Origin of the sequence: Bacteroides caccae (genome assembly GCF_002222615.2) — a bacterium.
Classification (GTDB): Bacteria; Bacteroidota; Bacteroidia; order Bacteroidales; family Bacteroidaceae; genus Bacteroides; species Bacteroides caccae.
Genome location: NZ_CP022412.2, coordinates 2,936,144 through 2,993,814, shown reverse-complemented (window position 1 = coordinate 2,993,814; position 57,671 = coordinate 2,936,144). Strand labels below are relative to the sequence as shown.

Here is a 57,671-nt window from a genome sequence, read left to right as displayed (position 1 = left end):
ACAAGCGGCCACGGAAGTAGCCGTGACAATCAGGGCACCCAGTCCGAAGAAGTAGAGAGACACCAGAAAAGCCGGAATCAGTGCAATCAGCACGCCGTACATATTTTTCTGTACGCTGTCTCCGCCATGAACGTGGGGTGATAGTGATACGATTAATTTATTTTCCATATTCGTTATTTTTTAGCTTGACGTGCACGAATCATAGCGCCTACCTTGCCTTTACCCAGACGGCAGTAGTCAAGTAACGGACGGTTGGCAGGACAAGTGAACTGACAGGAACCGCACTCGATACAATCCATGATTCTTTCTTTTTCCATTGTTTCAAAATCCCCGTTTTCGGACAACGCTCCGAGCAAGTACGGTTCCAGTCCCATAGGACAGGCGCTCACGCACTTCGCGCAACGGATACAGGTTTGTGCTTCCCCGCGCTTGGCTTCCTTCCGGTTCATAATCAGGATGCCGGAACTGCCCTTCGCAGTAGGAACGTCGATGTTCACCAACGCCTTACCCATCATCGGACCACCGCCGATCACCTTTCCCGTGTCTTCCGGCAGACCGCCGCAAGCGTCGATCAACTGCTTCATCGGCGTACCGATACGGGCGAGGAAGTTGGACGGACGGGCCACCGACTTTCCGGTCACCGTAATCACGCGCTCAAACAACGGCTTGTTCTTCTGCACCGCTTCATAAACAGCGAAAGCCGTACCTACATTCTGCACGACAGCCCCCGTAGAGATAGGCAGCGCACCGCTTGCCACCTGACGTTTGGTGATCGCGTCAATCAGCTGCTTTTCACCTCCCTGCGGATATTTCACCTTCAAAGGCACCACTTCGATACCCGCATAACTGGAAGCTACCTTCGTCATCAACTGAATTGCATCCGGCTTATTGTTCTCGATTCCGATAAACGCTTTATTCACTTTCACGGCTTTCATCAGGATAGACACGCCTACCATGATTTCTTCTGCGTGTTCCAGCATCAGCTGATGATCGGCAGTCAGATACGGTTCACATTCCACCGCATTGATAATCACGCATTCCGCCTTGAAAGAAGGAGGAGGACACAGTTTCACCTGTGTAGGGAAACAAGCACCGCCCAGACCTACGATACCGGCATCGGCAATCTTCTTCACAATTTCTTCCGCCGAAAGATCGCATTCTTTCACCAGTGTCTTGCTGCGGTCGATTGTTTCTTCCCATTCGTCACCTTCCACATCAATGAAAATAGCAGGTTTCGCATAACCGCTGGCATCGACTATCGTATCAATCTTCGCCACTTTACCACTGACCGAAGAATGAATTGCTGCCGAAACAAAGCCGGCAGGTTCGGCAATCCGTGTGCCTACCTTTACCACATCCCCTTTCGCAACAACCGGTTTGGCAGGTGCGCCAATATGCTGGCCCAGCAGAATAACCGCTTTCGCAGGAACTTCCGCCGTAATGATAGGTTGATGTGCCGACAATTTATTTTCGTGTGGATGAACTCCACCAATTGAAAATGTCTTTAACATACAATTCTGTATTTTATTCTGTTATTATTCTGTTACTTTCGGAGCCTCAGCCGTTTCTTTTGGAGTAACCGTTTCTTTCGGAGCAGCCGGAGCTTCTTCCTTCGGTTTGCGCGGCGGGAAGTTCAACTCGATAATGGTATTCTGCGGACATACTTCCACGCACTTCCGGCAAGATTTACACTTGTCAGGATCGATGTAAGCCAAGTTGTTCTCCAGCGTGATAGCTTCGAACGGACACGTCTTCACGCACTTTCCGCAACCGATACAGCTCACCGTGCAAGCCTTGCGTGCCACAGCGCCCTTGTCTTTATTCACACAAGAGACATACACGCGGCGCGACTTCTTGCCTTGCGGACGGATTTCAATGATCGCCTTCGGGCAAGCCTTCACACAGGCGCCGCAAGCGGTACATTTCGCCTCGTCGACTTCCGGAAGTCCCGTTTCCGGGTTCATGTGGATAGCGTCAAACTGGCAGGCAGCCACACAGTCGCCACAACCCAGACAGCCGTAGCTACAACCCGTCTCTCCGCCATACAGCGAAGCGGCAATAGCACAACTCTTAGCACCGTCGTATTGATTAATACGCGGACGGTTGGCACACGTTCCGTTACATCTCACCACTGCTACCATCGGTTCAGCCTCTCCGGCTGCCAGTCCGAGGATATCAGCAATTTTAGCCATGACAGGTTGTCCGCCTACGGGGCAGAATTTTCCATCCAGCGAGCCGGCTTTGACGCAAGCGTCGGCAAAACCGCTACAACCCGGATAGCCACATCCACCACAATTTGCCTGGGGCAACACTTCCCCTACCTGGGCAATCCGCGGATCTTCATACACGGCAAATTTCTTGGAAGCCACATAAAGAATAGCGGCCAGCACGAGCGCTATCGCTCCCAATGAAATCACTGCAATCAGAATCAAATTCATAATGTTCTTAGTTATTTATTGGTTTTATAGTAAATGAAAATTTTTGTTTCAGTCGCGTTTTATTGAGCCACAAAATGTAGTAATAAGGCACAAGGACAGCCAGAGAAAGAAGTGCCGCATACAGTTCATTCTCTATCAGTGCCATAAAAAGGAACAATGTAAAAATTAAAAGAACGAAAGGGATAATGAATGCCAAGGCCACCGCCTGCATTCCCATCGACGTTTCGCCGACCACCATTACGTTTTCCCCCACCTGGTAGGAAGCCGCAGCAGTATCAATTATATCTATGATTTTGTCCTTGCTGTCTGCCGAGGAACAGTGTCCCTTCACGCTGCAAGCCGCGCAAGCCGATGTCTGAACGATCCTCACCGACAGATGAGAACCCTGTATGTTTTCCACAATACCCAGATGCTTTATAGTATTATTCGTCATTTTGCAAACTCAACATTACAAATCGCGGCAAATTTAATCATTATTTGTGAACTACGAAGCATTCCCCGTATTTTTTATGTATAATCAAACATTATTTTTTGTGTTTTCGTTATCGCACACGGGTATTCTCGTTTCCCTCCTCCTCCTCGCGCTTCTTTCTATACCAGAGATACCGCAGTGTCCATTCGCGTATCTTCTCCAGCAGCTCCTCTTCTGTCAGACTGTCACAGTAGAAGTTCAGAATGGATTCGTAGTAGTGCAGTTTCATATCCTCCCCTTTTTTATATTCTCATAGCTGGCTTTCCCCATACCGGTTTCTTTGCATAAGTGAGTCATTGTCAAGTTTGCGCATTTAAGCGATTCATCGATAAAAGTACCTAGAAGGACGTGTTTGAAGTTCTTTTTCATGTTCAATATCTATTAGTTGTTAAAAATACACCTTAGTATGTTATTTATTTTCACATTGGTTCTGACATATCAGAACCGTCTATTTTTTTGTTTTTCGTAGTTTCACGTCGTGTTTTGAAAATCAAGCACGTTTTGAAAGAAGAAAAGTTTTTGACCCGTAAACAACAAAGATTATGCCAAACCAGTACAGAATGTCATATTTCATGCCACCTATCGCTCCTGTCAGGAACGAACAGGGACGAATGGTTACTCCTCCCACGCTCCTCCCCTTCTGCGAAGTCTCCGTGGAGCAGGTCTTCCAAATGATTACCTGCAACGAGAATCTCAAACTCCTGACCGCTCAGGTACGCAACGCTCCGGACATGCGGACTGCCAAAGCGACACTGCTGCCTTACGTGACACCCTGCGGCACCTTCACACGCCGCAACAGCAAGTGTTTCGTATCCCCTTCCGGGCTGGTCGTGATAGATGTGGACAACCTCGACTCCTACGACGAAGCCGTCAGTATGCGCCGTCTGCTATTCGATGATCCCTTCCTCTGCCCCGTGCTCACGTATGTCAGTCCGAGCGGCCGGGGAGTGAAGGCTTTCGTCCCTTCCGGAACGCTGTATCCCGAAGACGAAGCACAAAATATCACGGAAAGTATGAACAAAGCCATGCAGTATGTCGAAATGGCATACGGCCCGGAACCTGACAATTCTGGCAGAAATGCCTCGAAAGGCGTGGACTGTTCGGGAAAAGACCTCGTAAGGGCCTGTTTCCTCAATTACGATCCGGATGCATTATTTCGTAACATTATTAATTCTCAATCTATAAAAAAATGAATGAACTTGAATCATTACGCCGCCTCACGGAGGCAGTAGAAACAGCCAAGGCTGACATTGCCCCCACTTACATCGAATACGTACACCTGGCGTTCGCCATTGCAACCGATTGCGGCGAAGAGGGACGCGACTTTTTCCACCGCTTGTGCCGGGTTTCCGCCAAATACCAACGCGAACACGCCGAACGGATATTCTCCAACGCACTCACTGCCAATCATGGGGATATGCATCTGGGCACGGTGTTCTATCTCGCCGAAGCGGCAGGAGTTACCGTCCGCAAAGAGGAGGTTGCAAACAGCCGGACAGGTACAAAAGGTACAGCAGGTACAGCGCAAAAACTTTCCGCACACACGTGCGCGCGTAATAAGGTATACAATAGCGAGAGTCCGGAGTCTGAGGAACTGTTGCCGGGTAGCGAACCCAAACAGCCGCTACCCACCTTTCCGGCAGCCGACTGGCCGGAACTCCTGCAACGTATTATGAGTTACGGAAGTACCGACGCACAGAACGATGTCATGCTATTGGGAGCACTGACCGCTCTGGGTTCTTGCATGGAACGGTATGTACGGTGTCCTTATGGCGGTAAACTCCAGTCCCCCTGCATGCAAAGTTTCATTATAGCTCTCCCTGCTTCCGGAAAAAGTGCCCTGTCATCCATACGGCTGCTTGTGGATCCTATCCATGACCAGCTCCGCGCCGAATGGGCCGAAGAAATAAAAGCCTACAAAAAAGCCAAAGCCGCCTACGAAGCAATGGGCAAGGAACGTTCTAAAATAGACGCCCCGCAAATACCGGCCAACAAAATGTTCCTCATCGCGGGCAACAATACCGGCACCGGCATTCTGCAAAACATCATGGATGCCAACGGAACAGGATTTATCTGTGAGTCCGAAGCGGATACCCTGTCCACCGCCATAGGATCGGATTACGGACACTGGAGCGACACCCTGCGCAAAGCATTCGACCACGACCGTTTGTCTTACAACCGCCGTACCGACCAGGAATACCGAGAAATTAAAAAAAGCTACCTCTCCGTCCTGCTTTCCGGAACTCCGGCGCAGGTAAAAGCCCTCATCCCTTCGGCGGAAAACGGGCTTTTCTCCCGCCAACTGTTCTACTATATGCCCGGTATCTGGCAGTGGGTAAGCCAGTTTACGACAGGAGACATAGACATAGAAGAGATATTCACCACCATAGGATTGGATTGGAAAAAGAAACTGGACTTACTGAAGGCACACGGTCTCCACACACTCCGGCTCACCGACGAGCAGAAACAAGAATTTGACACTCTATTCTCTGCCCTTTTCACCCGTTCGGGTATAGCCAACGGGAATGAGATGTATAGTTTCGTGGCCCGTCTGGGTGTCAACACATGCCGTATCATGGCGGAAGTGGCTGTATTGCGTGCGCTCGAAAGCGCACAGCCCTATCAACTCAAAGCATCTTCTACCCCTCTCCTGACTCCGGACAAGGAGATTCCCGATGACAATATCAAAGACGGCATCATCACCCGCTGGGATGTCAAGATCACTCCGAGTGATTTCAAAGCGGTGCTCCAACTTGCCGAGCCCCTCTACTGCCATGCCATGCATATACTTTCTTTCCTTCCTCCCACAGAAATCAGTCGCCGGGCAAACGTCGAGCGTGATTTTTTCTTCATGAAACTGGGGACCACGTTTACCCGCAAACAGGTACGAGAGCAGGCAGCTGTCATGGGTATTAAGGAGAACACCGCGCTCATCTGGCTGAAACGTCTGGTAGACTACGGAGATCTGGTTCACGTAGACGGCAAAGGAAACTATATGATTGCTCGCGCGCGTGTGCGTGCGTAAGAGAGCCCCCGGAAAAGTGTACCTGCTGTACCCGAAACCACAGTAGTGTGTGTTGTAAGACGTTGTATCTTGTAAGACGTAAAGCATAGCTTTAGAGTGCTTAAAGCTATGCTTTAGCCGTCTTAAAGCGGTGCTTTTGTTATCCTAAAGCGAATCCCTCTAAGGTTCTCCCAATGCATCCACAATCACTCTCACCTCCAATGGTGTATAAGAACGGTGTTCGGGTTGGTAGCCCAGATCATACAGGCGTTGCTGAAGTCCGGGACACCGTTCGATCCATTTCTTCATCTTTCGATATGCGGCAATATCGGTCAGTTCGGGAGAATAAAGTTGCGCCAGTTCCATGCGTCCATAAGCACGTATCGTGAATTCTTTCATAATGGATAAGTTTTAAATTATTAGCTACAAATGTAACAAAAAGCCTTCACATTTCCTACGCTTTTCCGTTGAATAACCGACCGTTACTGTCCTTAACCGACAACAACCGCATACAATTGTATACAACTGATTTTCCGGGATTACGGGGTGTTATCTTTGTATCGTCGGAAGGGAAACAGCTCCCCACGACAATATGTTTAACCCTTTAATTTATAGTGTTATGATTCGTTACAAAATCTATCAGAACCAGCAGAAGAAAGGTGTGAATGCGGGCAAGTGGTTCGCCCGTGCGGTAAGCGACGAGACATTCGATCTGGCCAAGCTCGCCGAACACATGTCGAAACACAATTCACCGTATTCGAGCGGTGTCATCAAAGGTGTACTCACCGACATGGTGAACTGTATCAAGGAATTGCTGCTCGACGGCAAGAGTGTGAAAATTGACGATCTCGCCATTTTCGGTGTGGGAATCCGCAGTAAGGCAGCCGAAACGCTGGAGGATTTTTCGTTGGAGAAGAATATCACCGGTATGCGCCTCAAAGCACGTGCCACCGGTAACCTCTCGACTACCAACCTGAAACTCGACAGCCAACTGAAGCAGCAAGCGGAGTATCAGAAGCCGACTATCGAAGGAGGTGGTTCCGGTAATACGCCGAATCCCAACCCGGGCGGCGGTGGAGTGACTCCTGATCCGTCAGTCTAATTTCTTAACCTTAAAAAAATAAATTATGAGCAATTCATCGTCACGCCGCTCCGTATGGAGCCTGGTTCTCAAAATTATCATTACTGTCGCCACCGCCATAGGGGGTGTGCTCGGAGTGCAAAGCTGTATGTAAGCTGATGAGAACTATCACACTGATTATCATTCATTGCAGTGCCACGCCGGAGGGGAAATCCCTTTCGGCGGAAGCCTGCCGACTGGACCACATCCTCCACCGGGGATTCCGCGACATCGGCTATCATTTCTACATTACACGCGACGGAGAGATCCACCGTGGCCGTCCTCTCGAAAAGGTCGGGGCACACTGCCGTAACCACAACTCCCACTCGATAGGTATCTGCTACGAAGGAGGACTGGATGCTGACTGTTGCCCGAAGGATACTCGAACGCTTGAACAACGGGGTTCCCTGCTGGCTCTATTACGCGAACTGCGCAGGCAGTTTCCGAAAGCGTTGATCGTGGGGCACCATGATTTGAATCCGATGAAGGAGTGCCCGTGCTTTAGCTGCACAAAGGAGTATTCTAATATATAAACAGCTACGGGAGGCAGTGTAATACTGTCTCCCGCAGCTGTTTGTTTTGTTAAAAATATCAACTATCTTCACAGACCGTTGATATCGTGGGAAATTAACACCGGATACCCCCCGGTGCCGGGGTTATAGACCGGAAAGGTACCGTCGTACTCTTTCCAATCTATGTAATGTAGGAGAATCATGCGTTAACATGAAACTAGGGACCTACATTCTCTTCATCTCACATACAAACACTCTAAGTGCTAATTACATCTCAACATTTTATTTTATACCACTTTCATTCTCAAAAAATCATTTCAGGTATAGATTATCATTATCTCTATACCAATCCTTTATTGCTTCCTCAAATGTATAATGAAACTTATACCCAGAATCAGCCAATTTCTTTCCGCAGATATTAGTAGAAATCATTAACTTTTTGACGCGAGCCGGACAAATGCCTAAAGCTTTTCCTCCTAACGGACCCACAATACTTGCAGCTGTCAGCAAAAGACTTCCCGGCACCTTGACAATAGTACGCTGAATCCCCGTAACTTTTTTCATCGTTTCAACTATTTGTTCAATAGTAAAAGCCGGTTCAAATGTACAGTTATACAACTCTACCCCTTCATTATGATTCTCCAACCGATAGAGCATAAAGCGAACCAGCTCTTTCACATAAATACAAGCCTTAATCGTATCTTTACGACCCGGATAAAAGAATTTACCGCCGCGGATCCCCCAATACAAACGAGTAAAGTTACCGTTTTCCCCTTTACCAAATACCACACCCGGACGAACAATAGTAAGCTGTCGTTCGTTCGGCTTTTTAGCCTGCCAGACCGTATGTATCTTTTCGGCTACCAACTTAGAAATCCCATAAGGGGTGTTCGGAGTAGGAAGTGTGTCTTCTGTTTTCAAATCTTCAGCTGCACCATAAGGAGCTATGGAGCTGGTAAAAACGATTTTCTTTATCCCGAATTTCTCCGCAAAAGCGCATACATTCTCCGCACCACGAATATTTGTCTCAAAATAAGCCTGATCCGGATGTCCCGGGGTACGATGAACGGCTGCAAAGTTAAAGATAACGTCTTCTGAGGTAATCGGAACATCAACGTTTATATCAGAACGAACATCACAATTGATATACGTAGATTTACCTTCATGGCTATTCTCCACAATATCCAGATTATAAATTGGAGTAACCGGATATAGATTATTAATTAGAGTAACGAGGTGTGTACCGATAAAACCTGAACCGCCAAATATAAAATAACTCATTTCACTAGATGATTAAATTCATTATATTTTAACTCTACAAACTCCTTTATTTCCTTTTTAAAACGTTCTTCCGAAAAAGTCTCCGCATGATTACGTATTGTCTTAGGGTCAAATGGGATTTCTTGATTTTCAAATCTTTTCACTGCGTCAATAATCGCCTCCACAGTCTGTTCATAAAAGAAAAGCCCTGTTGTTCCGTCCTTCACTGTTTCCAAAGAGCCACCTCTACCATAAGCAATTACAGGAGTTCCACATGATTGTGCTTCAATCGGAATCATACCAAAATCCTCATCTGCCGCAAAAACAAAGGCTTTAGCTTTCTGCATCTTTTCTTTTAATACGGCAAATGGTTGATATCCCATGACAGTTACATTATGACCGGCAATCTTGCATATCTTTTCTAAATTAGGACCGCCACCAATTACTATCAACTTTTTATCCGGCATATGACTGAAAGCTTCGACAATGAGATCTATTTTCTTATACCCTACCAAACGACTACTAGTTAAATAGAAATCTTCTTTCTCTACACATAAATCAAAATTAGAAATATCAATATTAGGATGGATTGTTACAGCATCCCGTCTATAAGTCTCTTGAATTCGACGCCCTACGTAATCGGAATTACTAATAAAATAGTCTACACGAAAACTAGATATCAAATCCCATTTGCGAATACGATGAAGCATATATTTAGCCAAATAACCTTTCAAGCCTTTCGCTAACCCTGATTCTTCCAAATATTCATGATACATATCCCATACATAACGGATAGGAGAATGACAATAACAGATATGTAATTGATCCGCTTTGGTCAGAACTCCTTTCGCGACAGCATGAGAAGATGAGATAATAATATCATATCCTCGTAAATCAAACTGTTCTATCGCAAACGGAAATATAGGCAGATACATTCTATGTTTCTTTACTCCTAAAGGCAACTTCTGAATGAATGATGTATGGACTTTATTCCAATCAATTCCTAATTCATCACAAACTTGTTTTTTAGCAACTAGAGTGTAAATATCTGCGCCAGGAAAAACATCCGCAATAGCTTTGACTACTTTATCTGAACCGCCAACGGTTACTAACCATTCTTGAATAATGGCAATCTTCATATTATTTTAATTTTCAAATAATAATTTATTAATTTAGAACCTGCACATACGTATCCACAATAGAAGATATCATCCTTTCTATTGTAAAAGATTTAAGGTAAAGTTCTCGAGAATTTATCGAATATTTATTCAACAAATCAGCATTCTGTGATAATGTTTTTATCGCATCTATAGCATCTTGTTCTGACTTAAACAAAAGCCCATTATAATTATGATGTACAACTTCATTATTACCAACTACGTCCGTAGCAACTATTGGAAGCCCTACTGATGCAGCTTCAATAAGAGCATAGGGTAAGCCTTCAAAACGAGAAGTAGATAGATATAAATCTGCACTCTTAAGGTAAGGCATAGGGTATTCTGCAAATCCAACAAAATTAATATTAACATTATCTTCCACACTCTTTTGTTTTAACCGCAAAAAATCTTCTCCTTCTCCAATCCACACAAATTCTATTTCATGATTATTTTTTAATGCTTTTGCTATACTATATGCCATATCCATATTTTTTTGATAATCAAAACGAGAGAGTGAAATGACTAAGAACTTTTGATTTTTTCTTGAAACTTTCAAACCATTATCAGATACTGCATTATATATTACAACTGATTTATCAATAGATAAAAAATGTAATGATTTTCCAACTTTTAGTTCACCATTCGATACTAAAATAAATTTATCAGTGAAACATTTAAAAAATCTTCCTATTATTTTATTCACACAATATCTTAGGTATGAAGAATAATCATCAGTTATTCCATGAAAAGTGTGAACAACTTTAACATCAGGTAATATCAGTTTTAGGGTTCGTGAATATAATCCAGCACCGTTCCCATGAGAATGAACTATGCTAATTTCATTTTCAATTATGAAACGCTTTAGTAAGAATAGATATTTAATATTAAACCTCCTATAAGGAATATCTAAATATTTCTTTATTCTAGGATGGCTTCTCCATAAATCCCCATACGGTTTCCCCTGAGGGAAAGCCATATAAATATTAATACTAGAAGGTAATTCTTCAATCAATTGATGAACATGACGAGGACCTCCGCCAAAATCAGATCTAACACTTACTAACAATACATTCATTAATACCTCCACATTTAAACAATGATATTCTTGCCAAAAAAACTAATGAATACCTAAAATAGAAGAAGAATAATCGACCGTGACACCCGCATCACTTACCATATACACATACCACCAGTATAAGAAGACAACGAATAGTAACAAAACTGTATTAGATTTCTTTATTTTCCAAGTAGATGTGTTTATCATACAATAATATGGTAAATAAACTAAATATAGGATATAAATGGGTAAGCCTAATCTACCTACAAAATCGCTTTTTATCTGTAAAATATTAAGAACAAATTCACAAACAAATAGAGCAAATATTTGATAGAAATGTATATCTTTCTTTTTATTGGAACATAAAAAGTAAATACACAATAAAAAAAGTGTTCTTAAGATAAATTCCGAATAAGAAAAAGTTCCACTATAGTTGCCTCCCTCAGAATAAGCATCATATTTACTGAAGCCCTCCAAAGAAGTAATAAAGTTCAGAATAGTAGAAAAGAACATCAAAAATGCAAGACTTCCAATTACAATATACTTGGAATATCTTAAGTTTTTCCAATATACTCCTGGTAAAAACACGAGTGCAAAAATCGCAGACTTATGGAATAAAAAGCCAACCAATATACATATAAAATATCCTTTTAACTTATGGTCTAGTAGATATGAAAATCCTAAAAGAACAAAACTAAGAGCTAAACCTTGTCTCATCATATTGAGCTCCATATTGAAAAATAGAAAACAATACAAGAAAATTGATATCCACAAATAAGATCTTCCCACTATTCTACAGCAAGCGACATATGTTACAACTATTATTATAAGTTGTGTAACAAATAATATAGCTCCTACATCATCCCAAAAATAATTAACTGCCAAATATGAAAGAAAATAATATAAAGGCTCCAACTCAGCAGAAGCAAATAGAATCGAATATATATTATTATTGATTTGCAAATAATTATATGCAGACACAGGATAAGCAATCGTATCATATCCCACACCAACATCTCTTAATCCCCCAATAATTATTAATGGAGTAACAGCAACAGCTGAAAAAAGAATGAATATCATCCTATTTTTATAATATAAAGAAGCTATATAAGTAAACAGTATGGACAATATAAAAGTAAATAGATATAAAAGCATTAGTATACAGGAAATAATTTGTATCTCAAATATAAAAGTAAATTTCCCAAATTTCTATTAAGCTTATACGCAGAGAACAATAACTTAAATTTAAAACTTAGGTCTTTATCCCAGCAATCTTTAAAAGATAGACGATTGTATATTTTTGAATATTGAGAAGACAATAAAGCTCTTTCTTTTATACACTTAAAATAATAATTTATACAACAAAATAGAATTAGATTCTTATTAACTTCAATATCATTACTTAAATATTCTGTTACAACATTATTCAATCTCTCATATTCACAATATGTCCTTGAATTTTGCATAGCCGAACCATTACGCAATAAATATAAATAAATTTTCTCTGTATTATGGGAAATATTAAAGTGGGGCCCTTTATATATTTCAATATTAAATACAATATCCTCACCAATTGTTATTTTAGGATTAAACCTTATATGATTAATAATAGACCTATGATATAATTTGGGATAGATCAAAGCACGTTTATATAGCAATGTACTATTTAAGCACTTTATATTATCCTCTATAAAAGAATTAGTATAGAATTCAAATCCACTAATTGTTTTGCCCTCTGTTACTCTACTAAAATTAAAATCTACCATCAAACATTTTGTATCATCAGCTATTTTTTTAGCTAATTCTAATGCGTTTGATACTAAAGTATCATCTCCATCCAAGAAAAAAACCCAATTACCAGAATATGTATTTAATCCATAATTACGCGCAACAGATACACCGGAATTTTGCTGATGATGAACCTGTATGAATCTATATTTTGATGCATATATATCACAAATTTCTCCAGTCTTGTCATTGCTACCATCATCTATGACTATTACCTCAATATTATTATAAGTCTGTGATACAACACTCTCTAAACAATTTGCTATATATTTTTCTATATTATAGACAGGAATAATAATAGAAATTAATTCTGACATAACAACACCATTTTTAAAATTTGTTTACATAAGTAAATGTAATAATAAGCATTCCTTGTTCTTTTATAAACAATTCCATACTCTTTCTGCAACAAATTATTATTAGTTGTTGAAATACCTGTTGCATCAAAGACTGAAATTGGCTTACTTATATATAAAAAAGAACTTATACCATTCATTCTGTAATATTCATAAATCATCTGATAATCAGCAGCAATCTTCAAATCTATACTAAATCTTAATCTAGTCTTTCGAATAAAAGATGATTGATGACAAAAAGGCATTTGGACATGCACTTTCTTCATACTAGATGCCTTCAAATATTGCAGTTGATTTAATTTTGAGACATAACAATCCCCATAAATGACACTATAATCAGATAAATCATTATATCCAAATATATTTTTAATAACTTCATTATCACAAAAAGTATCTCCAGCATTCATGAAATTTATCCAACTACCTGTAGCCCTATCCATCCCCTTATTCATAGCATCATATATCCCCTTATCAGGTTCACTAATCCAGTAAAATAATCGTTCCGAATACTTGTGTATAATATCAACAGTACCATCCGTACTACCACCATCTATTATAATATACTCAATATCTTGATAAGTTTGAGAGAGAACAGATAATATAGTTTTCTCCAAATCATTTTTAGCATTATAGCAAATTGTTACCACTGAAATTAAAGGAGGCATTACACTTTTATATTTAATTCATTATTAAATCAACAACTCTAAAAGGACTAGACTATTTCAAACTGTTCTAATTGGAAATAAACATTTATTAGTTATTATAATAATGCTAAAAAAGTCAAGTTTTAATCTTACACACTATTCAAAACTAGTTATTTAATATACGTATTACTTTACAAGGATTTCCAGCAGCAATACAATCAGGTGGTATGGATTTGGTAACTATACTTCCACTTCCTATCACACTCCGTGCACCAATAGTTACTCCTTTCAATATAATGCAACGAGTCCCTATCAAGACATCATCTTCTATTACAATAGGAGCTGTTTTAGCTGTTAATACATCTTTAGACATTTTTCCTATTTTGCTTTTTGCATTTCTCACACGAAAATCTAAATTATGTGCATCCGAATCCATAAGAATACAATCGCCTCCGATATTCACGTGATTACCTATTGTGATACTCGAATTCGCCCACAAACAAGCCGAAGAAATACCTGTTCCATTGCCTATAGAAATTTGAGAGTAGGGAAATGTAGTGTTAATACACCCACAAATATTACGACACAGTGGATTAAAAGCATCACCATTAGTATAGATAAAATCATCACCAATCGTAATTTTACTCCCAGGCGCCTTATTCAAGAAAAATTTAGTATACACTTGCATATTACGTCCAAACTTCACATCATTAAGCCAAAACTTAAAACGATTGAAGTAGATATAATAAATCATTCGGAAACGACGGGGAATACGAAGTAATTTTGCAATATAATATTTCATCATTATATAGTATTGTTTGATATTATAATAAACTTAATAATCATCCCTAATAAACGAACCAAAGATGTTAATTCTGACATTATATCACTGTTTATTTAAAGCTTTCTAATCAACCGAGCAGGTATTCCCACATATATTCCATTTTCTTCAGTATCCTCTGTAACTAAAGTCCCTGCACCTATAATACATCCTTTCGCAATAGTAACGCCAGGCATTATTGTCACATTAGCACCTATCCAACATCCATCCTCTATACGAATAGGAGCATTTATTCCTTTACCAGCACGATGCTCAATAGGTCCTATCTCATGCGAAGCATTAATAAATATTGTTTTAAAAGCAATTGACACACCATCACCGATAATAATATCATTGCTCAGATCAAGAAAGCATGAATAATTTATAAATGAATTTTGTCCTAAAGTAAGTTTGCCTTTCGCTACTCCAAGAAAACAATGAGGAAAAACTACCCCTTTCACATTGTGACCTAACCAATTGTATATTAGTCTCCGACATAGAGAAGGTGTAATACATAGGCATGCAATATCATTTTGAAGAATATTTCTCAAATAATGACTGAATCTATTCCATTTCTCTTTAAATACAATTGCTAGTTTTCCCATATTATTGTTATCCATTAATATAACTTTGTACATATTTCATTACTATATCCTTCCATATTGATTCACTATTTTGCCTTACAGAACGCACCTCATGACACATTCTAATATACAAGTTAACATCCTGATAAGAGCGAATTATAGCATCCGCAAACGTATCAACATCATTAACATCAACTAAGAGACCAGTCTTTCCATCTTCAATTGTTGTTGTAAAAGCAGGAACTTTTGTCGCAACAATAGGTTTATCAAAATTAAATACAGTTTGCGTTATACCTGTCTGAGATGATGAAAGATATGGACAAACAACAATATGACATTTTCTAATCAGCGTAGAAATCTCGACGTTTTCTATCCAACGATTAATTACAATGAAATTTTTCTCTTTCTTTATTGTTGCAAGACAATCTACATTGCCACCACCAGCTACCACTATTTTTCTTGTAAATCCTCTATCCATTAATACATGAGCAGCTTTAAGCAATACATCCAGTCCTTTATAATTCACAATAAACCCATAGAAAAGAACATAATCGGTTTCTCCTTTAAGCTCAGGTATGTCAATCTCATTATATTCCAAGTAACCTGTAAATAGCGAAAATGGTATGACAGAATATTTTAAAGTTTTTTTATCTGCTAATCTTACCAAATCTTCAGCTGTTTTTTGGCTAAAAACATTAATAGGGATCTTCTTTTCGATAAGATAAAGAACAGTATCACTAAGCCTATCACCAACTTGATGATTCACACAAACCTCATGAACTGAGTGAACGACATTAACACCTTTTGAGCGCAAAATAACAGAAAGAAAGGCTGTTGACTTGTTTTGACCAATAACATTTACAAAATCATATTTTTGTTTTATAATTCGTCTTGCAAGTTTTACATAATATAGCACAAAAATGGGATTGATGAAACATCTTATTCCCATTGAGGATAACTCAACAACTGATATTTGATACATTGAGAAATATTTATTTCTAGCAAATGGAATAAATCTTCTCAAGCCATCATAATCAAAGGACCTGACAGGAACTATAGAAAATAAGCCCCCCCTAAGAGACAAATCAAAAGTTTCAAATGACGCACTCTTTTTCCTCGGAATAAGATGATAAAAATCCACCTTATAACCTTGATTAAGAAAAGCTTCTGCTAAAGAAGTCGTTGAACCTCCAAACGCATTTACAATAATAGCGATTCGTTTCACATTCTAATAATTACTTTTTTGTCCTAAACAAAACAAACGTGTCCATTTCCACTTTTTACATACACAAATCAGCACCCAACTTATTAGTGTCATCATTATAAAAATGATAAAAACTCCACACCATCTTAAAACCTCTGATCCAGAGAAGTATTGATAAAACCACGTATCATGAAATATATCGACAATTAAATCATTACGAAAAGGTCTAAGCATCATAGCATGGAATAAATAAAAAGAAAGGGTATATCTCCCCATTTTACTAAATAGCGTATATTTACCATTATAATTCAAAAATAGACCTATCATTGCTACACCCAGTATTCCTGCTAATAATTGACGTTCAAACCATAGTTCTAGTTTATTAAGTGACAGTAAATCAGTGAAATTACAAGCATAAAAACTACTTTCTCTATATACATAAACACCACACCACCAAAATATTACAAATATTAATATACCCAACAGTAATAACATGGGAAAAATTATGCGCTTAGGTCTATCAAAAATACCATATTTTTTACACAACAACCCAACGGCATAGTATGTACACATCTCCCCCATCCAAACTTTATTCACCCAAATAAAACATAAAAGAAATAGAAGAACAGACACCCCCAACATATGCTGTTTCTTAATAGAATAAACAGCAAAATGTATTACAGCAAACCCTATCATAAGATATAGAATCATATTCAGAAACCAAAATGGTGAAAAAATAAAATTTGGGGTTAATCCAATCACACAGAATGTCACTACGGGTAAAAGTATACGAATAACGCTTTTCTTCACGAAGTCAATCAACTCCCTCCATTTTGTAATTTTATTAAATGTATTCAAATTTGAATACCCTGAGATAATCACGAACAATGGCATATTAAATGCTACAATAAAATGCTCTATTATTTTCCCTGAGAGATCCACATTGGTCTTAATCACTATAGTCATCACATGACCCAATATGACACAAAGCATAGCAAACATCTTTACATTATCAAGCCAAGCTATACGTTGCCCTCTATTTAAAAATTGATCTGTAGGCATTTCAATTATTCGACTATTATTCAAAATGAGATATCTTAGTTTATAATAAAATACAATCTAATTTACCAATAACAACCTCCCTCGATTTTATCCGCCCCTTGTGGTTTCTCTTTTTTATCAGGACGAATCCAATACTTATTAATATATTTTCGGTACTCAGGTTCTGAATCAAGCCAACGCTTTCCATATACCCCAAAAAGCATTTGAGTCATGCTAGCAAGATGTACAGCCTGTTTTCCTTGTCGTTTTACATGTGCAGCTAAACACATTCCATAGGCTCCGCAACCAATTAATGCTATATCATAATCACACTTATCTATCTCGTCCTTCATATATTGAAGAGCTTCAAACCAATCTTTAAAACGTGAATCTTTAGCATCAGCTTGCGTTTGAACAGCCTTCACTAAGATAAGTTCTTTAAACTCAGGAAGTACATCTGGATTTTCAAAAAGATGTTCTCTATTATTCTCATATTGATATTTTATAGACTCAACAAAAGGATGAACTACAAGTACTTTTTTCCCCTTCAACACTTTAGACCAAGGATTATTCCAACTAAAAGGTGAAAAATAGCCATCAATATTTACTCTTTTAAGACAATTCATACTTTGAGCAATATATTTTTCCTCATAGATATAGCTGCCCAATACATCTACTTCTTTAATATCTTGGATCATCAAACGATACCAGCGAAGTCCCAAATCTAGATCATAAGGAAAAAAGCCGGCATTTGAACACAAATTCGTAAGTGCTCCCTTATAGTTTATGGTCACATTATTATAGTGAAGATAATCATTAATAATTTCTTTAGTAAGTCCTGTAGTTTCATCAATATGCCGAGCTACCAAGTTACTCAATTCTACTGATCCAAATTTTGAAATCATTGCAGGTTGCCCTGATGCCAAAAGTTCATAAACATAATCATTGGCTTCTTGATCAAATAAATCACAATAACCGCAATATCGCAACTCATAATGATCGTTGTGATTACATAACCTATTAGCATATACTGATAAAATCCTATTCAGTAACCTGTTGTTTCTAATTTTCATAATAATATATATATATCAATCATTGAGAAAATTCAAAAATGCATCACTTTTTTTACGCCAATCAGTAATTAAAGTAGATACCTTTTGCCAATTAATCGGTCGGTTTATAGAGACCTCAATGCTATCTTCACAATTAAGGATTCTATCTTCCAGCCCTAAAGTGCTGAGTAAAGAACTCATCCTTGTATTCTGATTAGCTGAAGAACCTCTTTGCAATATGCATAAGAAAGGTTTATGATGAATGATAGCAAATACAGTACCATGAAAAGTATTGGTTACAACACAACGAGCCTGTTTATAATAAGACAGCCACTCCGTAGGACTAGGGTACACTAAATCTTTATTACAAAATAAATATTCAGATCCCTGAACTGCACACACTTTCAGATCGCAATTAGTCTTTAGAGCATAATCTTTGAGTTCATACCAATGTACATCATTTTTAGATCCTACATTTAGTAAATAAGCAAAAATATAGGGATTCTTAATATACAACTGTCTATGAGGATAATCATCCTCATCAAGCAGAAAAGTTGGATCCAAAAGATGAGTTGCTTCTACTTTCATTCGCCTACATATTTCAATTCCATTTTCCTCTCTTATTGAAACATGAGCAAATTGTCTTATCCAAGGAGCAATCTTTTCAAAATGTTCTTGAGTTATCTCTCCTTTGCCAAAACTCGCAGCATAAGCAATTTTCTTACTGTTATCATTAACAAACGATAAAAAACATTCTGGCTGAGTTCCTCCCCAAACTTGATCAGACCCGGTGATATAATAATCTGCTATCGGATAGGAATCTGCTTCTGATTCTTCTGTATAAGTCTGCACAGACGTATTTAGATAATCTCGACAAAATTTTAAGAATGTACGATGACATCTATATGAAGATAAATAGATAAGTGGGTGACGAAGCAACAACTTGACATTATCCAGTCTAGTTCCTTTCCATCTTTTATAAAATTCCCATTTAATCCAAAAAACATAGTTATTTTTACGAGTAAGATACTGTTGAAGAGCATAATACTGAAGTAAAGCTCCATAATTGTTAGCTACTTTAATCCATGCCCATGAGGATATTACAGCAATTCTATTCATCTAAGCAATTTTTGATAATTGTATATTTGAAATTTCACATGAAATAGGTCTATTGTGAGAATCTTCCCAAAGGATTAATGCAAGACTATCCCCTTTACATATTTTTATTTTTTCTGTAATAGAAAGTAAACACTTACCGTTGACATATAAAGAATAAACTCCACTATCAACTATTAATTTCACGTGATTAATAATATCAGCACTAAATATATAATCAAAGGATTTTTCAAATAATATAGGGAAAAAACTACCTTTCTTTATACAATCAAACAGAACTTTCGTATTCTCAATAATCAAGAATCTATTCCTTTCTTTAATACCTTTATAATTAAAGGCCAATTGAAATTCGTGAACTATTTGATTAATAGAAAAATCAAATTCTATCATCAAATTCTTTGCTTCAGGATTAAAAATAAAAACTAACCAATTCTCTCCATCATTTTTTTGAGATTCAACCTTGATAGTATCATTATTACAATAAGAAAATTTTGACTTGATTTTCATTTCAAGCCCCTTAAAAGAAAAATAATCTAAAATTTCTTCACTATATTCATCCATGTAGCCAACTGTTGATAGATCAATCTTTTCATGTTTAGAAATCTCTGGATACCTTATGTAGAAACCCTTACTTATAGAATAATTCATTTTAATAAGAGGCCATATCGCCTTCTCCCAAAGAATCCTTAGCCGCCTTCTTATACCTTCTGTAAACACTTTAATCATCGATTTATATAATCAAGCTATGATTTACCTAGAATTACTACTCCGCTTTCTGATGAAACTATTTAGTTTTAATATCAATACTAAATAAAAATTATACTTATGCAGATATATAATAGAAACAATTATTCTATGGATAGACCGAGAAAATTGAAATAATGTACTTCAGATTCCACGCAATCTCCCCAATAAATAAAATCTTAAAACATCTCTAAAATTACAACTGTAATACAAATGAGCAAATCTTGTCTTAACCATTACTTTTATTCAATTTAGCTTTTACTATATTTACAATCCATATACGCTCATACTTTGTTAATCCAACAAAGCAAACAGATACAATACAAATCAATAACACTAATAATATCACTCCTACCGCTTGTAAAAGATTCAATCTCATTTGACTAAAATAAAGAGACAATATCAAAGGAATTACATAAGCTAACAATGAGGGAACTATTACTAAATTTATATATGACTTAATTTTAAAAGATTCTATTAAACGATTAACTGCATCAAGTTGGACAACCAATCCTATAATTGAGAAAAAAATTAAAGTCCATAGATAAGTTACAACATCTCCACCACACTTATATATAGTATATACAGCAGGCAGAGCCATTATTTTAATCAAGCCATTAGACAATTGAAATCTTTTCACATTCCCTGTTGCTTGAACAATATTCTGCAGTGTCCCTGAAAGAGAATTACACTGCATATAAATCAATGAAAGAAGGCAGAAATTCCACGACAATGGTGGAGGAGTAACAAGCCATACCTCTAACACAAATTCCAATATGCTTATTAAAGGCAAAGAAAGACACATAAATAAAAGGAATCCCATTTTTGAACTTCTAAAACTTAAATCTAACATCTCTTTGACATTACCAGCAGCATAAGCTGCAATAATTGGTGGTACTGTTGGAATAATGAAATTATATAAAAAAGAAGATACCGCAGCCTCTACAGAAGATGCAATGCCTCGTGCAGCATTATATATGGGGCCAAAAAACATATTGATAAGTATATTCATGCCTTGATTATTAAAAGTCCAAGCCAAGTTTCCTATCAAGCTCCATCCTGTATAACTCAATAATTCCTTAAAAAGAGAAGACGACCAATAGCGTATATAATGACAATTAGAAAAATAGTGAATACAATAAAGTTGATATATTAAAGCAGTAAATACTACAACTACCATCATAAGCCCCCCATATGCTATTAACTTATCTTCAAAACAATATTTTATAATAATCACAACTCCTAATTTCAGCAAAACTTCCACAATACTTATATAAGCATAAGCATTCATCCGTTCATGCCCATAAATAGAAGCGTTGTAAGGAACTTGAATGACTGAAACCAATAAAGATAAAATAGAGAACTGCATCACCCAAAAAGCAGATGTCATTCTATCAGTTGGAATAACCAATTTATTATAGAATAACCATAGTCCTATCGTCTCGCAAAGTACAAATATTGCCAAAGCAATAATTATATGTACATTCAGTAACATGGAGAACATCTTTATCTGTTCTTCAGATGAATCCTTCTGAATGCCATAAGTTATATATCGTTGGCTGGCTTGTGCTAATGCTGAATTGAGAAAACCAAACATCACCACCATACCTCCCACAACATTATATACTCCATAATCCACAATACCTAAAGCATTGAGAATAATACGAGATGTATACAATGACACCGCCATGATAAGCATCATACGGATATAAAGGAATAATGTATTCTTTGCTATTCTTTTTTTATTTGATATAGAATATTGTGATGACATATTCTAAAAAATCGACTTTATAATCCTTATGTAAACCTATTAATAGTTTTTATACGATACAACCATATTCAGTCATTACATCACTTTGAGAAGATGATTCGTTTAATATGACTCTTGACCATCTGCTTATAAAATTGTAATTTAGCAGAATATAAATATAAACTTATACCCCACCAGGATACATTCTTTAATGTAAAATACCCCTCATGCCAAGTAATATCGAATGGTATATCTTTTGAGAAAAGATACTTAAAACGAAAAGGAAATCTTATATTTGAAATCGTTTTATCACCATCCATATCGTCATCATTCAAATGTCCCAGTAATACTGCATCATCGTAAAGTGGATGACATAGCATATTAAAATAACCATGAAATCCAGCCATATCCAATGAAATACCAACATGGTTAGTATAATCACTTACAAATTCTAATGCATATTTTTGAATATTAGCTATCTTTCCCCAATCCTTCTGTTCTGTACGAGAAGCTTCACATAATACCTCTATTTTATTTTCATGCCTATAAAGGCGTATTGAAGTTCCATTAGGTTCAAACATCAAATGTTCCAACAATAAACAATTAGAATGAAATCTCGTTTTACTAAACTCACTAACACTACTTTCTGTAAGCCATGCCCTACATTTCCCTTTCAACAATTTTTCGCATTTTGACGTTTTTATAAATTGAAGTCCTAATATGTCACATTCTTTCCCCTTAGATAATAAATAATCTGTCAGCATAGATTGCCCATTCCCATTAATACTATTGTTAACAAGACCTACAGACCCTTCAAAAAGTCCCAATGACATAAGATATTCATCAAGTAATGCAGATTGTTCCTCAATCATCTCTCTTTGATATTCAAAGAGAGAAACTAATATTTTATTGTACTTCCCTGATTCTAAATCTTTTAGAGTTACTGTTTCATGAAATCTATCAAATCCTGTACGTAGTACTACAAAATGCTTTGCTGATTCATAATCACTTATGTAAAGTAAGTCAAAAATTAGTTTCCAATCATATGTTAAACGTCCAACCTTAGCTTTCATAAAGTACTCGCAAGCATTATGCATACTAAGCAAAGGCAATCTTAAAACATTTTTATTCAATCGAATATACATCAAATCATGAGCCTCTTGAGGATACATCTTTTCATAGACCTTTTTGATAAAAAAACCTTCGCGTGCAACAAAGAAAAGTTTATGAAGATTATTTTCTTTTCTAATCGCATGTAACCACTGACAGAAATCCACAATAAGAGGACCTAAAATGGCATATCCTATTCGCTGTTCGGAATTTAAAAACTCTCTATTCGAACAATAACGAGACAACATACTAAATAAATGATCTTTTCCCAAAGATATATCACATTGTTTAATCTTTATATATGGCAAAACATTAGCCTCGTTAGACAATCTTAGTAAAGAAGCTATACCCTTTATTTGAGGCATATTAATATCATTATTAAGGTCATCCCCAATATGAATAAGTTGAGTTGGTTTTATATTCAATTTTCTAAGAACAACAGCAAACAATTCACTTGTTCTCTTAGTTACTCCTTCTTCTCCTGATATATAAAGATAATCATAATCCACCCCAATTTTAGCTAAAATTGTATTTAGTACCCTTCGTGGCAAATACATATCCGTGATTATAACTATCTTCTTCCCATTATCTCGACACCACTTCCAAACCTCAATCATAAGTGGATTACCTACACAATTATCAATCTCGCATTTTTCTTCTAAAAAACGTAATCTACTTTTTTCTTCTTCTGAATAGTCTGATAAATACTCAAATATCATATCCATATTGACCTCATTCCTCCCCAAAACATTTCTTGCTTTAAGTTCAGCATCCATACGTTGTTTAGGATACAAAGGAAGGCTAATACCATACTGTTCTTCATACAAATTAGCAACCATTTGATGTATCATCCTAAAATCGGATACTGTACGAAACATCAATGTATCAAATATATCAAAAGAAACATAGGTGAACGGAATAAGCTGTTCACAATAATTAGATAAGTAACTTCTCAAAATCAAGTAGTATTAACAAGAATAATATTAAAACACTTTTAAATCTTAATACGCATTCTTTTCCCCGACAATCACATTTGCTATGGTTTTATAAATAATATATAAATCAAGTAATAGTGTCCAATGCTCCATATACCAAATATCAGCCTGAACACGACCTTCCATTTGAGACAGTTCTTTCGTTTCACCACGAAAGCCATGGGTTTGTGCCCAACCTGTTACACCAGGTTTGATAAAATGACGCACCATATATTTATCAATCAATCTCGCATAAGTCTCTGTATGAGCCAACATATGAGGGCGAGGTCCAACTATAGACATTTCACCTTTAAAGACATTAATAAATTGAGGAAGTTCATCTATGTTAGAACGTCGAAGGAAATTTCCAAATTTAGTCTTTCGGGGATCATCGGCTGTTGCCTGCTTTTTGTCTGCTTCATCATTCACTCTCATAGAACGAAACTTATAACATTTGAATTCTCTGCCATTCAATCCTGTCCTCATTTGTTTGAAGAATATTGGACCGGGAGAAGTCAATTTTATAATAGTTCCCACAATTAGATAAATAACAGGGAAAACTGTAACCAAAAAAATACCGGATAACATAATATCAAATAGCCGTTTCAAGAAACGATTTTCCACTTTACTTAAAGGTTCATATCTCAAATTCAAAATTGGCATATTACCAATCATACTATGCCAGATACGTTGGGGAAATCCCTTACAAACATTAGGAACACCATGAAAATAAAGCAAATGGTTCTCGCAATAGTTTATAATAGGAACATTATAATGTCCCTCATCCATTGCCAAAGAACAGAATACATGTTTTACGGATGTTTTTCCGGACATAAAATCAGCAAAATTGTCCGGATTACCAAGATAACGGCATTTAGAGGAGAAAGTCTCATTCGGAGTAACATCAAAATAACCAACAACTTCATAAATGGCGGCCAAAGAACTTTCCATTTCCTCATATAATGTATGCATATTATCTCCTCCACCTATAAAAACAGCGTAACTTTTATGTTTACCTTTAGCACAATAATCAATCAGCAAACGACGGATAATAATGCGGTAAACGCTTAATACAACAAAAAGGATAAAAAAATAGATAATAAAAAATAGAGGAGAGATTATGGAGATTCCACTAAAAGCCATGATACACGCCCAAAAAACCGAAAAGATGATAATATTCTTCAGCACACGTACCACAAGCTGATCAGCACGAATCGCCCGGCTATTCCATGCTCTACCCCGGGACGCCGAGCATGCCAAATAACAGAGACTTAACGAAGTCGTCATCCATGAAACTCTGCAGGAAAAAGGTAAAGACACAAATGCTTCTTCCCAAAAGAAAAGGAGAAAGAACAAACACAAGTTCAGAATAATCAAATCTCCCAATACTGCAATAAACTCTACGACTTTATTTATTTGACTGGTTGTTGATACCATATCACATTAAATATTGATTTTAGGCACGGATTTCTTTGAACTTATTCAGAATATCTTCTCCAAATAACTTCCAAAAGATAACAATACAAACTGATAGGAAGATAAAAGCTAAAACATATATTTTTCTACTGGTTCCCGAAGGATATAATGGGATAACCGCAGGCTCTACAACTGCAAAGACTGGTTTTTCTTCCTGGACTTTGGCTCTGGCTACCTGAAGCTGGTTGGCCACCTGAGTATACACTTGGTAGGCAAGGCTCATGTCATTCTGCAAGCGTTCCTGTTCAGTACGAACACTCTGCAAAATAATATTATCATGAGAGTCCATATAATCGGCATATTTCTTCTGGGCGTCGTAATACTCCTGCTGACGCTCTTTAAACAATCTCTCCAAATAAAGACAATCTTCTTTTGCTTTGGTAGTACGATAATCTATGATATATTCCTGCAATTTCCTTACGACAGAATCTGCAACTACTGCGGCAACTTTCGGATTTTGGAAAGTCACGGAAACTGTAGTCATTGAGGTTTTCTTATCTACGGAAGCTATAATCTTTTTCTTGAGTGATTCAATCTTTTGTAATTCCTTTCCAGATAATTCGATTGCACCCTGATTTGCCTTTTTTGAAATTATTAATTCAGAATCTTCTTCAGCAAATAATGACTTCACCCCACTTATTATCATACCTGGAAAACCGATCACATACCCCCACCAAGGAGAAGATTCTTCATCCAAATATGAACTTAAAGATATTTCCTCATCCCCTGATACGGGAACCTTCATATTAGAAAGTTCCAACAAAAAAGGAGTAGAAGACACAATATCAGCAGACAAAGAAGCATTCAAGGCATCAGTACCTTCATTCATAGAAACTCCACTTCCCAAAAAAGAAGCGGCTAAACCGGATAAACCGCCGCCTTTAGAACCTCCCATTTCAGGAGAAAGAGTAACTCCAACCGTATATTGTTTGGGAATACTTATTGCGACAATAATACCAACTACCAAACCGATGCCGGCAGCTTTGTAAATTGTCTTACGAATGCCTATAATCTTACGAAGAATACCTATTAAATCGATTTCGATTTCTTCATCATTATGATTATTCTGTTTCTGCTTTATGTCTTTTTCTGATGTCTGTTCTATCATAGTGAGTTAAGATATAGTTGTTATTTCTTAATTAAGTTGGCAATAGAAGCAATCATCAACCCCAATGAACTAAAAGAGGTGGCATAGCCCAATATATCACCCATATTAGTCCGTCTCTTAGCCTTACTAGGAATAATTATCTCACAACCGGGTTCAATCTGTTTCTTGCCACTACCCTTCACCTTAGTCACCTGACCATTCATATAAACAATGAACTTCTTACTCTTCTTCGCATTCTCAGAATAACCTCCCGCCTGATTCAGATAATAGTCTACATCCTTGCCTTTCATATAAGAAACAGTATTCGGAACCATGACGGCACCATTGATTGTTACCGTATTATTATTCTTCGGAATAGAGACTACATCACCCTCACGCAACACAATATCTGCCGTACTTCCGGGATTGGCCAACGCCTTCTCCAAATCGATACCGACCGTAAACGTATCCTCCACGCGGACACCCAGGGAATCAAGCATAGCCTCACCCAACTGACGGCTCATCAAACGGATTACATCACCCATACGTTTCTTCTCACTCGCATTGGCTACACGGGTAAGCTTCGCACCACGAAGATAAGCGTAGTTGGTGGCTCCGCCGGCTTTGTTGATCAAGTCTGAAAGACGTTCCTCTCTGCTGGTCATCGCATAGGAACCGCCGAAAAGTATTTCTCCTTCGACTGAAACATTCTGTTGAGGTTGATAACCGGGACTGCGACGAACATAAACCTCATCGTAGGGCTGAAGGACAAAGCCGGGGCGACCGTCAACTACAAAACCGTCCTTTAAGGCAAACGTATACATCTGACCGATAGTATCATTATCAACTGTACTATACGGGTTCTTTATTCTGCGGGATACATCAACACGGACTACGGAAGCGGCTTCACGCAGGCCGCCTGCCTGGATGATCAGGTCCTCAAGGGTCATGTTATCCGCATAAGGATACGAGTCAGGCTGAGCCACTTCACCGTGGATGACCACATTACCCCTGTCCTCCAGGTCATGAATGCTGGGAATATAAAGAATGTCATTCTTCATCAGGGGGAGATTGGGGGAAGTACCCTCCATGATAGACTTGATATCCAGAGGGATTACTTCGGAAGTCAGGTCCTCACGCTGACGGTAAAGGACGGCACGGTTCAGGAACGCATCACCGGTAAGGCCCTGGGATTCGTTGACCAGTTCGCGGACGGTATTCAGCCTGCCGTTCAGTTCGTAGATACCGGGACGGTAGACCGCACCGCGGATTTCAAGCTTGTTGATGAAGCGGTTAAGGATAGCTTCGGCCGTCACAACATCGCCGTTGCGCATCTTATAGACACTGTAATCCATGTCCTTGACCGTGTTGACTTCATATTCCTGACCGTTCTGGCGGACCACACGCAAAGAACGGGTGTAGGCGTCGGCTTCAAAGCCGCCGGCATAGCTGATAAGCGTGGAAAGGTTCTCGTCCTTCTTCATCTCAAAACGCATCGGACGTTTCACCTTGCCGTCGATCTTGACCAGTACCTCATAAGCGGGAACTATCACAACGTCGCCTTCCTGAAGACGGATATCGTCCTGAATGTTACCTTTCATGATAAACTGGTAGACGTCGATTGTAGCGATGTTCCTGCCGTTACGGACCAGTTGGACATTGCGCAGGCTGCCGATGTCACTCACACCTCCCGCACGGTAAAGCGCGTGAAAGACAGTGGCAAAGGAGGAAAGGGAGTAGGTGCCCGGCTGGACCACTTCACCCATGACATTGATCTGGATAGTACGGATGCTGCCGAGTGTCAGACGGATGTCAGAGGTCGGGTCGTTTGTATTATTAAGACCGTTATAGATCTTGTTTAATGTCTTCTTGAGATAGTCGTTCGCTTCAGCGATCGTAAGTCCGTTCAGGTTGACGGGGCCTATCTTCTGGATATTGATAGTGCCGTCGGGAGAGATCTGCTGGCGGATAGTATTCTGGCTCGCCCCCCAGATATCGATTATCACTTCGTCACCGGGGCCAAGGCGGTAATTCAAGGGGGTGGCGATATTGACACTGGGTTCGAAGGTCAGATTACGGGTGTTGAAGATGTTACGTCCGAAGACCTGATTACCGCGTGCGAGATCTTGGGTACTAGGGTGGTCCTCCAACATATCCGAGGTGTTCTCCTTCATCTCTTCACGAAGGCGGGATTCGTTGATATCCGTACCTGTGGCGTTGGAAGCGTTCACGTTGTTCTGCTGCTCATAGAGCTGCTTCACACGCAGGGCCTGCTCCTTGGTTACACCCTTGCGGGCTAACTCGGAGGCCAGCTGCTTTTGCTCTTTCCCTTGTCTAATCCCCTCTTTGACATATTCCAATACTTGAGAGTCGCTCATATTTTGAGCAGTCACAGGTGTAGCGCCCAACATCAATATGAGGATGAGCGCACCCATTAGTTTTTGCATTTTCATTGATTAATCTGAATTTTTAAATTCAATCGAAAGTACTAAACCGGCTCCACACATCCTGCCGGTATATCTACACACGCACATCCCAACATTGTCAGTCGGACGGCGACTTTTGATTTCCCATTCATATCTACCAGTTCCCCTTCCAGTCCTGCCAATGGCCCCTTTATTACACGTATTTTTTCTCCCGGCGCTAATGGCGATGTGCTCATACAAATCGTTTCGTCCGAATAGTCGAGCATAAATTTGAATCGTAACATTTGTTGGTCGGGAATTACAGCCGGAGTACTCTCCCCACGTAGTACCATGTAGCGGCTGATAGCGGATAAGGTCAGAACTTCTTTTTGTTCTTGTGGATCAACGTGGACGAAGATCATCATTGGAAGGATGACTCTGTCGACAACCTTGCGACGGTCACTCCAATTATGAACTTCTTGTTGGATAGGAAGGAAATTTTCAACGCCCATTTTAGTGAGGCGCTCACTTGTCTTTTTCTCATGATGGATACGCACAATGGCGACTAACCAGCGTTTAGAGTGCGCTACGCTTCTGCCAATCACATCTGTTGGCAGAACATTTCGATCGTCATTTTTGCTAATGATCATATTTTTTTACCCCACTTTTTCCATTGCTACTTAGGCAATGAAATAATTCCTGCTGCAAAGATAGGCAAAATAATAAATAAGAAACAAGAAAAAAATGCTTTCTTTTTTACTTACCAGCCAAAATCTATAGCTAGAATATGCCGTGGGGTAATTCTCTAATACTTCACCGTCCGTATGAAGCATGCATCACTGTCACTGCCATCACTATTATTTGATGCACCATTCTCAAACCCTTCGAAACCCATAGTGAAATAGTTTATATCAAACGCACTCGATTTTTTCACATCACTACCGGTACTACTCAGACGGTTCCGACATTGATATATGGCTCCCGGACGTTCAAACAGGTCATAGAACAGCGGAACATACTGAATATTCCCGGTACCGTCGTTATTATAGTAATCGGTACGTTGGGCATAACGCAGTGCACCTACTTTTTCTCCGTTACTTGTCATCCCTTTACGACGTCCATAACCGGATTTACCAATAGGGAAAAATATATTATGGCTATTATTTATATTGAAGACGAAACATCCGCGCATACCTTTCTTCGAATTGGTCGGGTCTTCATTATGATCATATCCCAATGCTACTTCCACTGACTTCTGTGTCTCGGTTGCACCGTCTCCATAAAGAACACCGTAAGCTTTACCAATGTTACTATGAATCGAAGTAGATTCCAAGGTATAAAAATCTTCGATTGTAGCAATACGTTCATGATCTCCCGCAATGGACCAACTTGCAAAACGACTCTTTACATCATCTGCTGAAGGTGCCAGTTGCGACCAGGTCTTTTGAGAGGGTGTAGTCGCTCCCAGTTCAAGAACATCGAAACTACCTGACGGCCCTAAACCAAAAGTAAACCCGGGTCTGTCATTATTGGAAGCGAGAATAGCTGTACGGTTTCCACGACGGAACAATGATCCTTCTTCCAAAGGTGACTTTGTATAAACCGGAGCATTATTTGCATCAAAACAATAAACATTATATGATGCCCATGCCGGGTTTTTATCACTTTCCGCATTCCCGTCAATAGTGATAGGAGCATAACCTTGACGTACATAAATATCATGTTCGCAAGTGTAATTGTGATAGCGCACACGTACGATAGCGCAACGAGGAGTAGAGTTTTCTGCAATTGTACCCTTAAAATCAATCCAGAAATCTATCGGATGCTCACCTGCTCCTTCTATACTTTTCACACCTGTCTGTTGCGCATTGTCACTTCCACTTCCTTCTACAGTAGAACGCAACGTAATGAAATCGTCTCCTCCCTCAACAATAGTAGCACTCCATGCTCCTTCGGAATTGAACGGCTTAAAATCTTCGGCATCGTCATAAGGCAGACGCATAAGCGTCACATGAAAATTATCACTATTACCCGCACTGCGCCATACGCCTTTCGGATTCTCAATACGACGTACTTGTATCATATCCAAATAAGCTGTCTTGGGAACATAGGTACCTGTGACATCGTCTTTCACCTGTATGGTAAACTTGATTCTCTCTTTTCGGGGATAGGCCGAATATGGATTATTTCCTGTAAAGCCTGTTTTTGTCACAAGCTCTTTGGCACGGGTATATAACGGAATAGTAAAAATATGTTCATTTCCATTACTTTTTACCGAATATTCACCGTCAGCCAAATCATCGGCGCCAATATTGCTAATCTTATAACTTCTGTTTCCTTTATTTTTTTCATTATAATAGGTCTCGTTGTATTTCGTATTGATAGGGGTTTGCCATGAGGGCTTGTCTTCGTATCCGGGAACTACAATCTTCACAAGGGAGGTCTTTCTCAATGACAAAAAGCTGTTCCATGGACCGTCGTTATAAATCCAACCTGAATAATAAAAGTCATTAGGAACTGTCGGAAATGCACTTGTTCCATTTCCCCATGGTCTCCAACCTGTAAACCCGGTATCTTCATCCTTGCCTAGGATTTTTGCATCCAAAGTAGAATTGGGCTTTATTTCACCCACTACTTTCAGGGTCACATTCATTGATTTATTATAAAGGTAAGAAATATATTGAGGGGTGCTCACATAGATATCGGACGGTTCTTCATACTCGATATGCCAGTCGGCATCGTTTCCGTAACCTTTGAATTTAAGAGTCAACTTATAATGGGTATTACGCGTTGCATTATAGTCGGTAGTAACGTCTTGCCCCAACATAAAACGGAACTTGATAGGTCCCGCTCCCACATGTTCGTTTGCCGCCGTGCAACGGTAGTATCCTGTCACCTCAACATAGGTACCATAAGGTTTCTCGTCTTTCCAACCGGAGCCTTCTTTTTGCTCATCAGGGTCGGGATAGTCGATATCTACGCCATTCTGCGACTGCTTCTTAGACTTACCTTTTCCTTGCATATTCTCGTAGAAGAAAAGCGATTGTGCCTTATGGGCATGGGTGTTCGTTATAATATCTTGTTCATCTCCTTCTTCTCCCTTACCCATATAGCGATGCAAATCATTGCAGATATGTATATAGTTTTCGGGCGTAAGAACGGAAAGATCTGCAGGCAATTTCTGGATTTTGATCGACTTTCCTTCCGAATATAAACCATTGGATGCAGTATAGCGTTCCGAACGAGCATGCATCTCAGGTTTCCAATCGGGATCCTTATAAGAATCCGGATCAGGAACATCTTCTGAAACTAATCCCGGAGTATTCGGATTACCCAACGAACAGGTTTTGGGAATATCTTTCAGAATAACGTTTTCGATATAAATCTGCACATTGGCATAAAGCCCGGAACCGTCAAATGCCACAGTCACCTTGGACGCGGCGCGACGCAACCAACTATGAAGTTGTACGCCCGGGGAATTAATGGTAACAAGATCATCCGGAGCATTACGGTCGGGAGTGAGACTGAACACACCGAACATCTCGCTATTTTGGGAAATATCATCAGGATCCCACTGAAGGGAGATTGCTTTCAATCCTTCACGGGTAGTAATTTTATCCTTATACTGCGTTAGATCTCCCATATTGGCAACAGCATAGATATAATACTTACCCCGCTTTATCGGACGGAGCTTGAACATTGCCGTACCGGTTTTACTATCCTCGAACTGGTTACCCTGTTCGTCTTTGTCTTCATCTATCCGGTTATCTTCCAGATTATAACTCCAACCACTTACATCGGGATCAATGACAAGGCCCTCACCTTTAACTATATAATTATGAACTAATTTTCCTGTCGTATCATAAAACAACATGCAGAGTGAATTTATATTCTGAATGGCATTGCCTTCATCACCTCCTTCGGCACGGGTAGTCCCCAGTGCTGCATCCTCCTGATCGAAACACAGGGTTACCGAAAGGGTGGCATTGCCTTCGCCTATCTCTTCATTCATAAAGTAATCATCCCGGCAAGCTGTCGGTATGAACTGCAACATAAGCAAAATAATACAAAATATAATATCTTTCTTTCTCATACAATATCAATTCTTAGTTTCAGGTTTGAGTCCGAACTCCGGCTCAAGAATCACTTCCGCATAGGGTACTACTTGCACTTTTACTTCGTCTTTTTCCGTAAAGGTGATATCAACCAGTACATGTGTGTTACGAAATAGAGCCTTTAGATTTGGAAAGGTCTTGGTAAACGACAGTTCTTTGCCATTCTCGGACATGTCGAGCTTCAAGGTGTATTCTTGTTCACCGTATGTAGCCGATCCGGCTTTCAGTTTTTTACTTTCCGGAAGGTAAAATACCGGGAAGACCGCTTTGCCGGGTTGGTCACCCGTCATACTCGGCACTTCTAATGATCCGTTAACTGTGACTTCCTGATGAGAAGTTTCCGAAGGGATATCGTAAGCTTGTATCCAGCCTCTCTTATCTGCCAGTTCCACATCATCCGGTGATTGTTGAGATTCATCCGCTACTTTCTTCAGCCAGTTTATCCAATAAAGCGATTCATCGTCAAAAGACATGAACAACGGTTCCCGTTTATGAGGAATCAGATAAGTAGCCCCGGCAATATCAGAAATATGAATAGCATCTATACTGACTTTACTCTTACGCTTGTTCGTGAAACGAAAAGCGAACTTCGTTGCAGCACGTACCAAATAGAATTCACGTTCTACCAGATTCTCTGCTTTAACCGGAACGTCATATACCGAACTCATTGGTATAGGATTCTTATAATCGGGAATGAAAACGAAATTGTCAACAATGCTTGCGAAAGTAGTGTTACCAGTCGTCAATGTCTCCAATTGTTCGTGAAGATCAGTAGATGCGTTCTCTTCATTAGCTATCAGATAGATTTTCTTTGTTTCATTCCGTGTCACTTTGAAAATCCTGTAACACTCCGTTTGGGGAATCTCACCGAAATCAATATACATATTGTGTTCCACAGTACCGTTTTCATGAAGAATAACGATACGCAGTGTATACATATATTCGACAGGATTATCTACTGCATCATTCACTCTATCGGATACACGCGTTTGATCAAGAAGACCGGTACGCAGAACGAGTATGGCAGTATCGTCGTCCGGCTGTACCTCGTCCGTATAACTTACCTCCCCTCCCCTACAAGATGCCGACAATAAAGCCCAGCTGACAAGTATTGTCATCCATACAATATGTCGTAGTATTTCTTTCATTCCTTTTTCTTCTTTTTTCAAAAGATGTTACTCAATCTACATCTACGTTAGAGAGTACCACCCTCCATGAGTTGATTAGTATCACGCTATTTATCCACTGATTTTGCTCGTCGAGGAAGAATGTCATATTGTATTCATCCTGTCGGTCGAGGTATTCCTGGTCGCTCATTTTTCTATTGTAATTACCTTTCACCAGAAGGGCATAATCGATAATAGGAATAGAAGCTACCAGTTTCCCTTCAGTGGTACGAATAATCAACATCGGACGCGAATACAGACTCCAGTCCCGCAAGACAAGTCTGCTTACCGTAAGTTCCGCCACGGCAACTTTGACAATTGTTGTTACACGACTTTCTTTTCCTGTCGCAATGTCCACACCAGCTTCACCCGAATAAGTAGACCACGCACGATAAACGATCGGCTCGTCTTCTTTCAGTGTATTGTCATGCGCTATCCAACCATTACGGTCTTCAATAGAAAAAGTAAAGTCGTCAACATTTATATCTTGTCCCGAAAGGTGCTGAAGCACTACACGGAACACATTCGTATCTTTCGTCAGTGGCATGACGTATGTATAATCACCTCCGTCGTCATTGGCAGGCAAACTTACGTCAAGAGAACCATGAAACAAAGGATGCAGGTCCTTATTGGAATAGGAAACACCAGTCGCTTTGTCTAGATAACGGTTCAATTTACAGTGCAAGTCTGTCATCCGGCAATTGTGCGAGGCATCGGTCACTGTAAATGACTCACCATTATCAAGACCACACCATGCCATAAGGTGATAATCACCGGGAGCAAGCTCCAGTTTCATGGTGTAATCACCGGATGCAAGGATTTCACCCTGTTCGTCAGCTTGCCACACCAACTCGCCATTAGAGTTAAAGGCATAAAGTCTGACCGACTTCACCTCATGGGTGAAAGCGTCGGCAAACTTCATGTTCATGTCATAACGAAATTTCAGATGATAGGTCACTGAACAATCGCCTTCATCGTCATAAATAGCATTGTCACACGACACCAACAAAAGTAATTCTACAAGGATTACCCATGCTTTCATCCCAAAATTTCTGATATAAGACGGTTTGTCCATTCTACATAATTATTGTTGTAATAGTATATAGTTTACAATACCTCATTACAGGTTGTCACCATTCAAGGTCGATGTTCTGTTTTACTACTCGCCATGAAAGGATATTAATACGTGCACCCAGATATGTTTCGTCATTAGTAGGCTTCTGCGGAACAATCACTTCTTCCGGATCAAGAACCGGCGTTCCAAGACCGGATACCGAATTAATAGCAATGTCATAAATATGATTACGCACAATTCCATATTTACCGTCGGTGTCATCCACTCCCGGGAAATCGTTCAGATGCTTGATGTCAGTATAATAGTAAGCTTGTCCACTCGACCAAACCCTTGCTCCGGGCATATTTGCCAGAACATCATTTACATCGTCAAGATTGGCGTATGCTGTATGATCGGCTTTATAAAAAGTATCGGTTACGCCTTTCTTCAATTGAAGGTAGCTTAAATATCTGCCACTATTTTCTGACTCGTTATCGGCATTGCCTGACTTTATGCCGGAAACGAGCTCTACTTTGTCTTTGGTAATCGGAGTATAGATTTCTTTAGCATCTGCTGTTCCTGCACCCTCTATTGTTTTAGTATAAATCTGATCCTGCACAACACTCAACATTGCTGTCATCGCATTATCTTTTGTGTAGTCCGTACCACCCCACTTAGCCAGATCAATGGGATGAGCAACGTTACTATCATCAATAGTCACTAATACGGCAGCAATAATTGCTTGGGTACGGTTACTTACCTCCGTCGCCGGATTATAGGAGCTCTTCTTACCGGTCTCATACTTATCTGCAGCATTTTCCTGACAATATAAGTTTGTACCATTATATGATTTAGAGCTGTTGTCGCTTGCGCCTTGAGTACCTACTTTACCTGCAATCTGATCATACGGTAAATAATCAAATGTGAGACCGTCAGGATTCATTGCCCAATATGAACGATGATATTCAGGATGATTCCAACTCCAAACCGGTGTGAACGCCCAAGCGGAATTAACTTTCTTAAAGAGGTATGACTGAGAAGCAGTAGATGTCACTTCCCAACCTGTGAAGATTACATATACATCTTTACCGTCAACTTGAATAAATTCGGAACCGTCCTTACTCTTTTTTAATTTCACGGCAGTATATTTTTTATCATTATCGCCATAGGTTACATCATTTTTAAGAGTCATATCCTTCCAATCGGTATATAACCGTACTTTAGCTAAAACACGCTCTACATACACATTTACCGGAGATTCTTTTGCTTCATCTTCAGTCTTTTTGAGAGCACTCGCCGGTATGTTCACTTCACAACAGAAATTATCCGAACCAAACACAGAACTTGTCATCAAGAACTTTGAGTCCTTTATATAACTATATGAACCAAACTTTCCTCGAAGTGTAGCAAGGTCCATGCTAGCCGTACCCAGTGCTATTTTCTCATGATTAATCACAGCGACCATAGATTTAAGTTGGTCTAAGTTGTCGCCCTCCCTGGTATTGATAACAATTACCGCATTCAACTTTTTCTCAATATTAGGCATATCCTGTCCGGCAGACTCAGTTTCGTCCTTTTTACAGTCATAGTAATTCGTACCGTCGCTTTTAACTGGACAAGGACTACCATTCTCCTTGAAAAAATAAAAACGAACCGATTCTACATCATTTTCAACACTTTCCCCTTCTTCATAAAGATCTCCGGACTGATCACCTGCCGCTCGCGTCCTAAAGCCAGTAGTATTCGTAATATCGACAGACATAAAACGAGCGTCAACATTAGTTTCAGAGAGATCATTCTCAGTCATGTCACTGTTGGAACAAGCACTAAGAACCATTATTCCTAACAAGTTCCAAAATAAATTTGATAACTTCATATAAGTATATATTAATGGATTAATAAATTATTTATCTATTTTATCTATCTCAAGCAAAATGATTTCAGCTTGTTGCACTCCTTTGTTCTTCGCCTCATTCAACTGCTTGCGTGCAACGGTGTAATCTTCAACAAGAAAAGCATAAACTCCACGAGCATATAGTGCCTCGGGTGAATCTCCCCCTTTCTGGAGATAACGCTTTGCATTTTCAACGTCTTTACGCTGCATTGCTGAGTTTGCCGCATTCAGATTGGCTATCTCATCGTTAGGATACATCCTTACAGCTGTTTCAAACACATCATTGAACTCAACGCTCCCCGGCTCGTAAGTCTGAGCCACAAGATAAAACTCATTGAGACTGAGTTTTTGAGGCTGTGTCTGCATGATACGTTTTATCTCTTCTACGTCACTAAAACTACGGATAGTATAGTCAATACGATAATCTGTGTGACGCAATGCAGGATAACAATTCTGCAATAGAAAACGATATTCTTCAGGATAAGTCCGTTTAATTTTTGCTTCTTTCGCGTCAGGGTCTAAACGACTGTCAATCATACCCAGTATCTCCGAACGATGCACAAGATTGGATTTTTCGACATATTGACGCAATCCTTTCCAATCTTCCGGTTCATACTCTGTAACAATCACACTGTCATTAAAATGATATAGTTGTTTGATATGATTCTTTAATGCAGCTGTACGACCTATCGCCAGATCCCGATTATGAGAATATGGACTTTCGGGAGAAGCGTAACCTTTGAGCCATACGGAAGTTATGACTACATCCTTGTCATTACGGACTGAATCAATAGAGGCCTGTATTTTACCGAGTTCGTATGTATTCCGCCGATACTCAGGATATATCACTGTCTTATCAACCGGAAAATCGATGAAAGCAGAACCGGAAAGTGAACGATGCTTAACAGTTTCTGCCTGCGGATGAATATAAAGTAACTGTGGACTGAAAGGAAGCGCTTCAACGTATGAGCCCAATGGATCGTTCCATTCCGCTAATAGTGTATTACAACAACCGTAATCACTGCGATACAACTCCAATGAGGCACCATTCATCCATTTATAATAGGGTACTATTGCATGATATACTACACTTTCAGGTTTCGAACGTGCTTTAAAAGACATTTCATCTTTGCCGGATAGCATACTCTCACCATTCCGTACATAATAATAATAACGCTGACGCCCATAAACGCCTACTGAAGGAAGTTCCAAGGTATCTACTGTACTGATAAAACGAGGAGTGAGCAATACGGCTCTATTGCTTTCCACATCCAGACGTGATAGATTCATATTCATATCAACTACCATATATTCACCGTTTCGTTCAATCTTCAGATTGTCGGCTATCACTCCGGTTGTTTGTTGGGCATTCAGCATACAACTTGTTCCAAATAAGGCTGTTATAATTAGGTAAGTTCGTTTCATAGCATACTCTTTTAGAATAAATAGACTAAATTCACCGCTGCTTTAGTGGGACCAAAGTAGTTGTGTGGTTTGTTCTTCTCTATCTTCTTTCCACACCCGGCACATTTAAATCGGTCATAACGGGTATAAGAATAGCCGACTCCTATCTCTGTTTCGAAATTCCAGTGCCGCCCTAATATCCAGGTATAACCGTAAGCAATACCTCCACCTAGAAACCAACCTTGATACCTAGTGTCTTTAAGAGTAGAAAAATCAGTACCAAGCAATTTGAAATTAATATCAATACCGCCTAAATTATACTGCCCGCCATGAACATGGATTCCGATAAAATGGCCTGCAAACCGGTCACAGAACCAATAACGAGCTTCAGGTTGCACCGCCCAATGTTTCCACCGACGATTATGCGATAAAGTCCATGCATTGAATCCTCCACTAACGTCTAACGTCCAACGCGGAGCAAGCCCTACCTCGATGCCTGCATTTATATTCATAAAAGCATCAGATAGAATATTAGTCTTTAACGCTACATCCTGCGCATTTACTGTATGAACCACACTTATCGTGGTCATTATCAGAAGAAAAATCCCTCGTTTCATTATTTGTGTGTATTCTTGTTCTTTATAATTATTGTAATTTCACCTTAAATAACTAGTCAAACAGACATAATAAAAATAAATTTTATCAGTAACAAAAAAATACAGTTAGTGAAACTGTATTTTCTCTTTTTAATATGTTTATACTGATCGTTTGTTTGATAGGTTATTGGGATACTTCTCTTATCAAGAAAAGTATTAGACGATGCAAAGTTATAAAAAATGGGATATATGATATTATATTCAATAAGAAATTATGCTTTATAACAAAAAAAATTAGCTTCTTTTATTAAATGTTAAGTCACTTATCATAACAATACAATATCGATATCTTAAAAAAAACAAACTTAGCTTATACTACTTACGTATAAACTATATTTAAATAAAATGATAGCAATATAGCAAATAGAGAAATAAAAAAGCTGAATAACTTTTACAGTTAAACAGCCTTTCGTTATTTTTTAACTAGCTTTTTCAAGAATACAACCTACCACTTATAGTTAATACCGAAACTTAGCAATTCTTTCAACTGGAAGAAGCTGTCGCCTTCAGTCGGCTTGGAGCTATCGTCAAAACGAGTATGCACATAAAGTTTTGTGGACAAATAACGGTTCAAAATAAAGTTGAAAGTATTTTCCCATTCCACACGTGCCCAATGATAATTGGTCAGATAGTTGAGACGGGATTCCAATGTAACGGCAGTGATAATATTCCAATTGAATGTCGATTGCAATTGAGAACCGAAATCATTCTTTGAACATTTGCCTTTTTCCAAGCCGAATTTAGTTTCGTCTACTTCTGAATTACCGATGTAACGCAAGTTATAGGTCAATGGAGCCATAAACACGGAAAGGTTGAATTTCTTCTTGTTCAGTTTATAGTCCATACCGATACTGACTGCTAAATCTGCCGGAGACATGAAAGCAGAAACCAAATCTTCACTATTAGCCTTGTATCCATGGCAAAACTGAGTCTTGAACTCTGAAGAAATCGTATAATACCAATTTTTAAGTGCTCTTAAACCTAACTTATTATATAAGCGGAGTTGGTCGGTATTAAAGAGGTATTTATGGTATTCATCCGACGGAGTGGAAGTCATGCCCAACTTAGCTTCAAGCTGATTTTCGAACAAGATCTTCTCGTTGTCGTTGTAATTTGCAAATATCTGAAAAGTAGCTAATCCGGAGAAGTTACTTTCTCCTCCCTTATACCAGTTGTCCGAAAGGTGGTTCTGGCTGATCTGCAACGATCCGTTACCACCGGTCACCCACCAGTTAGGCTTGCTGATCTTAATATCGGCCTTCCCTACATTATCACTCATCTCCTCACGCTGAAACAAATGAATAACGTTTGCTTTCGGGGATATTTTCGGCTTCACATCCCGACGGAAAACATCACGGCTCATGATCCGGTCTTCCGTAGTAACAACCAATTCCGGACGTTTCAGATAAAGATCCATTAATGCGTTGTTGACCAGTATATTGGCTCGTTTGGTTTTAGTAAATACCAGCGTATCATAAGGCAAAAGCTCTGCCGTTAGATTCGGAGTAGTATCCAACTGTATCGGCTTCCAGTCTATTGTAGAATATTGCTTCATCGGAGCATAATAATATGCCAATGGAGTAAACAGGCGGAAATAATCGGGGTCGGAAGGAATATAACGTGCCGGCACAGAAGGATCATTCAGATAATCCAACTGAGCAATATACTTATTATATAAATAGGAAACTGTATCCAACTTAGGAGTCGGTCCCGACATATTGAGTTTCAGCATCAAATATTTCTGAAGCTCCGTTGAAAGCGTATCCGATCGCACCACCTTGGCTTTCGCCACCACTGTTGAAGACTTTGTTACCTTCTTGGAAGGCTTGACAGCCTGTACAGGAGCAATCTGCACTGAATCGGCCGGAATTATGGAATCTTGAACGGACTCCTGTGCAGAAAGCGGCAACATGAATAACAGCTGAGTAAAAGCTGAAAATAAAATAATAACTCTCTTCATATTTGTCTATGGTTTAGAATGCAAAGCTACATTATTTTGTTTAGAAATCATAGGATTCTTTCAAAATTGCATTTTTTAATAAAATTGTAGCCGCGAAAGTCTGCAATCTTCCTCTTTTTTTTATAATTTTGCGCTTTTTAAGTTCGTAAGAATTTGACTAAGTAAACAATTATTAAAACAGTTATAGCTGTGGGAGAAACAAAGTATATTTTCGTCACCGGTGGTGTTGCCTCTTCATTAGGAAAAGGTATCATCTCATCCTCCATCGGTAAGTTGCTACAAGCAAGAGGTTATAATGTAACCATTCAGAAGTTTGACCCGTATATCAACATCGACCCGGGAACATTGAATCCTTATGAGCACGGAGAGTGCTATGTAACCGTAGACGGACACGAAGCCGACCTCGACCTGGGACACTACGAAAGATTCCTAGGCATACAAACGACAAAGGCGAACAACATTACTACGGGACGCATCTACAAGAGCGTCATTGATAAAGAACGTCGTGGTGATTATTTGGGTAAAACCATTCAGGTGATTCCTCATATCACAGATGAGATCAAACGGAACGTAAAGTTGCTCGGCAACAAATACAAGTTCGATTTTGTAATTACTGAAATCGGCGGTACGGTAGGCGACATCGAGTCACTCCCCTACCTCGAAAGCATCCGTCAGTTGAAATGGGAACTAGGCAAGAACGCTCTTTGCGTACACCTGACTTATGTTCCTTATCTTGCCGCTGCCGGAGAACTGAAAACTAAACCGACACAACACTCGGTTAAAGAACTTCAGAGCGTAGGTATCCAACCGGATATACTGGTATTGCGTGCCGAACATCCATTGAGTGACGGACTGCGTAAGAAAGTAGCACAATTCTGTAATGTAGACGACAAAGCCGTAGTGCAGTCTATTGACGCGGAAACTATCTATGAAGTTCCTATCCTGATGCAGGCACAGGGACTGGACAGCACCATTCTTGAAAAAATGGGATTGCCGGTAGGTGAAACTCCGGGACTCGGTCCATGGCGTAAATTCCTTGAACGCCGGCATGCTGCAGAAACAAAAGAACCGATCAATATCGCTTTGGTTGGAAAATACGACTTGCAGGATGCTTACAAGTCAATCCGTGAAGCTTTGTCACAGGCTGGTACTTACAACGACCGTAAAGTAGAAGTACATTTCGTTAACAGTGAAAAACTGACTGACGAAAATGTAGGCGAAGCACTGAAAGGTATGGCGGGGGTGATGATCGGTCCGGGATTCGGTCAACGTGGTATCGACGGCAAGTTTGTTGCTATCAAATATACGCGTACACATGATATTCCGACTTTCGGTATTTGTCTGGGCATGCAATGTATCGCTATCGAGTTTGCCCGTAACGTACTGGGATTTGCTGATGCCAACTCACGTGAAATGGATGAAAAGACTCCGCATAACGTGATTGACATCATGGAAGAACAGAAGGCAATTACCAACATGGGCGGTACGATGCGTCTGGGTGCTTACGAATGTGTATTGCAGAAAGGTTCGAAAGTTTTTGAAGCTTATGGACAAGAACATATTCAGGAGCGCCACCGTCACCGTTACGAGTTCAACAACGACTACAAAGCACAATACGAAGCCGCCGGCATGAAATGCACTGGTATCAATCCGGAATCGGATCTGGTGGAAATCGTAGAGATTCCGGCTTTGAAGTGGTATGTCGGTACTCAGTTTCATCCGGAATACAGCAGTACGGTATTGAACCCTCATCCGTTGTTCGTGGCGTTTGTGAAAGCTGCTATCGAAAACGAAAAGTAATTTATAATTTGTAATTAAAATAAGAATGGATAAAAATACCATTACAGGTCTCGTTTTAATAGGTATATTATTGGTAGGATTCAGTTTTCTGAGCCGTCCGAGCGAGGAGCAGATTGCTGCACAGAAAAAATACTACGATTCCATTGCCTTGGTACAACAGCAAGAGGAAGCGCTGAAAGCGAAAACGGAAGCCGCATTGGCCAACAACAAGAAAGAAGCTGCAACAACAGCCGATTCTTCCGCCTTGTTCTTCAACGCCATGCACGGAACTGATTCTAAAATCAGCATCCAGAACAATGTAGCGGAAATCACTTTTGCAACAAAAGGCGGACGTGTATACTCAGCTACACTGAAAGAGTACATGGCACAGGATAAAAAGACACCGATTGTACTGTTCGACGGTGATGATGCTTCGATGAACTTCAACTTCTATAACAAGGAAGGGGCGATCCAGACAAAGGATTATTTCTTTGAAGCAGTGAACAAGACGGACAGTAGCGTGACTATGCGTCTGGCTGCGGATAGCGCAAGCTACATCGATTTCATCTATACACTGAAACCGGACAGCTACCTGATGAACTTTGAAATCAAAGCGACAGGTATGGCAGACAAATTGGCCAGCACTAACTATGTAGATATTGACTGGTCCCAACGTGCCCGCCAACTGGAAAAAGGTTTCACTTATGAGAACCGTCTGTCTGAGTTGACTTATAAAGTAACGGGAGATGATGTAGATAACTTGTCGGCTGCCAAAGATGATAGTCAGGAGCTGCAAGGACACATCGACTGGGTAGCTTTTAAGAATCAGTTCTTCTCTTCTGTATTCATCGCCGAACAGGACTTCGATAAGGTTTCCGTAAAATCAAGAATGGAACAGCAAGGCAGCGGATACATCAAAGATTATTCCGCTGAAATGAATACCTTCTTTGATCCTAGCGGAAAAGAACCGACAGAGATGCACTTCTATTTCGGTCCGAACCACTTTAAGACACTGAAAGCGTTGGATAAAGGCCGTACTGAGAAATGGGAGCTTCACAGACTGGTATATCTGGGCTGGCCGTTGATTCGCTGGATTAATCAGTTTATCACAATCAACGTATTCGACTGGTTATCCGGTTGGGGCTTGAGCATGGGTATCGTACTGTTGATTCTGACTATCATGGTAAAAGTCGTGGTTTACCCCGCTACCTGGAAAACGTATATGTCATCTGCGAAGATGCGTGTACTGAAACCGAAAATAGACGAAATCAACAAGAAGTATCCGAAGCAGGAAGATGCAATGAAGAAGCAACAGGAAGTCATGGGACTCTACAGTCAGTATGGTGTGAGTCCAATGGGCGGCTGTCTGCCGATGTTATTACAGTTCCCGATTTTAATGGCCTTGTTTATGTTTGTACCAAGCGCTATTGAATTGCGTCAACAAAGTTTCTTGTGGGCGGATGACCTTTCTACTTATGATGCATTCATCACGTTCCCATTCCATATTCCGTTCCTGGGTAACCACCTCAGCTTGTTCTGCTTGCTGATGACGGTAACAAACATCTTGAATACGAAGTATACAATGTCGATGCAGGACACAGGAGCACAACCGCAAATGGCGGCGATGAAGTGGATGATGTATCTGATGCCGATTATGTTCTTGTTTGTCTTGAACGATTATCCGTCAGGCTTGAACTATTACTACTTCGTATCGACATTGATTAGTGTGGGAACTATGATTCTTCTTCGCAAAACGACCAATGAAACGAAATTGTTGGCTATTCTGGAAGCGAATAAGAAGGATCCGAAACAAATGAAAAAGACCGGATTTGCTGCCCGCTTGGAGGCGATGCAAAAGCAACAGGAACAGTTGCAGCAGCAAAGACAGAATAAGAAATAAGGAGAATTTCCTGAATATATTCTGAGAAAGCCGGACACCTATTTTTGGTTGCCCGGCTTTCTTTCTCTAATAATTAATCGTATGAAAACTAAATATACTTATAAACAAATCTGGACTATCGCCTACCCTATTCTGATTAGCCTGATTATGGAGCAGCTCATCGGCATGACGGATACTGCTTTTCTGGGACGTGTCGGCGAGATTGAACTGGGGGCATCTGCCATTGCTGGTGTATACTACCTCGCTATCTTTATGATGGCATTCGGTTTCAGTATCGGAGCACAGATTTTGATTGCACGCCGTAACGGTGAAGGTAATTACAAAGAAATCGGTCCGATCTTCTATCAAGGTGTCTATTTCTTATTGGTAGTGGCAGCTATACTATTTACACTGTCTGTTGTATTTTCACCACATATCCTGAAGAATATCATTTCATCCCCACATATCTATAATGCAGCCGAAAGTTACATCCATTGGAGGGTTTATGGCTTCTTTTTCTCGTTTGTCGGTGTGATGTTCCGCGCATTCTTTGTAGGAACGACACAGACCAAGACGTTGACACTAAACTCAATTGTAATGGTGTTATCGAATGTGGTATTCAATTATATCCTGATCTTCGGTAAATTCGGGTTCCCGCAACTGGGTATTGCAGGGGCTGCTATCGGTTCGTCTTTATCGGAACTGGTATCGGTGATTTTCTTTATCATCTATACTTGGAAACGGATTGACTGCAAGAAGTATGCTTTGAATATCCTGCCTAAATTCCGGAGTCAGACGCTGAAACGGATTCTGAATGTTTCAGTCTGGACTATGATTCAGAACTTCGTCTCTCTGTCTACTTGGTTTATGTTCTTCCTTTTTGTGGAACATCTTGGAGAACGATCGCTGGCTATCGCCAATATAATCCGCAATGTATCGGGGATTCCGTTTATGATTGCAATGGCTTTTGCCGCTACCTGCGGTTCGCTGGTCAGTAACCTTATCGGTGCAGGCGAACAGGATTGTGTACGGGGAACTATCAGGCAGCATATCCGCATCGGGTATGTATTTGTAATTCCAATATTGATCTTTTTCTGTCTATTCCCGGATCTGGTTCTGAGTATTTACACGGATATGCCTGATTTGCGGGAAGCGTCTATTCCTTCTCTTTGGGTGTTATGCTCAGCCTATCTGGTTCTAGTACCTGCCAACGTCTATTTTCAGTCGGTATCCGGTACGGGAAACACGCGCACAGCCTTAGCTATGGAACTGTGTGTACTGGCAATCTATGTTACTTATGCAACCTACTTTATACTATATATGCGAATGGATATCGCATTTGCCTGGACTACGGAAAGTGTATACGGCATTTTCATTCTAATATTCTGTTACAGGTATATGAAGAAAGGAAACTGGCAGAAAAAGAAGATTTGAATCCTTTTTTCATTATCTTCGCAAGAAAATAAACATTTTATAAAATATATGAGACAAGCTAATTTATTTATGATGTCGGCAGCAATGTTGTTAGCTGCCTGCGGAGGCACAAAAGACGCAGGCAAAACAGACCAAGTACTTATCGAGAAATCGAACATTAAGATTGAAGGGAAACGCATGACTCCCGAGGCACTCTGGGCTATGGGACGTATCGGCGGATTCGCAGTATCGCCTGACGGAAAGAAAATTGCGTATACGGTGGCCTATTACAGCGTACCGGAGAACAAGAGTAACCGCGAAGTTTTCGTGATGAACGCAGACGGTAGCGATAACCAACAGATCACACGCACACCTTATCAGGAAAATGAAGTGACATGGATAAAAGGAGGTACTAAGCTCGCCTTTCTGAGTAACGACAATGGAAGCAGCCAGCTCTACGAAATGAATCCGGACGGCAGCGAACGCAAGCAACTGACCAACTACGACGGTGACATCGAAGGATATTCTATCTCACCGGACGGCAAGAAACTGCTATTTATCTCACAAGTAAAAACTAAAGAGAGTACGGCTGACAAGTATCCGGACCTCCCGAAAGCCACAGGTATCATCGTCACTGACCTGATGTACAAGCATTGGGATGAATGGGTAACGACTGCTCCACATCCTTTTATTGCAGATTTTGACGGTAACGGCATTTCAAATGTTGTAGATATTCTTGAAGGCGAACCTTACGAAAGCCCGATGAAGCCTTGGGGCGGCATAGAGCAACTGGCTTGGAATACAACTTCGGATAAGGTGGCTTATACCTGCCGAAAAAAAACAGGGTTGGAGTATGCCATTTCAACCAACTCGGATATTTATGTGTATGACCTGAATACCAAAGAGACGAAAAATATCACCGAAGAAAATAAAGGATATGATACAAATCCGCAATATTCACCGGACGGCAAATATATTGCCTGGCAGAGCATGGAGCGTGACGGCTACGAGGCTGACTTAAACCGCTTGTTCATCATGAATCTGGAGACGGGTGAAAAGCGTTTTGTCAGCAAAGCTTTTGAATCGAATGTAGACGCATTTGTATGGGGAGCTGACGCCAAGACTATTTACTTCACAGGAGTATGGCACGGAGAATCACAGATTTATGCACTTAATCTGGCGAATGATTCTGTTAAAGCCATTACTTCCGGAATGTATGATTATGAAGGGGTCGCTTTATTCGGGGATAAACTGATTGCAAAACGTCATTCGATGAGCATGGGTGATGAAATTTATGCAGTAGCATTAGACGGTTTGGCAACTCAACTGACACAGGAGAACAAGTTGATCTACGACCAATTGGAAATGGGTAAGGTGGAAGGTCGCTGGATGAAGACTACTGACGGCAAGCAAATGTTGACATGGGTAATCTATCCCCCGCAATTTGACCCGAACAAGAAGTATCCGACATTGTTGTTCTGCGAAGGAGGTCCCCAGAGTCCGGTAAGCCAGTTCTGGTCTTATCGCTGGAATTTCCAGATTATGGCAGCTAATGATTATATCATTGTTGCTCCCAACCGTCGTGGATTGCCGGGATTCGGTGTGGAATGGAATGAACAAATCAGCGGTGATTACGGTGGTCAGTGTATGAAGGATTATTTCACGGCTATTGATGAGATAGCGAAAGAATCGTATGTCGACAAAGATCGCCTGGGATGTGTAGGTGCCAGCTTCGGAGGATTCTCCGTTTATTGGTTAGCAGGACATCACGACAAACGCTTCAAGGCATTCATCGCTCACGACGGTATCTTCAACATGGAAATGCAATATCTGGAAACAGAAGAAAAATGGTTTGCTAACTGGGATATGGGCGGTGCATACTGGGAGAGACAAAACCCGGTGGCGCAACGCACCTTCGCCAACTCCCCTCACCTCTTTGTAGAGAAATGGGATACTCCAATCCTTTGTATTCATGGAGAAAAAGATTATCGTATCCTAGCCAATCAGGCAATGGCTGCTTTCGATGCTGCCATAATGCGTGGCGTTCCGGCAGAACTGCTAATTTATCCGGATGAGAATCACTGGGTACTGAAACCGCAAAATGGCGTTTTGTGGCAACGTACTTTCTTCGAGTGGCTGGATAAATGGGTAAAGAAGGCTCCTTCAGAGTAAGACCTCGAGTAAATAAGATAAACTCCGAAAGGTGAAAAATCAACGAAGGCTCTATTCTCAATCATTGAGTTCAGAGCCTTCTACATTACATCCGTCAAAATTCGCTAAATTTACTCCGAATATATATTTTTAATCTCTACGATATACATTTTATGAAATCCTCCATGAGCACCACCATACCATTTCTCCAATGATTCTTTGTCCAAAAAGCATTCGGGTTTGATACCGTCCGCATAAAGTTTCTTACATTCCAGACTTAAACGGGCTTGTTCAAACACCACATTACCTCCTTCCGTAAAAACAGGCTTCAGGCCGGTTTCTTTGACTTTATCTGTATTACGACCTGACTTTGAACCGCATACTGCATGAATTTTCTTATTTTCTTCTCCTAAAAAAGAAAGTGTCAAGTAATCACTTTTTTCAATGAACTCATAAGTATATCTTTCGGGACGGACAAAGACAAAGGCTACAGGCTTATTCCACAGCCACCCAATGCCACCCCAACTTGCTGTCATAGTGTTGAACTTCTCCTTTGTTCCGGCTGTAATCAGCATCCATTCTTTTCCGATAGCTTCGAAAAAGTTGTCTTTTAAGTCTTTTACTTCTAATTTCTTCATCTCTTTATACATTTATAATTACTTCTTCTTGCTTAGTTTTACTATTTCTCCCAAATAAGGTATTTCTACCGGGATCTTTCTTTTCTTTGCTTCTGCCGCAAACACTTTAGGAGGATCGTGCAGAGGCTCATCCGACAGATCAAAAGTTCCATAATGCATAGGGATAGTAAGTCCTGCATGCATTTCTTCTGAGGCAGTCAGGGATTCGTAAGGGGAAATATGGTTGGGACGCATAAACCAACGGGGTTTGTATGCACCGATACCTAGCAAAGCATAATCAGGAGCACCGAACAAATCGGGAATCTCACGAAAATGGCTGGAATACCCTGTATCACCACTATAATAAAGTGAGATATTGTCACCCTGCAACATAAAGGCTCCCCATAACCGTTGACCGCCGTCACGCACAGAACGTTTGCTCCAATGCTGTGCAGGAAGGAAGGTTATCTTTAATCCTTCGTCTTCTATCTGTTGATACCAACCTGCTTCAACAATTTTCATTTCCGAGAACCAACTTTGAATCAATTCACCTGTTCCCAAGCCGCAAAACAGTTTCATCTGCGGATTATTTTTCAGCAAATGGGCGATACTTCGTTTATCCAGATGATCGAAATGATCATGACTGACAAGGAGATAATCAATCTCTGTAAAAATGTCGGGATTCGCAGGAAACTCACTTTGCCGTTTTACAAAGGGAATATTTCCGAATACGGGATCGAACATGACTCTTTTACCTGCCAATTGGAGGAAGAAAGAGTTATGCCCCAGCCATATCAACGAATCTCCCACTACGGCATCCAGCGAACGAAGATAGCAGACCTTCGGATCCCACTTCACAGCCTTCTTTTCTTTACGCTGAGGGTTAGGCGACAAACGCCATTTCAATACACTGCCCATACCCGGACGGAAGCGGTGTTGTCTGTTAAAAAAGCGCCCGCGCACCATCGGATTGCCTCGCCAATAAGGATTGACAGTAGCTAAACGTTCATTTCTCCTGAAACATATATGTTCACCCATTTTTATACTTATCGAATACGTCTTTACAAACTTAATAAAAAATCCCGATTTACCATAGATAAGAACAAACAAAAAATGTACCCTGGACACACTATCAGGGTACATTTAGTTATAAAAGAATAAATATTATCCTTTTTTAATAGAATAACTTGGTTAAAAGTGGTGCAAACCATATAAAGGCAGTTGCCAGCCTAGTGCTGAAAGATTAATAATCATAATAACCGCACCCAATATCCACAGAATCAGTAACGACCACTTCAGCCCTGTCCCCATTGGTGCCCAATGGAACAACTGACGTAGAATCGTATATAAAAAAGCTCCCAAAGGAATACCAATCAAAGCAACCCCGGCAATCGTACCAAGTAACGTCATCATAGGAGTGACGGAAGCGATAGGTGTCCAGTCAATAGCAGGGAGTAATTCGTACAACAAGGCTCCCCCACTCACCGCTACGGCGATTGCTGCAAATACCAAAGCAACCAATACTATAGCAAGTACAAACAGCACCGGACAACAGATTATGACAAGAGCAACCAAGAATATCTTGAAGAAAACGGCAGCAATAGCCACAAACACGTCTCCTATCTTTTGCAAAAAGGTACGTGGTTTACCGGAATTCACATAATTATTTACCCCGTCCGCTACCCGTTCAAAACCGTCCGTCACCGTCTTGCCAATATTCTCAATCGTCACCGCTTCGCCACGCATACTTAATTTCTCGGCTGCTGTATGAGCCTCCGGTATCACAATCCACCCGACTATATAAAGTATAATCATCGGGCAATAAGGAACAAACACCAGTACAATCATCAGAATACGCACCAGTGTTATATCCCAACCGAGATATGCGGCCAATCCTGCTGCTACGCCCCCCAACAACTTACTGTCCGGGTCACGAAACAAACGACGTGGACCGGCAGTTCGTGTATATGTCTGACTGGCAGAAGATGATTGCTCTGTTCGTTTATTGGACTCGGCATCATCTTCGGTAATTCCAAAATCTTCCGGTTTACCTACACGGGCTATAACTTCTTCCACATCCTGAACTGTAACGACTTGTTTTCCCGCAGCTACTTTTTCAGCAAATAATTCGGCAATACGCATCTCAATATCATTTATAATCTCCTCCGCACTCTCTTGTTTACGAAAGTAATGCTTCAGATTAGACAGATAATTGTCTAACAGACGGTAGGCATCATCATCTATATGATAGACAGTTCCACCTAAATTTACGGTCAATGTCTTTTTCATTTCTATTATTTCTTTATTCTAATTATCTATTGGCTATGTGATTTACTGTTTCGGTCAACTCTTTCCAGGAAAGTTCGAGTTCTCCCAAAAAAGTTTCTCCCTTCTCCGTAAGTTTGTAGTACTTGCGAGGTGGCCCTTGCGTGGATTCCACCCACTCATAACTTAACAGATCATCATTTTTTAAACGCGTCAGCAATGGATACAAGGTACCTTCCACCACAATCAGTTGAGCTTCTTTTAACTTCTGAATAATATCCGAAGCGTAAGCAGGCTCCTTATGCAGCAAAAGCATGATGCAGTATTCAAGCATGCCTTTTCTCATCTGGGATTTTACATTGTCTACTTTCATTGTTCCTTTTCTTTTGAATGGCACAAATATATGTATTACTTTAGTACCTTGCATTACAAGGTACTATAAATTAATAATAATTAAACTATCAAAGAGAATTCACCTTATTACAAAAAGAAATAATAGCTATATTTGTATCCCATTAAACTACAAAAAACAGGTATGTTGACAATTCAAAAAGTAACGGTTGCCGATTGTGAGCTTATTAATAAAATGGCAGGCGAAGTATTCCCTGCAACTTACAAGGAAATCCTATCTCCCGAACAATTGGATTATATGATGGACTGGATGTATGCTCCCGAGAATATACGCAAACAGATGGAAGAAGAAGGTCATGTCTATTTCATAGCCTACAAAGAGGGAAAGCCCTGTGGCTACGTTTCTGTGCAGCAACAGGAAAAAGATATTTTCCACCTCCAAAAGATTTATGTCCTCCCTCATTTTCAAGGTAGTCATTGTGGCAGCTTTTTATTTAAAGAAGCCATTAAATATATTAAAGAAATCCACCCGGAGCCTTGCCTTATGGAACTAAATGTGAATCGGAATAATAAGGCATTGCAGTTTTATCAACACATGGGAATGAGAAAGTTGAGGGAAGGTGATTTCCCGATTGGAAACGGATATTACATGAATGATTATATCATGGGACTGGATATTTGAAACAAAAGAAATATAGCGAAATAAAAATAGGGTAATAAATGATTTATATAAATCATTTATTACCCTAGATTTTTTATAAGTATACTATGTTATCTACATATAATACTTATGCTACTTTTTCTAATTTCTTCATAATAGAGAAAATAAACAGAGCAGATAACAGACAGCAAACAATCAATACACTCCATACCATCCACAACTGCATACCACCCCACAGATAACCAATAATAGCAACCAGATAATTACCAATAGCAGTAGCCACAAACCAGCCGCCCATCATCATACCTTTATACTTGGGAGGAGCTACTTTCGAAACAAAAGAGATACCCATTGGAGAAAGCAGCAATTCAGCAAAAGTCAAGACCAGATAAGTGGAGATCAGCCAGTTGGGAGAAACCAAAACATCCGGATTAATGCCTGCCGCTTCTACTTCTTTCGGAGTAGGAAGTCCCAAAGACCCAATGGCCAGAATCAAGAAACCACATGCTGCAATCACCATACCAATACCGATTTTACGTGGTGCGGAAGGCTCTTTTTTTCTTCTGGCCAAATAGCCAAAGACAGCCAAAGATACCGGAGTCAAAGCCACAACGAAGAACGGATTAAATTGCTGGAAGATTTGAGGAAGGATTTCCACTGTCGGATCCATGGAAGAATAACTCCATATTAATATGCCAAGGGAAGCCAATACAGCGACACCGGCAATCGCTTTACCACGTCCTGTTTTAGACTGGAATAAAGAGAACGCACCATAAACTACAATAATCAGAAGAACCAGATTCCATACATCAAATCCGATACGATCAAGCCCTGTTACAGATTGAGTAGTATAATCACGCGCAAAGAATGTCATTGTCAAACCATTCTGGTGGAATGCCATCCAAAAGAAAATTACTACGGCAAATACCAGTAACAAAGCTACAATACGTTCTTTAGTCTGTGCCGGAGTCAGTTCCGGTTCATTATAGTTATTCACTGCTTTAGCTTGCTTAGAATTATAGTCTGCATGCTTGAACATTGAACGACAACAAACATAAATTGCCATTGAAAGAATCAAAGAAATACAAGCCACAGCAAAACCATAATTATAGGCTTCAGACAATTTCTCTATATAAGTGGAACAGAAAGCGGACATATCACCGGTAAAACCTTGCGCAGCCTGCAAGCTACTAAGAGTAGCATTTCCTTCCGGAGTAATAGTACCATTAAGGAATTGATGCGCCAACGAAGGAATCTGAGCATTATAGGTGAACCCTGCGCCACCTAATATGTAGTTAGTCACCTTGGTAGCAGCAGTCGGAGCAAACAAAGCACCCACGTTAATAGCCATATAAAACAAGCTGAAAGCTGTATCACGCTTTGAACTATACTCTGGTGAATCATAAAGGTTACCCACCATTACTTGCAAGTTTCCTTTAAACAATCCTGTTCCGCAAGCAATCAAAAACAATGAACCAAACATCATCATTTTACCAGTAAGATTTGCCGCAGTAGGAATCGCCAAAAGGAGATAACCGACAAACATAACAACAATACCTGTCGTTACCATTTTACCATAACCACACTTATCAGCTAAAATACCGCCTACAAGTGGCATAAAATAAACTGCTGCTAAAAATGAGCCAAAAATAGTAGATGTTTCTGCTGCTGTGTAACCAAATTTTGCTTGCAAGAAAAGTGTAAAAATAGCAAGCATCGTGTAGTAGCCAAAACGTTCGCCCGTGTTAGCCAAAGCTAAAGCGTATAACCCTTTCGGTTGTCCTTCAAACATATAAAAAGAATATTAGATTAATAAAATTGATATTTCCTGCAAATATATACTTTTTTTGATTTATTCAAAGAATATGTAGCCATATTTACTTCAGAATAAATTGAAATTACTCTGCAAACAGGACACAAATTTCCGCTTTCGCTTCATGTATTAGATCTTCCGGAGCTATTTTTATCTGAAGTCCACGCACACCGGCACTTATATAAATATACGGAAAATGCCGGCATGTTTCATGGATATAAGTAGGGAAATGCTTTTTCATACCAATAGGCGAACACCCTCCCCGAATATATCCGGTTAACGGCAAAAGCTCTTTCATAGGGATCAAATCACACTTCTTATTACCGGAGGCTTTAGCTGCCAGTTTTAAATCGACTTCATGCTCTCCAGGAATAACGCAGACAAAATATCCGCTTTTATCACCATGCAATACGAGAGTCTTAAATACCTGTTCTATATTCTCACCCAAACTAGCTGCTACGTGTACAGCACTTAAATCCTTTTCATCTACTTCATAAGGAATAAGCTCATAAGTTATTTTGGCTTTATCCAATAGTCGGGCTGCATTTGTTTTATTGATTTTCATTTTCGGTATGTTTTTAGCATAGATTAAAGCCCCAGTTCTTCGCGAAGAAACTTTGGCGTATATCCTTTAGTACTCTTCACTACCTCTTCCGGCGTTCCGTAACTTAAGAGTTCTCCCCCACCCTTACCACCTTCAGGGCCCATATCAATAAGGTAATCCGCCATTTTTATCACATCCAGATTATGTTCGATAACAATAACTGTGTTTCCTTTATCGACAAGTTTGTTCAGTACACCCATTAGCACCCGGATATCTTCGAAATGAAGTCCTGTAGTCGGTTCATCAAGAATATAAAGAGTTTTTCCCGTATCACGTTTTGAAAGTTCCGTTGCCAGTTTCACACGCTGGCTCTCTCCGCCGGAAAGAGTGGTAGATGATTGCCCCAGCTTAATGTAGCCTAGTCCGACATCCTGCAATACTTTAATCTTGTTCAAAATTTGCGGAACATTCTCAAAAAATTCAACGGCACGGTTAATCGTCATATCAAGCACATCGGCTATGGACTTTCCCTTGAAACGGACTTCCAATGTTTCCCGGTTATATCGCTTGCCATGACAAACTTCACAAGGTACATATACATCAGGCAGGAAGTTCATTTCAATCGTCTTATAACCGTTTCCTGTACATGCTTCACAACGTCCGCCCGAAACATTAAAGGAGAAACGTCCCGGTTTGTATCCGCGAATCTTAGCTTCCGGAAGACCGACAAACAAGTTACGGATATCCGAAAATACCCCCGTATAGGTGGCCGGGTTGGAGCGTGGGGTACGCCCCAACGGGGATTGGTCTACATTGACTACTTTATCTATATTCTCCAATCCTTCAATAGAATCATATTCCAAAGGATCTTGTAATGAACGGTAGAATTTTTGTAAAAGAATAGGTTGTAATGTTTCATTAATCAAGGTTGATTTTCCACTCCCTGATACACCTGTGACGCAAATCAGTTTACCTAATGGAAATTCAACATCAACATTTTTCAGATTATTACCTTTCGCGCCTCTCAACCAGATAGATTTTCCATTCCCTTTCCGACGTTTAGCAGGGATTTCTATCTTCATTTTTCCATTCAAATATTGTGAAGTCATTGTATTCGTCTTCAACATTTCCGTTGGAGTTCCGGCAAAAACGACTTCTCCACCGAGACGTCCGGCTTTTGGCCCCATGTCAATCACATAATCGGCAGCCAGCATCATATCTTTATCATGTTCCACTACAATTACGGAGTTTCCCATGTCACGAAGTTCTTTCAACGAATTAATAAGACGCAGGTTATCACGCTGATGCAAACCAATACTCGGTTCATCCAAGATATATAGTACATTCACCAACTGCGAGCCAATCTGTGTAGCTAAACGGATACGTTGACTTTCACCACCGGAAAGACTCACCGAACTACGGTTCAAAGCAAGATAATCCAATCCGACATCTAACAAGAATTTCAGACGCGTACGAATTTCTTTCAAAATTTCTACAGAAATCTTCTTCTGTTTATCGGAAAGATATACATCAACTTTCATTAACCAATCATATAATTCGCTGATGTCCATATTCGCCAATTCGTTGATATTTTTATCATGAATACGGAAGTGCAAGGCTTCTTTATTCAGGCGAGCACCTTTACATTCGGGACAAACAGTTGTTTTTGCAAATTGTTCTGCCCATTTCTGTGCCGTAGCCGAAGCGTCTTTCTCTTGTAACATCTGAATATACTTCACCACCCCTTCGTAAGTGACAAAATAATCAGAAGAAGTACCGATCAGCGAGCTTTTGATTTTTATACGATCATCGGAACCATACAACACTTCTTCAATTGCATCATCCGGCAATTCCTTTACTGGGGTCTTCAGTGTTGCATCGTATTTTTCCAACAAAGCACCGATTTGCCAGAAGATCATAGCATTTTTATATTTTCCCAAAGGTGCTATGGCTCCTTCATAAATGGATTGTTCACAGTCGGGAATCACTTTATCCACATCAATCTGATTGACTACTCCCAGCCCTTTACACTTTGGACACGCTCCCTGAGGAGAGTTAAATGAAAAATTGTGCGGTGCCGGTTCACGATAAGACAATCCGGTGACAGGACACATCAGTCGCTTACTATAATGACGGATACTTTCCGTCTGTGCATCCAGAATCATCAACAAGCCGTCTCCCTGACGCATAGCCGTCGCTACACTCTGTTTCAGTCTTCTATCATCTTTTTCGGTAACGACCAACTTATCTATTACTACCTCTATATCGTGATTCTTGTAACGGTCGAGTTTCATACCATGAGTAATTTCACGCACTTCACCGTCTACCCGAACATAGAGATATCCTTTTTTACGTATTTGCTCAAAAAGCTCCCTATAATGTCCTTTACGTGTACGAATCAAGGGAGCCAACAAATAGATTTTCTTTCCTTTATAATCTTTCAGAATCAGACCGAGAATCTGCTCCTCGGTATATTTCACCATTTCTTCACCGGACAGATACGAATAAGCCACTCCCGCACGAGCATAAAGCAGACGGAGATAATCGTATATCTCAGTAGTAGTTCCTACCGTAGAACGCGGATTTTTATTCGTCGTTTTCTGTTCAATAGAGATCACCGGGCTCAAACCGGTTATTTTATCAACATCCGGACGCTCCAGATTACCCAAAAAGTTGCGGGCATACGCTGAAAAGGTTTCAATATAGCGACGCTGTCCTTCTGCAAATATCGTATCAAACGCCAAAGAAGATTTTCCACTACCACTCAATCCGGTAATC

At 39.8% G+C, this 57,671-nt stretch carries 49 protein-coding genes (2 of these 49 running past the window's edge); 10 read left to right on the top strand and 39 right to left on the bottom strand.

Annotated features, from left to right (window positions below; genetic code table 11):
• The 5 genes from CGC64_RS12100 to CGC64_RS18970 all read right to left on the bottom strand — a co-directional run.
• Nucleotides 1–168, bottom strand: the start of a protein-coding gene (locus CGC64_RS12100) for an RnfABCDGE type electron transport complex subunit D (RefSeq protein ID WP_005676213.1). Its footprint begins 825 nt before the window's first position; only the first 168 of its 993 coding nucleotides appear in the window; its start codon is at nucleotides 166–168; its stop codon lies off the left edge, out of view.
• 5 nt (nucleotides 169–173) lie between these two features.
• On the bottom strand, nucleotides 174–1,511 hold the full coding sequence (gene rsxC, locus CGC64_RS12095) for an electron transport complex subunit RsxC (RefSeq protein WP_005676214.1): 1,338 nt from the start codon (nucleotides 1,509–1,511) through the stop codon (nucleotides 174–176).
• A 24-nt stretch (nucleotides 1,512–1,535) separates the two neighbouring features.
• A complete protein-coding gene (locus CGC64_RS12090; protein ID WP_005676215.1) occupies nucleotides 1,536–2,438 on the bottom strand; it encodes a Fe-S cluster domain-containing protein in 903 nt (300 codons plus the stop codon).
• 7 nt (nucleotides 2,439–2,445) lie between these two features.
• Nucleotides 2,446–2,871: a SoxR reducing system RseC family protein gene (locus tag CGC64_RS12085; RefSeq protein ID WP_005676216.1), complete on the bottom strand. Its 426-nt coding sequence runs from the start codon at nucleotides 2,869–2,871 to the stop codon at nucleotides 2,446–2,448.
• Nucleotides 2,872–2,980: 109 nt separating this feature from the next.
• Complete coding sequence (locus CGC64_RS18970) at nucleotides 2,981–3,139, bottom strand: hypothetical protein (protein ID WP_005676217.1); 159 nt, start codon at nucleotides 3,137–3,139, stop codon at nucleotides 2,981–2,983.
• A 313-nt stretch (nucleotides 3,140–3,452) separates the two neighbouring features.
• Here CGC64_RS18970 and CGC64_RS12080 point away from each other — a divergent pair, with 313 nt between their 5' ends.
• Entirely contained in the window at nucleotides 3,453–4,103 is a 651-nt protein-coding gene (locus CGC64_RS12080; RefSeq protein ID WP_005680792.1) for a BT4734/BF3469 family protein, read from the top strand.
• The gene (locus CGC64_RS12075) at nucleotides 4,100–5,935 is read left to right on the top strand and encodes a DUF3987 domain-containing protein (protein ID WP_005676220.1); all 1,836 of its coding nucleotides are present in this window, start codon (nucleotides 4,100–4,102) and stop codon (nucleotides 5,933–5,935) included. Before CGC64_RS12080 ends, CGC64_RS12075 begins: the two co-directional genes overlap by 4 nt.
• 159 nt (nucleotides 5,936–6,094) lie before the next feature.
• On the opposite strand, the gene CGC64_RS12070 is transcribed toward CGC64_RS12075, so the two are convergent.
• Nucleotides 6,095–6,313 carry a DUF4248 domain-containing protein gene (locus CGC64_RS12070; RefSeq protein ID WP_005676221.1) on the bottom strand — a complete coding sequence of 73 codons (219 nt, stop codon included), beginning with the start codon at nucleotides 6,311–6,313 and terminating at the stop codon, nucleotides 6,095–6,097.
• 220 nt (nucleotides 6,314–6,533) lie between these two features.
• On the opposite strand from CGC64_RS12070, the gene CGC64_RS12065 reads away from it, so the two are divergent.
• Genes CGC64_RS12065 through CGC64_RS12060 form a run of 3 tightly spaced genes read left to right on the top strand, consistent with a single transcriptional unit; the run spans nucleotide 6,534 to nucleotide 7,567 of the window.
• Nucleotides 6,534–7,016 carry an HU family DNA-binding protein gene (locus tag CGC64_RS12065; protein ID WP_032855046.1) on the top strand — a complete coding sequence of 161 codons (483 nt, stop codon included), beginning with the start codon at nucleotides 6,534–6,536 and terminating at the stop codon, nucleotides 7,014–7,016.
• Between the two features lie 25 nt (nucleotides 7,017–7,041).
• Nucleotides 7,042–7,149: a smalltalk protein gene (locus tag CGC64_RS18840; protein WP_005680790.1), complete on the top strand. Its 108-nt coding sequence runs from the start codon at nucleotides 7,042–7,044 to the stop codon at nucleotides 7,147–7,149.
• A 4-nt stretch (nucleotides 7,150–7,153) separates the two neighbouring features.
• The gene (locus CGC64_RS12060; protein WP_005680789.1) at nucleotides 7,154–7,567 is read left to right on the top strand and encodes an N-acetylmuramoyl-L-alanine amidase; all 414 of its coding nucleotides are present in this window, start codon (nucleotides 7,154–7,156) and stop codon (nucleotides 7,565–7,567) included.
• 291 nt (nucleotides 7,568–7,858) lie between these two features.
• Here the strand turns inward: CGC64_RS12060 and CGC64_RS12055 are convergent, their stop codons facing one another.
• The 26 genes from CGC64_RS12055 to CGC64_RS11930 all read right to left on the bottom strand — a co-directional run bounded on the left by CGC64_RS12055 (nucleotide 7,859) and on the right by CGC64_RS11930 (nucleotide 41,420).
• Complete coding sequence (locus CGC64_RS12055) at nucleotides 7,859–8,827, bottom strand: NAD-dependent epimerase/dehydratase family protein (protein ID WP_005676227.1); 969 nt, start codon at nucleotides 8,825–8,827, stop codon at nucleotides 7,859–7,861.
• Entirely contained in the window at nucleotides 8,824–9,945 is a 1,122-nt protein-coding gene (locus tag CGC64_RS12050; protein ID WP_005676228.1) for a glycosyltransferase family 4 protein, read from the bottom strand. The genes CGC64_RS12055 and CGC64_RS12050 overlap by 4 nt, the downstream gene beginning before the upstream one ends.
• A 28-nt stretch (nucleotides 9,946–9,973) precedes the next feature.
• A complete protein-coding gene (locus tag CGC64_RS12045; protein ID WP_005676231.1) occupies nucleotides 9,974–11,038 on the bottom strand; it encodes a glycosyltransferase family 4 protein in 1,065 nt (354 codons plus the stop codon).
• A 42-nt stretch (nucleotides 11,039–11,080) separates the two neighbouring features.
• On the bottom strand, nucleotides 11,081–12,100 hold the full coding sequence (locus CGC64_RS12040; RefSeq protein WP_157448283.1) for an EpsG family protein: 1,020 nt from the start codon (nucleotides 12,098–12,100) through the stop codon (nucleotides 11,081–11,083).
• A 74-nt stretch (nucleotides 12,101–12,174) separates the two neighbouring features.
• Entirely contained in the window at nucleotides 12,175–13,125 is a 951-nt protein-coding gene (locus CGC64_RS12035; protein WP_005676233.1) for a glycosyltransferase family 2 protein, read from the bottom strand.
• Nucleotides 13,113–13,829 carry a glycosyltransferase family 2 protein gene (locus tag CGC64_RS12030; protein ID WP_005676234.1) on the bottom strand — a complete coding sequence of 239 codons (717 nt, stop codon included), beginning with the start codon at nucleotides 13,827–13,829 and terminating at the stop codon, nucleotides 13,113–13,115. Before CGC64_RS12030 ends, CGC64_RS12035 begins: the two co-directional genes overlap by 13 nt.
• 145 nt (nucleotides 13,830–13,974) lie before the next feature.
• Nucleotides 13,975–14,613, bottom strand: a complete 639-nt coding sequence (locus CGC64_RS12025; protein ID WP_005676236.1) for an acyltransferase — start codon at nucleotides 14,611–14,613, stop codon at nucleotides 13,975–13,977.
• A gap of 92 nt (nucleotides 14,614–14,705) precedes the next feature.
• Nucleotides 14,706–15,233 (bottom strand): acyltransferase, encoded by a 528-nt coding sequence (locus CGC64_RS12020; RefSeq protein ID WP_050396674.1) that lies wholly within the window; start codon nucleotides 15,231–15,233, stop codon nucleotides 14,706–14,708.
• Nucleotides 15,234–15,240: 7 nt separating this feature from the next.
• The gene (locus tag CGC64_RS12015) at nucleotides 15,241–16,437 is read right to left on the bottom strand and encodes a glycosyltransferase family 4 protein (RefSeq protein ID WP_032854982.1); all 1,197 of its coding nucleotides are present in this window, start codon (nucleotides 16,435–16,437) and stop codon (nucleotides 15,241–15,243) included.
• 3 nt (nucleotides 16,438–16,440) lie between these two features.
• Entirely contained in the window at nucleotides 16,441–17,478 is a 1,038-nt protein-coding gene (locus CGC64_RS12010) for an acyltransferase family protein (RefSeq protein WP_005676240.1), read from the bottom strand.
• A 62-nt stretch (nucleotides 17,479–17,540) separates the two neighbouring features.
• Nucleotides 17,541–18,530: a hypothetical protein gene (locus tag CGC64_RS12005; protein ID WP_005676241.1), complete on the bottom strand. Its 990-nt coding sequence runs from the start codon at nucleotides 18,528–18,530 to the stop codon at nucleotides 17,541–17,543.
• A 15-nt stretch (nucleotides 18,531–18,545) separates the two neighbouring features.
• Entirely contained in the window at nucleotides 18,546–19,628 is a 1,083-nt protein-coding gene (locus tag CGC64_RS12000; RefSeq protein WP_005676242.1) for a polysaccharide pyruvyl transferase family protein, read from the bottom strand.
• Nucleotides 19,629–20,186, bottom strand: coding sequence for a hypothetical protein (locus tag CGC64_RS11995; RefSeq protein WP_138334205.1), 558 nt, complete (start codon nucleotides 20,184–20,186; stop codon nucleotides 19,629–19,631).
• A gap of 412 nt (nucleotides 20,187–20,598) precedes the next feature.
• Nucleotides 20,599–22,140 carry an MATE family efflux transporter gene (locus CGC64_RS11990; RefSeq protein WP_032854983.1) on the bottom strand — a complete coding sequence of 514 codons (1,542 nt, stop codon included), beginning with the start codon at nucleotides 22,138–22,140 and terminating at the stop codon, nucleotides 20,599–20,601.
• Nucleotides 22,141–22,220: 80 nt separating this feature from the next.
• Complete coding sequence (locus CGC64_RS11985) at nucleotides 22,221–24,185, bottom strand: HAD-IA family hydrolase (RefSeq protein ID WP_148708995.1); 1,965 nt, start codon at nucleotides 24,183–24,185, stop codon at nucleotides 22,221–22,223.
• A 45-nt stretch (nucleotides 24,186–24,230) separates the two neighbouring features.
• A complete protein-coding gene (locus tag CGC64_RS11980; RefSeq protein WP_005676247.1) occupies nucleotides 24,231–25,640 on the bottom strand; it encodes an undecaprenyl-phosphate glucose phosphotransferase in 1,410 nt (469 codons plus the stop codon).
• Between the two features lie 19 nt (nucleotides 25,641–25,659).
• Entirely contained in the window at nucleotides 25,660–26,787 is a 1,128-nt protein-coding gene (locus CGC64_RS11975; protein ID WP_005676248.1) for a GumC domain-containing protein, read from the bottom strand.
• A 20-nt stretch (nucleotides 26,788–26,807) separates the two neighbouring features.
• Complete coding sequence (locus tag CGC64_RS11970; protein WP_005676249.1) at nucleotides 26,808–29,219, bottom strand: polysaccharide biosynthesis/export family protein; 2,412 nt, start codon at nucleotides 29,217–29,219, stop codon at nucleotides 26,808–26,810.
• Nucleotides 29,220–29,254: 35 nt separating this feature from the next.
• A complete protein-coding gene (locus tag CGC64_RS11965) occupies nucleotides 29,255–29,821 on the bottom strand; it encodes a UpxY family transcription antiterminator (RefSeq protein ID WP_005676250.1) in 567 nt (188 codons plus the stop codon).
• A gap of 155 nt (nucleotides 29,822–29,976) precedes the next feature.
• Nucleotides 29,977–33,264, bottom strand: coding sequence for a DUF4906 domain-containing protein (locus tag CGC64_RS11960; RefSeq protein WP_005676251.1), 3,288 nt, complete (start codon nucleotides 33,262–33,264; stop codon nucleotides 29,977–29,979).
• Between the two features lie 6 nt (nucleotides 33,265–33,270).
• Nucleotides 33,271–34,434 carry a hypothetical protein gene (locus CGC64_RS11955; protein ID WP_005676252.1) on the bottom strand — a complete coding sequence of 388 codons (1,164 nt, stop codon included), beginning with the start codon at nucleotides 34,432–34,434 and terminating at the stop codon, nucleotides 33,271–33,273.
• Between the two features lie 31 nt (nucleotides 34,435–34,465).
• Entirely contained in the window at nucleotides 34,466–35,527 is a 1,062-nt protein-coding gene (locus tag CGC64_RS11950) for a FimB/Mfa2 family fimbrial subunit (RefSeq protein ID WP_005676253.1), read from the bottom strand.
• Between the two features lie 55 nt (nucleotides 35,528–35,582).
• Nucleotides 35,583–37,382 carry an Mfa1 family fimbria major subunit gene (locus tag CGC64_RS11945; RefSeq protein WP_005676254.1) on the bottom strand — a complete coding sequence of 600 codons (1,800 nt, stop codon included), beginning with the start codon at nucleotides 37,380–37,382 and terminating at the stop codon, nucleotides 35,583–35,585.
• A gap of 27 nt (nucleotides 37,383–37,409) precedes the next feature.
• A complete protein-coding gene (locus CGC64_RS11940) occupies nucleotides 37,410–38,825 on the bottom strand; it encodes a DUF3868 domain-containing protein (RefSeq protein WP_032854984.1) in 1,416 nt (471 codons plus the stop codon).
• A gap of 11 nt (nucleotides 38,826–38,836) precedes the next feature.
• The gene (locus CGC64_RS11935; protein WP_005676256.1) at nucleotides 38,837–39,421 is read right to left on the bottom strand and encodes a DUF3575 domain-containing protein; all 585 of its coding nucleotides are present in this window, start codon (nucleotides 39,419–39,421) and stop codon (nucleotides 38,837–38,839) included.
• Nucleotides 39,422–39,905: 484 nt separating this feature from the next.
• Entirely contained in the window at nucleotides 39,906–41,420 is a 1,515-nt protein-coding gene (locus tag CGC64_RS11930; protein ID WP_005676257.1) for a DUF3078 domain-containing protein, read from the bottom strand.
• Between the two features lie 189 nt (nucleotides 41,421–41,609).
• Here CGC64_RS11930 and CGC64_RS11925 point away from each other — a divergent pair, with 189 nt between their 5' ends.
• The 4 genes from CGC64_RS11925 (at nucleotide 41,610) to CGC64_RS11910 (ending at nucleotide 48,663) form a co-directional block, all read left to right on the top strand.
• A complete protein-coding gene (locus tag CGC64_RS11925; RefSeq protein ID WP_022041676.1) occupies nucleotides 41,610–43,220 on the top strand; it encodes a CTP synthase in 1,611 nt (536 codons plus the stop codon).
• Between the two features lie 25 nt (nucleotides 43,221–43,245).
• On the top strand, nucleotides 43,246–45,099 hold the full coding sequence (gene yidC, locus CGC64_RS11920; protein WP_005676259.1) for a membrane protein insertase YidC: 1,854 nt from the start codon (nucleotides 43,246–43,248) through the stop codon (nucleotides 45,097–45,099).
• Nucleotides 45,100–45,180: 81 nt separating this feature from the next.
• The gene (bexA, locus tag CGC64_RS11915) at nucleotides 45,181–46,512 is read left to right on the top strand and encodes a multidrug efflux MATE transporter BexA (protein ID WP_005676260.1); all 1,332 of its coding nucleotides are present in this window, start codon (nucleotides 45,181–45,183) and stop codon (nucleotides 46,510–46,512) included.
• A gap of 48 nt (nucleotides 46,513–46,560) precedes the next feature.
• Nucleotides 46,561–48,663 (top strand): S9 family peptidase, encoded by a 2,103-nt coding sequence (locus CGC64_RS11910; RefSeq protein WP_005676261.1) that lies wholly within the window; start codon nucleotides 46,561–46,563, stop codon nucleotides 48,661–48,663.
• Between the two features lie 110 nt (nucleotides 48,664–48,773).
• Here the strand turns inward: CGC64_RS11910 and CGC64_RS11905 are convergent, their stop codons facing one another.
• The 4 genes from CGC64_RS11905 to CGC64_RS11890 form a co-directional block, all read right to left on the bottom strand.
• The gene (locus tag CGC64_RS11905) at nucleotides 48,774–49,280 is read right to left on the bottom strand and encodes a flavin reductase family protein (protein ID WP_005680760.1); all 507 of its coding nucleotides are present in this window, start codon (nucleotides 49,278–49,280) and stop codon (nucleotides 48,774–48,776) included.
• An 18-nt stretch (nucleotides 49,281–49,298) separates the two neighbouring features.
• Nucleotides 49,299–50,297: an MBL fold metallo-hydrolase gene (locus tag CGC64_RS11900; RefSeq protein ID WP_032837671.1), complete on the bottom strand. Its 999-nt coding sequence runs from the start codon at nucleotides 50,295–50,297 to the stop codon at nucleotides 49,299–49,301.
• A 153-nt stretch (nucleotides 50,298–50,450) separates the two neighbouring features.
• Nucleotides 50,451–51,548, bottom strand: coding sequence for a PspC domain-containing protein (locus tag CGC64_RS11895; RefSeq protein ID WP_005676265.1), 1,098 nt, complete (start codon nucleotides 51,546–51,548; stop codon nucleotides 50,451–50,453).
• Nucleotides 51,549–51,570: 22 nt separating this feature from the next.
• The gene (locus CGC64_RS11890) at nucleotides 51,571–51,897 is read right to left on the bottom strand and encodes a PadR family transcriptional regulator (protein ID WP_005680758.1); all 327 of its coding nucleotides are present in this window, start codon (nucleotides 51,895–51,897) and stop codon (nucleotides 51,571–51,573) included.
• A 162-nt stretch (nucleotides 51,898–52,059) separates the two neighbouring features.
• On the opposite strand from CGC64_RS11890, the gene CGC64_RS11885 reads away from it, so the two are divergent.
• Complete coding sequence (locus CGC64_RS11885; protein ID WP_005676267.1) at nucleotides 52,060–52,557, top strand: GNAT family N-acetyltransferase; 498 nt, start codon at nucleotides 52,060–52,062, stop codon at nucleotides 52,555–52,557.
• Between the two features lie 106 nt (nucleotides 52,558–52,663).
• On the opposite strand, the gene CGC64_RS11880 is transcribed toward CGC64_RS11885, so the two are convergent.
• The 3 genes from CGC64_RS11880 to uvrA form a co-directional block, all read right to left on the bottom strand.
• Nucleotides 52,664–54,328: a peptide MFS transporter gene (locus CGC64_RS11880; RefSeq protein ID WP_005676268.1), complete on the bottom strand. Its 1,665-nt coding sequence runs from the start codon at nucleotides 54,326–54,328 to the stop codon at nucleotides 52,664–52,666.
• Nucleotides 54,329–54,434: 106 nt separating this feature from the next.
• The gene (ybaK, locus tag CGC64_RS11875) at nucleotides 54,435–54,914 is read right to left on the bottom strand and encodes a Cys-tRNA(Pro) deacylase (protein ID WP_005676269.1); all 480 of its coding nucleotides are present in this window, start codon (nucleotides 54,912–54,914) and stop codon (nucleotides 54,435–54,437) included.
• A 23-nt stretch (nucleotides 54,915–54,937) separates the two neighbouring features.
• Nucleotides 54,938–57,671 carry the 3' portion of an excinuclease ABC subunit UvrA gene (uvrA, locus tag CGC64_RS11870; RefSeq protein WP_032855050.1) on the bottom strand. 92 nt of this gene lie beyond the right edge of the window, so only the last 2,734 of its 2,826 coding nucleotides appear in the window; the start codon falls outside the window, past its right edge; the stop codon is at nucleotides 54,938–54,940.

Bases quoted from the DNA above. Each gene is read 5' to 3' on its own strand.
- CGC64_RS12005 (WP_005676241.1), bottom strand. From the start codon at position 18,530: ATGAAAATTAGAAACAACAGGTTACTGAATAGGATTTTATCAGTATAT.
- bexA (WP_005676260.1), top strand. From the start codon at position 45,181: ATGAAAACTAAATATACTTATAAACAAATCTGGACTATCGCCTACCCT.
- CGC64_RS11890 (WP_005680758.1), bottom strand. From the start codon at position 51,897: ATGAAAGTAGACAATGTAAAATCCCAGATGAGAAAAGGCATGCTTGAA.
- CGC64_RS11980 (WP_005676247.1), bottom strand. From the start codon at position 25,640: ATGGTATCAACAACCAGTCAAATAAATAAAGTCGTAGAGTTTATTGCA.
- CGC64_RS12030 (WP_005676234.1), bottom strand. From the start codon at position 13,829: ATGCCTCCTTTAATTTCAGTGGTAACAATTTGCTATAATGCTAAAAAT.
- CGC64_RS11880 (WP_005676268.1), bottom strand. From the start codon at position 54,328: ATGTTTGAAGGACAACCGAAAGGGTTATACGCTTTAGCTTTGGCTAAC.
- CGC64_RS11970 (WP_005676249.1), bottom strand. From the start codon at position 29,219: ATGAAAATGCAAAAACTAATGGGTGCGCTCATCCTCATATTGATGTTG.
- yidC (WP_005676259.1), top strand. From the start codon at position 43,246: ATGGATAAAAATACCATTACAGGTCTCGTTTTAATAGGTATATTATTG.
- CGC64_RS12055 (WP_005676227.1), bottom strand. From the start codon at position 8,827: ATGAGTTATTTTATATTTGGCGGTTCAGGTTTTATCGGTACACACCTC.
- CGC64_RS11995 (WP_138334205.1), bottom strand. From the start codon at position 20,186: ATGGATGAATATAGTGAAGAAATTTTAGATTATTTTTCTTTTAAGGGG.
- CGC64_RS12050 (WP_005676228.1), bottom strand. From the start codon at position 9,945: ATGAAGATTGCCATTATTCAAGAATGGTTAGTAACCGTTGGCGGTTCA.
- CGC64_RS12045 (WP_005676231.1), bottom strand. From the start codon at position 11,038: ATGAATGTATTGTTAGTAAGTGTTAGATCTGATTTTGGCGGAGGTCCT.
- CGC64_RS11910 (WP_005676261.1), top strand. From the start codon at position 46,561: ATGAGACAAGCTAATTTATTTATGATGTCGGCAGCAATGTTGTTAGCT.
- ybaK (WP_005676269.1), bottom strand. From the start codon at position 54,914: ATGAAAATCAATAAAACAAATGCAGCCCGACTATTGGATAAAGCCAAA.
- CGC64_RS11940 (WP_032854984.1), bottom strand. From the start codon at position 38,825: ATGAAACGAACTTACCTAATTATAACAGCCTTATTTGGAACAAGTTGT.
- CGC64_RS12035 (WP_005676233.1), bottom strand. From the start codon at position 13,125: ATGTCAGAATTAATTTCTATTATTATTCCTGTCTATAATATAGAAAAA.
- CGC64_RS11960 (WP_005676251.1), bottom strand. From the start codon at position 33,264: ATGAGAAAGAAAGATATTATATTTTGTATTATTTTGCTTATGTTGCAG.
- CGC64_RS12085 (WP_005676216.1), bottom strand. From the start codon at position 2,871: ATGACGAATAATACTATAAAGCATCTGGGTATTGTGGAAAACATACAG.
- CGC64_RS11945 (WP_005676254.1), bottom strand. From the start codon at position 37,382: ATGAAGTTATCAAATTTATTTTGGAACTTGTTAGGAATAATGGTTCTT.
- rsxC (WP_005676214.1), bottom strand. From the start codon at position 1,511: ATGTTAAAGACATTTTCAATTGGTGGAGTTCATCCACACGAAAATAAA.
- CGC64_RS18840 (WP_005680790.1), top strand. From the start codon at position 7,042: ATGAGCAATTCATCGTCACGCCGCTCCGTATGGAGCCTGGTTCTCAAA.
- CGC64_RS12070 (WP_005676221.1), bottom strand. From the start codon at position 6,313: ATGAAAGAATTCACGATACGTGCTTATGGACGCATGGAACTGGCGCAA.
- CGC64_RS11900 (WP_032837671.1), bottom strand. From the start codon at position 50,297: ATGGGTGAACATATATGTTTCAGGAGAAATGAACGTTTAGCTACTGTC.
- CGC64_RS12075 (WP_005676220.1), top strand. From the start codon at position 4,100: ATGAATGAACTTGAATCATTACGCCGCCTCACGGAGGCAGTAGAAACA.
- CGC64_RS11975 (WP_005676248.1), bottom strand. From the start codon at position 26,787: ATGATAGAACAGACATCAGAAAAAGACATAAAGCAGAAACAGAATAAT.
- CGC64_RS11895 (WP_005676265.1), bottom strand. From the start codon at position 51,548: ATGAAAAAGACATTGACCGTAAATTTAGGTGGAACTGTCTATCATATA.
- CGC64_RS11905 (WP_005680760.1), bottom strand. From the start codon at position 49,280: ATGAAGAAATTAGAAGTAAAAGACTTAAAAGACAACTTTTTCGAAGCT.
- CGC64_RS11955 (WP_005676252.1), bottom strand. From the start codon at position 34,434: ATGAAAGAAATACTACGACATATTGTATGGATGACAATACTTGTCAGC.
- CGC64_RS12065 (WP_032855046.1), top strand. From the start codon at position 6,534: ATGATTCGTTACAAAATCTATCAGAACCAGCAGAAGAAAGGTGTGAAT.
- CGC64_RS18970 (WP_005676217.1), bottom strand. From the start codon at position 3,139: ATGAAACTGCACTACTACGAATCCATTCTGAACTTCTACTGTGACAGT.
- CGC64_RS11950 (WP_005676253.1), bottom strand. From the start codon at position 35,527: ATGGACAAACCGTCTTATATCAGAAATTTTGGGATGAAAGCATGGGTA.
- CGC64_RS11965 (WP_005676250.1), bottom strand. From the start codon at position 29,821: ATGATCATTAGCAAAAATGACGATCGAAATGTTCTGCCAACAGATGTG.
- CGC64_RS11885 (WP_005676267.1), top strand. From the start codon at position 52,060: ATGTTGACAATTCAAAAAGTAACGGTTGCCGATTGTGAGCTTATTAAT.
- CGC64_RS11935 (WP_005676256.1), bottom strand. From the start codon at position 39,421: ATGAAACGAGGGATTTTTCTTCTGATAATGACCACGATAAGTGTGGTT.
- CGC64_RS12080 (WP_005680792.1), top strand. From the start codon at position 3,453: ATGCCAAACCAGTACAGAATGTCATATTTCATGCCACCTATCGCTCCT.
- CGC64_RS12060 (WP_005680789.1), top strand. From the start codon at position 7,154: ATGAGAACTATCACACTGATTATCATTCATTGCAGTGCCACGCCGGAG.
- CGC64_RS12020 (WP_050396674.1), bottom strand. From the start codon at position 15,233: ATGGGAAAACTAGCAATTGTATTTAAAGAGAAATGGAATAGATTCAGT.
- CGC64_RS12010 (WP_005676240.1), bottom strand. From the start codon at position 17,478: ATGCCTACAGATCAATTTTTAAATAGAGGGCAACGTATAGCTTGGCTT.
- CGC64_RS12000 (WP_005676242.1), bottom strand. From the start codon at position 19,628: ATGAATAGAATTGCTGTAATATCCTCATGGGCATGGATTAAAGTAGCT.
- CGC64_RS12040 (WP_157448283.1), bottom strand. From the start codon at position 12,100: ATGATATTCATTCTTTTTTCAGCTGTTGCTGTTACTCCATTAATAATT.
- CGC64_RS12025 (WP_005676236.1), bottom strand. From the start codon at position 14,613: ATGATGAAATATTATATTGCAAAATTACTTCGTATTCCCCGTCGTTTC.
- CGC64_RS11930 (WP_005676257.1), bottom strand. From the start codon at position 41,420: ATGAAGAGAGTTATTATTTTATTTTCAGCTTTTACTCAGCTGTTATTC.
- CGC64_RS11990 (WP_032854983.1), bottom strand. From the start codon at position 22,140: ATGTCATCACAATATTCTATATCAAATAAAAAAAGAATAGCAAAGAAT.
- CGC64_RS12090 (WP_005676215.1), bottom strand. From the start codon at position 2,438: ATGAATTTGATTCTGATTGCAGTGATTTCATTGGGAGCGATAGCGCTC.